The 55616-nt window shown below is 71.4% G+C and carries 54 protein-coding genes, 2 rRNA genes and 1 riboswitch (1 of these 57 running past the window's edge); of the genes, 22 read left to right on the top strand and 34 right to left on the bottom strand.

Annotated elements, in window-relative coordinates:
* The 4 genes from cobM to ACIBJC_RS09365 form a co-directional block, all read right to left on the bottom strand.
* Positions 1-653, bottom strand: partial view of a precorrin-4 C(11)-methyltransferase gene (gene cobM / locus ACIBJC_RS09380; protein ID WP_399289964.1) — the 5' portion only. It extends 127 nt beyond the left edge of the window; 653 of the gene's 780 nt are visible here — the first part of the coding sequence; the start codon lies at positions 651-653; its stop codon lies beyond the left edge, outside the window.
* Positions 650-1945 (bottom strand): precorrin-6y C5,15-methyltransferase (decarboxylating) subunit CbiE, encoded by a 1296-nt coding sequence (gene cbiE, locus ACIBJC_RS09375; RefSeq protein ID WP_399289962.1) that lies wholly within the window; start codon positions 1943-1945, stop codon positions 650-652. The genes cobM and cbiE overlap by 4 nt, the downstream gene beginning before the upstream one ends.
* A gap of 256 nt (positions 1946-2201) precedes the next feature.
* Entirely contained in the window at positions 2202-3050 is an 849-nt protein-coding gene (locus ACIBJC_RS09370; RefSeq protein ID WP_399289960.1) for a CbtA family protein, read from the bottom strand.
* A 45-nt stretch (positions 3051-3095) separates the two neighbouring features.
* Complete coding sequence (locus ACIBJC_RS09365) at positions 3096-3335, bottom strand: CbtB-domain containing protein (protein ID WP_329822474.1); 240 nt, start codon at positions 3333-3335, stop codon at positions 3096-3098.
* A 37-nt stretch (positions 3336-3372) separates the two neighbouring features.
* Positions 3373-3530: riboswitch (cobalamin riboswitch) on the bottom strand.
* A 21-nt stretch (positions 3531-3551) separates the two neighbouring features.
* On the opposite strand from ACIBJC_RS09365, the gene ACIBJC_RS09360 reads away from it, so the two are divergent.
* Positions 3552-4220: a histidine phosphatase family protein gene (locus ACIBJC_RS09360; protein WP_399289958.1), complete on the top strand. Its 669-nt coding sequence runs from the start codon at positions 3552-3554 to the stop codon at positions 4218-4220.
* A gap of 99 nt (positions 4221-4319) precedes the next feature.
* Here ACIBJC_RS09360 and ACIBJC_RS09355 read toward each other — a convergent pair whose 3' ends face one another.
* Entirely contained in the window at positions 4320-4583 is a 264-nt protein-coding gene (locus ACIBJC_RS09355) for a GlsB/YeaQ/YmgE family stress response membrane protein (RefSeq protein WP_399289956.1), read from the bottom strand.
* 83 nt (positions 4584-4666) lie between these two features.
* A complete protein-coding gene (locus ACIBJC_RS09350) occupies positions 4667-5281 on the bottom strand; it encodes a TIGR03086 family metal-binding protein (protein ID WP_399289954.1) in 615 nt (204 codons plus the stop codon).
* Between the two features lie 79 nt (positions 5282-5360).
* Here ACIBJC_RS09350 and ACIBJC_RS09345 point away from each other — a divergent pair, with 79 nt between their 5' ends.
* Positions 5361-6158 carry a DUF6597 domain-containing transcriptional factor gene (locus ACIBJC_RS09345; protein WP_399289952.1) on the top strand — a complete coding sequence of 266 codons (798 nt, stop codon included), beginning with the start codon at positions 5361-5363 and terminating at the stop codon, positions 6156-6158.
* A 124-nt stretch (positions 6159-6282) separates the two neighbouring features.
* On the top strand, positions 6283-7017 hold the full coding sequence (locus tag ACIBJC_RS09340) for a Mut7-C RNAse domain-containing protein (RefSeq protein ID WP_399289950.1): 735 nt from the start codon (positions 6283-6285) through the stop codon (positions 7015-7017).
* 141 nt (positions 7018-7158) lie between these two features.
* Here the strand turns inward: ACIBJC_RS09340 and ACIBJC_RS09335 are convergent, their stop codons facing one another.
* Positions 7159-7653, bottom strand: coding sequence for a hypothetical protein (locus ACIBJC_RS09335; protein WP_399289948.1), 495 nt, complete (start codon positions 7651-7653; stop codon positions 7159-7161).
* A gap of 86 nt (positions 7654-7739) precedes the next feature.
* Here ACIBJC_RS09335 and ACIBJC_RS09330 point away from each other — a divergent pair, with 86 nt between their 5' ends.
* The 3 genes from ACIBJC_RS09330 (at position 7740) to ACIBJC_RS09320 (ending at position 10001) form a co-directional block, all read left to right on the top strand.
* Positions 7740-8096, top strand: coding sequence for a YnfA family protein (locus tag ACIBJC_RS09330; RefSeq protein WP_329822467.1), 357 nt, complete (start codon positions 7740-7742; stop codon positions 8094-8096).
* Between the two features lie 70 nt (positions 8097-8166).
* Entirely contained in the window at positions 8167-8940 is a 774-nt protein-coding gene (locus tag ACIBJC_RS09325; RefSeq protein ID WP_399289946.1) for an SDR family NAD(P)-dependent oxidoreductase, read from the top strand.
* A 161-nt stretch (positions 8941-9101) separates the two neighbouring features.
* The gene (locus ACIBJC_RS09320; RefSeq protein WP_399289944.1) at positions 9102-10001 is read left to right on the top strand and encodes a hypothetical protein; all 900 of its coding nucleotides are present in this window, start codon (positions 9102-9104) and stop codon (positions 9999-10001) included.
* A 52-nt stretch (positions 10002-10053) separates the two neighbouring features.
* Here the strand turns inward: ACIBJC_RS09320 and ACIBJC_RS09315 are convergent, their stop codons facing one another.
* Positions 10054-11247 carry an RtcB family protein gene (locus ACIBJC_RS09315; RefSeq protein WP_399289942.1) on the bottom strand — a complete coding sequence of 398 codons (1194 nt, stop codon included), beginning with the start codon at positions 11245-11247 and terminating at the stop codon, positions 10054-10056.
* Between the two features lie 162 nt (positions 11248-11409).
* Here ACIBJC_RS09315 and ACIBJC_RS09310 point away from each other — a divergent pair, with 162 nt between their 5' ends.
* From ACIBJC_RS09310 to ACIBJC_RS09300, 3 genes are all read left to right on the top strand, one after another.
* Positions 11410-12285, top strand: a complete 876-nt coding sequence (locus tag ACIBJC_RS09310; RefSeq protein WP_399289940.1) for a DUF3558 domain-containing protein — start codon at positions 11410-11412, stop codon at positions 12283-12285.
* Between the two features lie 147 nt (positions 12286-12432).
* The gene (locus ACIBJC_RS09305; protein WP_399289937.1) at positions 12433-13251 is read left to right on the top strand and encodes a DUF3558 domain-containing protein; all 819 of its coding nucleotides are present in this window, start codon (positions 12433-12435) and stop codon (positions 13249-13251) included.
* 178 nt (positions 13252-13429) lie between these two features.
* Positions 13430-14944: a DUF2637 domain-containing protein gene (locus ACIBJC_RS09300; RefSeq protein WP_399289935.1), complete on the top strand. Its 1515-nt coding sequence runs from the start codon at positions 13430-13432 to the stop codon at positions 14942-14944.
* 90 nt (positions 14945-15034) lie between these two features.
* Here ACIBJC_RS09300 and lysS read toward each other — a convergent pair whose 3' ends face one another.
* Entirely contained in the window at positions 15035-16789 is a 1755-nt protein-coding gene (gene lysS / locus ACIBJC_RS09295; RefSeq protein ID WP_399289933.1) for a lysine--tRNA ligase, read from the bottom strand.
* A gap of 236 nt (positions 16790-17025) precedes the next feature.
* Between lysS and argS the strand changes: the two genes are divergently transcribed.
* Positions 17026-18792 (top strand): arginine--tRNA ligase, encoded by a 1767-nt coding sequence (argS, locus tag ACIBJC_RS09290; protein WP_399289931.1) that lies wholly within the window; start codon positions 17026-17028, stop codon positions 18790-18792.
* A 24-nt stretch (positions 18793-18816) separates the two neighbouring features.
* On the opposite strand, the gene ACIBJC_RS09285 is transcribed toward argS, so the two are convergent.
* Complete coding sequence (locus ACIBJC_RS09285; RefSeq protein WP_399289929.1) at positions 18817-19668, bottom strand: helix-turn-helix transcriptional regulator; 852 nt, start codon at positions 19666-19668, stop codon at positions 18817-18819.
* Positions 19669-19754: 86 nt separating this feature from the next.
* On the opposite strand from ACIBJC_RS09285, the gene ACIBJC_RS09280 reads away from it, so the two are divergent.
* Together ACIBJC_RS09280 and ACIBJC_RS09275 are read left to right on the top strand one after the other, a co-directional pair.
* Positions 19755-20591 (top strand): SDR family NAD(P)-dependent oxidoreductase, encoded by an 837-nt coding sequence (locus tag ACIBJC_RS09280; protein ID WP_399289927.1) that lies wholly within the window; start codon positions 19755-19757, stop codon positions 20589-20591.
* Between the two features lie 340 nt (positions 20592-20931).
* On the top strand, positions 20932-22092 hold the full coding sequence (locus ACIBJC_RS09275; RefSeq protein WP_399289925.1) for a methyltransferase domain-containing protein: 1161 nt from the start codon (positions 20932-20934) through the stop codon (positions 22090-22092).
* Here the strand turns inward: ACIBJC_RS09275 and ACIBJC_RS09270 are convergent.
* The 4 genes from ACIBJC_RS09270 to ACIBJC_RS09255 all read right to left on the bottom strand — a co-directional run bounded on the left by ACIBJC_RS09270 (position 21997) and on the right by ACIBJC_RS09255 (position 26312).
* The gene (locus ACIBJC_RS09270) at positions 21997-22878 is read right to left on the bottom strand and encodes an N-acetylmuramoyl-L-alanine amidase (RefSeq protein ID WP_399289923.1); all 882 of its coding nucleotides are present in this window, start codon (positions 22876-22878) and stop codon (positions 21997-21999) included. The two genes, ACIBJC_RS09275 and ACIBJC_RS09270, sit on opposite strands and share 96 nt — an antisense overlap.
* A gap of 66 nt (positions 22879-22944) precedes the next feature.
* Positions 22945-23433 carry a MarR family winged helix-turn-helix transcriptional regulator gene (locus tag ACIBJC_RS09265; RefSeq protein WP_399289921.1) on the bottom strand — a complete coding sequence of 163 codons (489 nt, stop codon included), beginning with the start codon at positions 23431-23433 and terminating at the stop codon, positions 22945-22947.
* A gap of 34 nt (positions 23434-23467) precedes the next feature.
* On the bottom strand, positions 23468-24382 hold the full coding sequence (locus ACIBJC_RS09260) for an NADP-dependent oxidoreductase (RefSeq protein ID WP_399289919.1): 915 nt from the start codon (positions 24380-24382) through the stop codon (positions 23468-23470).
* A gap of 1453 nt (positions 24383-25835) precedes the next feature.
* Positions 25836-26312 carry an ATP-binding protein gene (locus ACIBJC_RS09255; protein WP_399289917.1) on the bottom strand — a complete coding sequence of 159 codons (477 nt, stop codon included), beginning with the start codon at positions 26310-26312 and terminating at the stop codon, positions 25836-25838.
* 138 nt (positions 26313-26450) lie between these two features.
* Here ACIBJC_RS09255 and ACIBJC_RS09250 point away from each other — a divergent pair, with 138 nt between their 5' ends.
* Both ACIBJC_RS09250 and ACIBJC_RS09245 read left to right on the top strand, forming a co-directional pair.
* Complete coding sequence (locus ACIBJC_RS09250) at positions 26451-27275, top strand: Scr1 family TA system antitoxin-like transcriptional regulator (protein WP_399289915.1); 825 nt, start codon at positions 26451-26453, stop codon at positions 27273-27275.
* Positions 27272-27478 (top strand): DUF397 domain-containing protein, encoded by a 207-nt coding sequence (locus ACIBJC_RS09245; RefSeq protein WP_399289913.1) that lies wholly within the window; start codon positions 27272-27274, stop codon positions 27476-27478. Before ACIBJC_RS09250 ends, ACIBJC_RS09245 begins: the two co-directional genes overlap by 4 nt.
* 50 nt (positions 27479-27528) lie before the next feature.
* Here ACIBJC_RS09245 and ACIBJC_RS09240 read toward each other — a convergent pair whose 3' ends face one another.
* Positions 27529-28980: an alpha/beta hydrolase gene (locus tag ACIBJC_RS09240; RefSeq protein WP_399289911.1), complete on the bottom strand. Its 1452-nt coding sequence runs from the start codon at positions 28978-28980 to the stop codon at positions 27529-27531.
* Positions 28981-29524: 544 nt separating this feature from the next.
* Between ACIBJC_RS09240 and ACIBJC_RS09235 the strand changes: the two genes are divergently transcribed.
* The 5 genes from ACIBJC_RS09235 to ACIBJC_RS09215 all read left to right on the top strand — a co-directional run bounded on the left by ACIBJC_RS09235 (position 29525) and on the right by ACIBJC_RS09215 (position 34478).
* A complete protein-coding gene (locus tag ACIBJC_RS09235; RefSeq protein WP_399289909.1) occupies positions 29525-30724 on the top strand; it encodes a sensor histidine kinase in 1200 nt (399 codons plus the stop codon).
* Positions 30725-31402, top strand: coding sequence for a response regulator (locus tag ACIBJC_RS09230; RefSeq protein WP_399289907.1), 678 nt, complete (start codon positions 30725-30727; stop codon positions 31400-31402).
* A 195-nt stretch (positions 31403-31597) separates the two neighbouring features.
* Complete coding sequence (locus ACIBJC_RS09225; RefSeq protein WP_399289905.1) at positions 31598-32425, top strand: rhamnogalacturonan acetylesterase; 828 nt, start codon at positions 31598-31600, stop codon at positions 32423-32425.
* A gap of 19 nt (positions 32426-32444) precedes the next feature.
* Entirely contained in the window at positions 32445-33215 is a 771-nt protein-coding gene (locus ACIBJC_RS09220) for an alpha/beta fold hydrolase (protein WP_399289903.1), read from the top strand.
* Between the two features lie 81 nt (positions 33216-33296).
* Positions 33297-34478, top strand: coding sequence for a serine hydrolase domain-containing protein (locus ACIBJC_RS09215; protein ID WP_399289901.1), 1182 nt, complete (start codon positions 33297-33299; stop codon positions 34476-34478).
* A gap of 79 nt (positions 34479-34557) precedes the next feature.
* On the opposite strand, the gene ACIBJC_RS09210 is transcribed toward ACIBJC_RS09215, so the two are convergent.
* The 9 genes from ACIBJC_RS09210 to ACIBJC_RS09170 form a co-directional block, all read right to left on the bottom strand.
* Positions 34558-34851: an SCO4225 family membrane protein gene (locus ACIBJC_RS09210; protein WP_399289899.1), complete on the bottom strand. Its 294-nt coding sequence runs from the start codon at positions 34849-34851 to the stop codon at positions 34558-34560.
* A 162-nt stretch (positions 34852-35013) separates the two neighbouring features.
* Positions 35014-36183 carry a hypothetical protein gene (locus ACIBJC_RS09205; RefSeq protein WP_399289897.1) on the bottom strand — a complete coding sequence of 390 codons (1170 nt, stop codon included), beginning with the start codon at positions 36181-36183 and terminating at the stop codon, positions 35014-35016.
* Between the two features lie 52 nt (positions 36184-36235).
* Complete coding sequence (locus ACIBJC_RS09200) at positions 36236-37192, bottom strand: STM4015 family protein (RefSeq protein WP_399289895.1); 957 nt, start codon at positions 37190-37192, stop codon at positions 36236-36238.
* 94 nt (positions 37193-37286) lie between these two features.
* Positions 37287-38276 (bottom strand): porphobilinogen synthase, encoded by a 990-nt coding sequence (gene hemB / locus ACIBJC_RS09195; RefSeq protein ID WP_399289893.1) that lies wholly within the window; start codon positions 38274-38276, stop codon positions 37287-37289.
* Positions 38277-38515: 239 nt separating this feature from the next.
* A complete protein-coding gene (locus tag ACIBJC_RS09190; RefSeq protein WP_399289891.1) occupies positions 38516-40174 on the bottom strand; it encodes a uroporphyrinogen-III synthase in 1659 nt (552 codons plus the stop codon).
* A complete protein-coding gene (gene hemC / locus ACIBJC_RS09185) occupies positions 40171-41202 on the bottom strand; it encodes a hydroxymethylbilane synthase (RefSeq protein WP_399289889.1) in 1032 nt (343 codons plus the stop codon). The genes ACIBJC_RS09190 and hemC overlap by 4 nt, the downstream gene beginning before the upstream one ends.
* Positions 41199-42575 carry a glutamyl-tRNA reductase gene (locus ACIBJC_RS09180; protein ID WP_399289887.1) on the bottom strand — a complete coding sequence of 459 codons (1377 nt, stop codon included), beginning with the start codon at positions 42573-42575 and terminating at the stop codon, positions 41199-41201. Before ACIBJC_RS09180 ends, hemC begins: the two co-directional genes overlap by 4 nt.
* On the bottom strand, positions 42572-43390 hold the full coding sequence (locus ACIBJC_RS09175; RefSeq protein ID WP_399289885.1) for a redox-sensing transcriptional repressor Rex: 819 nt from the start codon (positions 43388-43390) through the stop codon (positions 42572-42574). The genes ACIBJC_RS09180 and ACIBJC_RS09175 overlap by 4 nt, the downstream gene beginning before the upstream one ends.
* Positions 43391-43756: 366 nt before the next feature.
* A complete protein-coding gene (locus tag ACIBJC_RS09170) occupies positions 43757-44035 on the bottom strand; it encodes a glutaredoxin family protein (protein ID WP_399289883.1) in 279 nt (92 codons plus the stop codon).
* 159 nt (positions 44036-44194) lie between these two features.
* Here ACIBJC_RS09170 and ACIBJC_RS09165 point away from each other — a divergent pair, with 159 nt between their 5' ends.
* From ACIBJC_RS09165 to ACIBJC_RS09155, 3 genes are all read left to right on the top strand, one after another.
* Positions 44195-45178 carry an HAD family hydrolase gene (locus ACIBJC_RS09165; RefSeq protein ID WP_399289881.1) on the top strand — a complete coding sequence of 328 codons (984 nt, stop codon included), beginning with the start codon at positions 44195-44197 and terminating at the stop codon, positions 45176-45178.
* Positions 45179-45640: 462 nt separating this feature from the next.
* Positions 45641-46435, top strand: coding sequence for an ECF subfamily RNA polymerase sigma factor, BldN family (locus ACIBJC_RS09160; RefSeq protein WP_399289879.1), 795 nt, complete (start codon positions 45641-45643; stop codon positions 46433-46435).
* A 308-nt stretch (positions 46436-46743) separates the two neighbouring features.
* Positions 46744-47979, top strand: coding sequence for a DUF5667 domain-containing protein (locus tag ACIBJC_RS09155; RefSeq protein ID WP_399289877.1), 1236 nt, complete (start codon positions 46744-46746; stop codon positions 47977-47979).
* 124 nt (positions 47980-48103) lie between these two features.
* Here the strand turns inward: ACIBJC_RS09155 and ACIBJC_RS09150 are convergent, their stop codons facing one another.
* The 10 genes from ACIBJC_RS09150 to ACIBJC_RS09105 all read right to left on the bottom strand — a co-directional run.
* Positions 48104-49201: a lysophospholipid acyltransferase family protein gene (locus ACIBJC_RS09150; RefSeq protein ID WP_399289875.1), complete on the bottom strand. Its 1098-nt coding sequence runs from the start codon at positions 49199-49201 to the stop codon at positions 48104-48106.
* Positions 49194-50240, bottom strand: coding sequence for an NAD-dependent epimerase/dehydratase family protein (locus tag ACIBJC_RS09145; RefSeq protein ID WP_399289873.1), 1047 nt, complete (start codon positions 50238-50240; stop codon positions 49194-49196). The genes ACIBJC_RS09150 and ACIBJC_RS09145 overlap by 8 nt, the downstream gene beginning before the upstream one ends.
* 185 nt (positions 50241-50425) lie before the next feature.
* On the bottom strand, positions 50426-50524 hold the full coding sequence (locus ACIBJC_RS09140) for a 30S ribosomal protein bS22 (protein ID WP_003948845.1): 99 nt from the start codon (positions 50522-50524) through the stop codon (positions 50426-50428).
* A 181-nt stretch (positions 50525-50705) separates the two neighbouring features.
* A complete protein-coding gene (locus ACIBJC_RS09135; RefSeq protein WP_158575903.1) occupies positions 50706-50915 on the bottom strand; it encodes a helix-turn-helix domain-containing protein in 210 nt (69 codons plus the stop codon).
* A 128-nt stretch (positions 50916-51043) separates the two neighbouring features.
* Complete coding sequence (locus ACIBJC_RS09130) at positions 51044-51859, bottom strand: phosphatase (RefSeq protein ID WP_399289870.1); 816 nt, start codon at positions 51857-51859, stop codon at positions 51044-51046.
* A gap of 165 nt (positions 51860-52024) precedes the next feature.
* Positions 52025-53197, bottom strand: coding sequence for an acetoin utilization protein AcuC (locus ACIBJC_RS09125; protein ID WP_399289868.1), 1173 nt, complete (start codon positions 53195-53197; stop codon positions 52025-52027).
* Positions 53166-54374: an MFS transporter gene (locus tag ACIBJC_RS09120; protein WP_399289866.1), complete on the bottom strand. Its 1209-nt coding sequence runs from the start codon at positions 54372-54374 to the stop codon at positions 53166-53168. The genes ACIBJC_RS09125 and ACIBJC_RS09120 overlap by 32 nt, the downstream gene beginning before the upstream one ends.
* A 66-nt stretch (positions 54375-54440) precedes the next feature.
* Positions 54441-55127 (bottom strand): HAD family hydrolase, encoded by a 687-nt coding sequence (locus ACIBJC_RS09115; RefSeq protein ID WP_399289864.1) that lies wholly within the window; start codon positions 55125-55127, stop codon positions 54441-54443.
* 93 nt (positions 55128-55220) lie between these two features.
* A 5S ribosomal RNA gene (gene rrf, locus ACIBJC_RS09110) occupies positions 55221-55337 on the bottom strand.
* 78 nt (positions 55338-55415) lie between these two features.
* Positions 55416-55616 (bottom strand): 23S ribosomal RNA (locus ACIBJC_RS09105); the annotation flags it as partial.

Genomic DNA, 55616 nt, shown 5'->3' with positions numbered 1-55616 from the left:
ACCACACCCGCCGCCTTCACCTGCGCGGCGATGGAGTCCAGCGTGCCCCGCAGCACCAGTTCGTCGGGGCGGCTGGCCATCGCCACCACCGCCGCCGGGCAGTCCGCGCCGTAGTGCGGCAGCAGTTCGTCCACCACCCGGTCCACGTACCGCGCCGCCAGGTGCAGCACCAGCAGCGCGCCGCTGCGCCCCAGCGTCGCCAGGTCCTCGCCCTCCGGCATCGGGGTGGCCCGCTGGGCGATCCGGGTCAGGATCACCGTCTGGCCGACCGTCGGTACGGTCAGCTCCCGCTTGAGCGCGGCTGCCGCCGCCGCGAACGCCGGTACGCCCGGCACCACTTCGTACGGCACGCCCGCCGCGTCCAGCCGCCGCATCTGCTCGGCGACGGCGCTGAAGACGGACGGGTCGCCGGAGTGCAGCCGCGCCACGTCATGGCCCTCGCCGTGCGCCCTGACCAGCTCGGCGGTGATGCCGTCGAGGTCCATCCTGGCGGTGTCGATCAGCCGCGCGTCCCGCGGGCAGTCGGCCAGCAGTTCGCGCGGGACGAGGCTGCCCGCGTACAGGCACACCCGGCACTCGGCCAGCCTGCGGGCGCCGCGCACCGTGATCAGGTCGGCGGCGCCGGGTCCGGCGCCGATGAAGTACACCGTCATCGTTCGTCTCCTGGTCCTGATCCTGGTCCTGGTCCTGGTCCCGCCCCTGACCCTGTTCCTCCGGCCGGGGCCACCGGTTCCTTCGATGTCTTCGTGACCGCCCACTGCGTGACCGGCATCGCCTGCCGCCACCCCGTGAAGCCGCCGACCGGCACCGCGTGCGCGACCGCCAGCCGTACCAACTCCCCGCCGAACCGCCGGTACCGGTCGGCCAGCAGCGCCTCGGACTCCAGCGTCACCGTGTTCGCGACCAGCCGGCCGCCCACGGGCAGCGCCTCCCAGCAGGCGTCGAGCAGCCCCGGTGCGGTCAGCCCGCCGCCGATGAACACCGCGTCGGGTACGGGCAGCCCGGCCAGCGCGGCGGGCGCCGCGCCGACGGCGACGCGCAGCCCGGGGACGCCGAGCGCCCGCGCGTTACGGCCGATGCGCTCGGCGCGCGCCGGATCGCGCTCCACCGACACCGCACGGCAGGACGGGTGCGTACGCATCCACTCGACCGCGATGGACCCGGACCCGCCGCCGATGTCCCACAGCAGCTCCCCGGGCTCGGGGGCCAGCGCGCCCAGCGTGGCGGCGCGCACATGGCGCTTGGTGAGCTGGCCGTCGTGCTCGTACGCCGTGTCCGGCAGCCCGGGTACGGCGCCCAGGCGCGGCGCCCCGGGCGCGCGGCGGCAGTCGACCGCCACGACGTTGAGCGGGTCACCGGCGGGCTCGTCCCACGCGTCGGCGGTGGCGGTGAGGTGCCGCTCCCGGTCCGACCCGAGCTGTTCGAGTACGTGCATCGGGCTCGGCCCGTAGCCGCGCGCCCGGAGCAGCTCCGCCACCTCGGCCGGCGTCGCGGCCCCCGCGCTGAGCACCAGCACCCGGCGGCCGTCGTGCAGCGCGGCGGTGAGCCGGTCGGCGGGACGGCCGACGAGCGTGACGACCTCCGTGTCCTCCACCGGCCAGCCGAGCCTGCCGCAGGCGTACGAGACGGACGACGGATGCGGCACCACCCGCAGCGCGGCGGCGCCGACGACCTCGCCGAGCGCCCGCCCGATCCCGTAGAACATCGGATCCCCGCTGGCCAGCACCGCGATACGGCGCCCGGCGTGCGCGGCGAGCAGGCCGGGCACGGCGGGGCGCAGCGGGGACGGCCACGCCACCCGCTCCCCCGCGCACTCGCTCTGCGGCAGCAGGCCGAGCTGCCGGCCGCCGCCGATCACCACGTCCGCGCCGCGCAGGGCGTCCCTGGCGTCGCCGGAGAGCCCGGCCCAGCCGTCAGCGCCGATCCCGACCACGGTCACCGGCATGCCGGGCGGGGACGGGGGCGATGGCGCATCAGGGGGCGGGACACTCACTGCCGTACACCTCTGAACTGGGAGAAGACCGACCTCGCACTCTACTGTCCGCCCACCCCTGGCCCCGCGACGGGCCCCGCGACAAGTGCTCCGGGACCCGGTGGCGCGATGCCCGCCAGCAGCGCCCGTACCGTCTCCCGCGCGGACGTCGCCCGCGCCATGCTGGACTTCATGGCGGCGCCGGAGACGGTCCGCCACGTGGTGGGCGTCAGCGACTGACCTCCCCCACGGCCCCCGCGCCGACCCCTTCGGAAGCCGAAGCGGAAGACGAAGCCGAAGCAGAAGCCGAAGCGGGATCCGTCCGCGGCCGGAGCGCCTTCTCGGCCAGCGCCCCGAAGATCAGCCCGAAGGCCGTCCACAGCAGCGCCTGCACACCGAGCGACGCGAGCCGGAACTCCCACAGCAGCGCGGCGGGGAAGGACGCGGGAACGGCGTCGGTGTTGGCGGGCAGCACCAGACACGCGAGGGCCACGGCGGCCACGTAACCGCCTCCCGCGACGAGCGACGCGTTCCAGTTGCCGAGCCGCGGCGCCAGCCGTCTGCCCGCGATGACGGCGGCGACCGCCAGCAACACGCTGAGCAGGATCATCAGGAAGAACAGCGTGGTGCGTTTCCCGATGGTGTCCGGGCTGCCGACGGCGGGCGGCGCCGCCGGATACTTCAGGAACGGCACCAGATAGACGGTGGTGAAGGCGGCCCCCGCGACCAGCGCGGCGGTCGCCCGCGGACCGAACCGGCCGATCCTGCCCAGGCTCACGGCGAAGACCAGCGAGGCGATACCGCCCAGGGCCACCCCGTACACCAGCACGCCGGTGGCGAGCCCGAACGTCGACTGGACCGGCCTGCTGACCAGTTCCTCCTCTTCCTCCTCGGCCGCGGCGGAGTCCCCCGCCGCGCCGTGCTGATGCGCCGGGGCGGACCGGGCCTCCTCCTGCGCGATGGAGTCCCGTACGGACGGCTCACCCGCGAAATAGGCCAGCGTGAAGGCGAGAAGCCCTGCCAGCACGCCCGCGACCATGCCGCGGACCAGGAGGTTTCTGACGGTGGAGGCATGCATGCGCGTATATCTCCGTTATCTCCGTGCTCCGTGGTCGCCGTCAGGTCAGTGGCAGGGGAAGCCGAGGAGATGACGGCCGTCGTGCACCCACTCGTGCACACCGGCACCGGAGATCACCGACGTCGCGCCCTGCTCGGCGCCGACGAAGTAGAGCAGCACCAGCATCAGGGTGCCGACGAAGACCGCCCACGGCAGAACGGCGCGCAGCGGAAGCGGAGCCGGAACGGCGGCGGTGGACGAGGTGGGCGAAACGGCCGTGGTCGTGGGCGCTATGGACTGAGCCATGGCACATCCTCCTTGGGGAACTCGCGTCCCGTTGCATGGAGCTCGAACGACGGCCTTCGGGTCTGACTCACCGGACCCCCGCCGCGTGGTGACGCGGCCGGCACCCGGCATACAGTGGCGCGACCGTGCCGGAATCTCACCGGACTTCCGTCTCGCCGTCGTGGATATCGACGTGAAGGTACCGCGAACCGGCAGACGGGCCAAGGGGGCCTTGTCATGACGATCCGCGTCCTGCTCATCTCACCCGCCATGGGACCGGCCCTGCGCGCGGCCCGCTTCGGCGAGGAACCCCAGGAACCCGAGCAACCGGAGGCGCCCGGCACCCCCGGGACCGGGCCGGGGAGCGCGGTGGACGCCGCCGGGGTGCGTCGGACCGAAGCCGTACGGGAGGACTTCCTCCGTACCGCCCGCCCGTCCGCCGTGTACGTCTCGCCCTCGCCCCGCTGCCGTACGACCGCCGGCCTGCTCGGCCTGGACGCCCGGCCGCTGACCGACCTCGCGCCGTGGGCGATGGGCCGCTGGCAGGGCAGGACCCTCGACGAGGTCGCCGCCGAGGAACCGCGGTCGGTGAGCACCTGGCTCACCGACCCGGCCGCCGCGCCGCACGGCGGGGAGTCCCTGCTCGCGCTGTACGCCCGCGTCGGCCGGTGGCTCGACGCGCTGGACCCCGGCACGCCCCGGGTGGTCGCCGTGACCGAACCGGACCTCGTCCGCGCCGCCGCCGTCCACGCCCTCGGCGCGCCCGCCGGGGCGTTCTGGCGGTTCGACGTACGGCCGCTGACCGTCACCGAACTCACCGGGCGGGACGGCCGCTGGAACCTGCTCGGCGGCCGTCCGCTCACCGGCGGCCCGCTCACCGGCGAGGAGTCCGGACAGGAGATCTGAGGGCCGGCGGACCTGAGGGCCGACCGATCCGAAGGTCAGCCGATCTGAGGCTCAGCGGATCCGGGGGTCAGCGGCTCCGGGGGGCAGCGGCTCCGGGGGTCAGCCGCGGCCCTTGGCGCGGTCCAGCGCGGCCACACCCACGGCCGCCAGGCCGACCTGGATGACCAGCTCGATCCAGTCGAAGCCCCTGGTGTCCGCGACGCCGAACGCCGCCGCGACGAACGTACCGACCAGCGCCGCGACGATACCCACGGCGATGGTCCACAGCATCCCGATGCGCTGGCGCCCGGGCACCACGAGCCGTCCGAGCACACCGATGACGATGCCGACGACGATGGCGACGAAAATGCCGGATATCTCCATGTCCCCTCCTCTTCGCCCATTACTGCCGAAAGTGCGAAAGTGGTACTCGTCGACCGTGTGCCCGCCTTACGGACGCCGAACCCTCAGCCTCGCGGCGACGTCCAGTAGGGGTCGCGTCCGGTCAGCGCCAGCAGTACGTCGAACGCGGCGGCGTCCTCCGCCACCGCCACCGGCTCCCCGAACACCCCCATCTTCCGGGCCGTCGGCGCCAGCGCCCCGAACTCCGCGACCAGCACCCCGACGAGCGACGCGTCCGGCTCGTACGGCTGCCCCGTCGCCCGCGCCAGATCCCACGCGTGCACCGTCAGGTCCCCGAGCACCATCGAGCCGACCGTCCTGGCCGGCAGCCCCATCGCCCCCGACGTGCCCTCCTCGGCGCCCGGCGCGTCCCAGGCGTCGACGAGCCGCACCGTCTCCGCGGCGAACCGCTCACGCCACTGCCCCGCGAGATGCTCGGGGGCGGCGCCGAAGTCGGCGTCCCGCTTCGCGGCGAGCGCCTGGAAGTTCACGACGACCTGGAAGAGATGGTCCGCGAGGGCGTGCACGTCGTATTCGGCGCACGGCGTCGGCGCGCCGAGCTGGTCGTCGCCGATGCCACGGACGACGGGGAGGGCACGGTCCGCGGCCACCCGCAACAGCGCGCTGATCTTGGTGTCCCTCTTGGTGTCGGTCTTGTCGATGCCGGTCTTGTCGCTCATGGCTCCGACCGTAGGGACGGCCGGACCGTGCGTCTTGAACAAACGCGACACGTGAACAAACGCGACATAGGATCCGGCCATGGCTGGTCCACGGCGTGACACCCGGGGCATCGTCGACGCCCCCGGACTCTTCGCGCGCGTACGGTTCCGCCGCCGCGAGCCCGCTCCGGCGCTGCGGCCGTATCTGGAGCACTACTGGCTGATCGACTGGGACCTGGAGCAGCCGTACGTCTCCCACGTGGTGCCGCACCCCTCGGTGAACGTGGTGTTCCAGCGCTCCGGCACCCTCGCCCCGCACGGGGAGGTCGCGGGCGTCGGCCTGGAGCTGTTCACGCAGAAGCTGGCGGGCCGCGGCCGGGTGTGCGGGGTCCAGTTCCGGCCGGGCGGCTTCCGGCCCTTCGCGCCGCACCGGCCCGTCGCGGAGTGGACGGGGCGCCGGGTCCCGGTCGCCGACGTCCTGCCCACGGCGGACGCGGACATCGCGGCGATCCTGGACCCGGACGACGAGGACGCGCGGGTGGCCGCGCTCGACACCCACCTGCTGGGCCTCGCACCGCGCCCCGACCCGCAGGCCCTGCACGCCATGGCCCTCGTCGACCGGATCAGGACGGACCGTACGATCCGGCGCGTCGCCCGCCTCACCGAGGAGGAGGGCGTCTCGGCGCGCTCGCTGCAACGCCTCTTCGCCGCGTACGTGGGCGTGGGCCCCAAGTGGGTCATCCTGCGCTACCGCATCCACGAGGCCCTGGAGCGCGCGGAGTCGGGCGCCGTCGACTGGCCCGCGCTCGCCGCCGACCTCGGCTACAGCGACCAGGCGCACCTCGTCCGGGACTTCACCGCGACGGTAGGGGTCCCGCCCACGGCGTACGCCCGCTGACGCGGCGGCTTCCGGCACCAGACCCGGGACGGGACGCGGGTGTACGAACAGGGGCTCCTCCTCTCTCCCCCGCACGGCCGGGAAATGCCTGGCCCGCCCGGTCGCGCGGTGGCATCCTGACGGCGTGAACGGACCGGAGATCCAGATCGCCATCGCCCCCGAACTGCGCCTCTTCGTCGCGGCCGAGCGCCGTGCGGGACGTACGGCCCTGCGCACCGACGGCTCGTCCACCCTCGGCCACGCCGTCGAATCCCTCGGCATCCCGCTCACCGAGGCGGGACCGCTGCTGGTCGACGGCCGCGAGGTGCCCTTCTCGCACATCCCGGCCGCGGGCGAGTCCGTGGACGTACGGTCCGTGCCCCGGCCGCAGACCGTGCCCGGCGCGCCCCTGCGCTTCCTCCTCGACGTCCACCTCGGCACCCTCGCGCGCCGGCTGCGGCTGCTGGGCGTCGACGCGGCGTACGAGAGCGAGGACCTGGGCGACCCGGCCCTGGCCACGCTCTCCGCCGCCGAAAGCCGGGTGATGCTCTCCCGCGACCGCGGACTGCTGCGCCGCCGCGAGATCTGGGCCGGCGCGTACATCTACAGCGACCGCCCGGACGACCAGCTCAGGGACGTGCTCCAGCGCTTCGCCCCCGTCCTCGCGCCCTGGACCCGCTGCACCGCCTGCAACGGCGAACTGGGCCCTGCGGACAAGGAGTCCGTCCAGGAACAGCTCCAGCACGGCACCCAGCGCGGCTACGACGTCTTCGCCCGCTGCGCGGCCTGCGGACGGGTCTACTGGCGCGGCGCCCACCACGCCCGCCTGGCGGCGATCGTCGACGACGCGGTACGCGAGTTCGGCGACGCGGCGGCGTGACGCGGGGCCGAGGGCCCGGGAACGAAGACCCGGGAACAAGGGCCTGGGAACAAGGGCCTGGGAACAAGGGCCTGGGAACAACGGTCCGGGACGAAGGCCCGGGAACGAGGACGCGGGAACGAGGACCCGGGGTCCGACGCGTCAGAAGGCGTACCGGTCCCCGGTGTCCGGCGCGAGGACCCGGTGCCGGTGGTTCTCCGGGTTGAGGTCGTCCGCGCCGCCGTTCCACGCGGTGTCGATCCGTACGACGATCTCGTCCGGCCCGCCGGTCGTCCGCAGGTCGAGCGTCAGCTCGCTGCTCCGCCCGATCGGCCGGAGCAGCCCCGTACGGCACAGGACCGTACGGTCGCCGCCCCACAGACAGGCGGACGGCAGCGCCTGGCCCGCGGCCACCGGGGCCGAGAAGTCGAGCCGTACGGTCGCGTCGGCCAGCCCGGACGGGCCGTGGTTCTCGGAGCCGAGGAGGACCGCGAGGTGCCCGCCCGACAGTGACACATGCCCGTGATGGGCGAGATCGGCCTCGACGGCGGCGGCGTTCTTCCCCGGCACGCCCGCTCCCGCGCCCGGGGCCGCGCCCATGACCACCGCCGAGGCGGCCGACACCAGTACCAGCACCACTTTCCGCATGACAGCCATGAGCGGAAGATAGTGATCATCACACTGTCATTCGGGCCACTCGCCCACCCGCACGCCCCACATCACCCGCATGGCAGGCTGTCCGCATGCTCGTGCTCCGCTCCGCCGCCCTCTTCCTCCTCGCCGCCGTCTTCGAGATCGGCGGCGCCTGGCTCGTCTGGCAAGGCGTACGCGGCGACGGCGCGATCGGCAGCGGCGGACGCGGCTGGGTCTGGATCGGCGCCGGAGTCATCGCCCTCGGCGCCTACGGCTTCGTCGCCACGCTCCAGCCCGACGGCGAGTTCGGCCGGATCCTCGCCGCGTACGGCGGGATCTTCGTCGCGGGCTCGATCGTCTGGGGCATGGTCGCCGACGGCTACCGCCCCGACCGCTGGGACGTCTCGGGCGCCCTGATCTGCCTGGCCGGCATGGCCGTGATCATGTACGCGCCCCGAGGCCACTGACCGTTTCCCGCCCCGCCGCGCGCCGCGCCTATCCTGGCCGGAGTCGATCACACGCGCGAGGAGTTACGTCATGAGCGCCACGGGGACCCCCATCGCCGTCATCACCGGAGCGAGCAGCGGCATCGGTGCCGCCACCGCGCGGCACCTCGCCGCCGCGGGCCACCACGTCGTCGTCACGGCACGCCGCAAGGACCGGATCGAGGCCCTCGCCGCGGAGATCAGCGCCGCGGGCCACCAGGCCACCGCGTACGCCCTCGACGTCACCGACCGCACGGCGGTCGACGCCTTCGCCGCCGAACTGGACCGCTTCGACTCCGTGAACGTCCTGGTCAACAACGCGGGCGGCGCACTCGGCGCCGACCCCGTCGCCACCGGCGACCCGGCCGACTGGCGGCAGATGTACGAGACGAACGTCCTCGGCACCCTCAACCTCACCCAGGCCCTGCTCCCCGCGCTCACCGCGAGCGGCGACGGCACGGTCGTCGTCCTCTCCTCCACGGCCGGCCACGGCACGTACGAGGGCGGCGCCGGCTACGTCGCCGCCAAGCACGGCGCCCACGTCCTCGCCGAGACCCTCCGCCTGGAGATCGTCGGCACCCCGGTCCGGGTGATCGAGATCGCCCCTGGCATGGTCAGGACCGAGGAGTTCGCCGCCACCCGCTTCCGCGGCGACCAGGAGAAGGCGGCCAAGGTCTACGCGGGCGTGGCGGACCCCCTGACCGCCGACGACGTCGCCGACACGATCACCTGGGCGATCACCCGCCCGAGCCACGTCAACGTCGACCTCCTGGTCCTCCGCCCGCGCGCCCAGGCCTCCAACACGAAGGTGCACCGCGAGCTGTGAGGTGGGGGGAAGCGCACTCGTTCGAGTGAACGAATCACGTTCGGCCACGCGGACGAGCGGTCAAGCCTACGGTCGGTCTCATCACAGCAAAGAGAATGGCTCTTGGCAGGGATTGCACTCCCCGCCAAGAGCCTGACCACCGAGGAAGCGAGACCTTCCCCATGGCTGAACGTGAGCCTAGCGCGCACCAATACACCCTGGATGACGCGCTGAGCACTCCCGATCCGCTCGACATCGGCACCTCAGGGTTCATGGACCTTGAGAACCCCCACTACGCCTATATGTTCGGCTTCTTACAGGCCGACGGGCACCTTGCTCAGGGGACCGGCCGAAAAGGCAGTCTCACGGTCGAGATCAACGCCCGCGACATCGAGATCCTGCGTGAATTCCAACGGCTGACTCCGCACCACAGCTCCATCAACGAACGCACCCGCTCGACGAACTTCGCGGAGAAGCACCACTCGGCGACATGGACCTTGTGCTCCCTGGAAGCCAGGACCGTCCTCCATCAACTCGGACTGCCCTACGGCCGCAAGTCCAGGACGGTCGCTCCGCCCCGCGTCCCGTTCGTCCGGCGCGACTACCTGCGAGGGGTCATCGACGCGGACGGTTCCGTCGGCTTCACGGGACAGGGCTATCCGTTCGTCTCCCTGACGACGGCGAGTACAGCAGTCGGCGCCTACCTCTGCCGCTACGTGCGGCAGCTCACCGGCGCGGAGCGCATCATCAAGCGCAATACCCGCGACGGGATCTACAACGTCGTCTACACAAAGGAAGCGGCCGTGCAACTGGCCGCCCACCTTTACTATCCGGGCTGTCTGGCCCTGGAACGAAAGCAAACCGCGGCCGACTCACTCGCCGTCTGGAAACGCCCGGCCGACATGAAGATCGCGCCTCCGCGCCGCCGATGGAAGGCCCAGGAGGACCGCGTTCTGCTCGAAGCCGGCAATCCGGAAGACGCCGCCCAGGCACTCGGCCGGACCGTGGCAAGCTGCGCCCTTCGCCTCTGGCGCCTACGAAGTGGCCAGGTCGCACCGCCCCCGCCGGAACCGCTCGCCTGACGTTCCGCCGGAAAACCGACGGGCCCCGGGTCGAATCCCGGGGCCCACCGCCTCACCCCTTGACGCACACGACCTGCTTCAGCTTCTCCACCACCTCGACCAGGTCCCGCTGCTGATCGATGACCTGCTCGATCGGCTTGTACGCCGCCGGGATCTCATCCACGACACCGGAGTCCTTCCGGCACTCCACGCCGCGCGTCTGCTCCTCCAGGTCCTGCGTCGAGAACCGCCGCTTCGCCGCGTTACGGCTCATCCGCCGGCCCGCGCCGTGCGAGGCCGAATTGAAGGCAGCCGTATTTCCGAGGCCCTTCACGATGTACGTGCCGGTGGCCATCGAGCCGGGGATGATCCCGTAGTCGCCGGATCCCGCGCGGATGGCGCCCTTGCGTGTCACCAGCAGGTCCATGCCGTCGTACCGCTCCTCGGCGACATAGTTGTGGTGGCAGGAGATCTCCTGCTCGAACGTGACCCGGGCCTTCTTGAACTCCTTCCGGATCACATCCTTGAGCAGGCCCATCATGATGGCGCGATTGTGCTTCGCGTACTCCTGCGCCCAGAAGAGATCGTTCCGGTATGCCGCCATCTGCGGGGTGTCCGAGACGAAGACGGCCAGGTCCCGGTCCACCAGCCCCTGGTTGTGGGACAGCCTCTGCGCCACACCGATGTGGTGTTCAGCGAGTTCCTTGCCGATGTTCCGGGAACCGGAGTGGAGCGTGAGCCACACGGCACCCTGGGAATCGACATTGACCTCGATGTGATGATTTCCCGATCCGAGCGTTCCCATCTGCTTCACCGCGCGGCCCTCACGGAACTTGACCGCGTCGGTGACTCCCCCGAACCGCTCCCAGAAGTCCCCCCATCCCGCCGTCGGGAATCCGTGCAGCCGCCCCGGGTCCACCGGGTCGTCGTGCATCCCCCGGCCCACCGGAATGGCCTGTTCGATCTTGGAGCGCAGCCGGGACAGGTCGCCCGGCAGGTCGTTCGCCGTCAGGGACGTCTTCACCGCCGACATTCCGCAGCCGATGTCCACGCCCACCGCCGCCGGGCAGACCGCGCCCTGCATCGCGATCACCGAGCCGACCGTGGCGCCCTTGCCGTAGTGCACGTCCGGCATCACGGCGAGGCCCTTGATCCACGGCAGGGTGGCGACATTGCGAAGCTGCTGCATCGCGCCGTCCTCGACCGTCGCCGGGTCGGCCCACATCCGGATGGGCACCTTCGCGCCCGGTACCTCTACGTATGACATTTTTCCTCAATTCCCCCGAAAGTCTGGATAACGCAAAAACCGGAGCCAAGGCAGCCATAGGGGACGGCCGACCAGCGTCGACGGCATCGCGTGCGATAGACATTGTGTCCATCGACCGTCATCCGGCGGCAAGCAGTTTTGGCGAGAAGGGAGCCCGGGACCGTGCGGTTCAAGGCGCGACGCGCGTACGTACCCGGCCTGGCGGCGCTCCTCGTGGCGGCCGTCGCCGGCTGTTCGGCCGGCAGCGGCGACGACGGCTCGGCCGGCGACGCCAAGCCCGGCGAGACCACCAGCGCGACCGCGGCCCAGCCCGGCAAGTACCGGACCCTGCGCGAGGCGTGCGGTTCGGTGCCGCGCTCCACGCTCAGGGACCTGCTGCCGGGCGCCGCCTCGCTCCCCGAGGACCAGCAGGAGAAGGCGTACCAGGGCACGGCCGCCGTCACGTACGACACCGACCGGCGCGTGGGCTGTAGCTGGAAGGCCGACTCGCCCGCCGCGTCGAACCAGCTCGTGATCGACGTCGAGCGCGTCGTGTCGTACGACCCCGCTGTGAGCGACGACACCCGCGCGCAGGAGGTCTACGCCAAGAAGGAGGCAGGCGCGAACATCGCCCCCGCCACCCCCTCCACCCCCTCCACCTCCTCCTCCGGTACGCCGGGCGCGTCCGGCGCCCCCGGTGCTTCGGACAGCCCCGCGGCCCCCGGGCCCCAGACGGTCGCCCCCTCCGCCACGCTCTCCGGAACGCCGTCCACGTCCGCATCGGGGGGCGCGACCGCGGAGGCGACCGCCACCGAAGGTCTCGAACCGCGCGTCCTCGACGACCTCGGCGACACCGCCTTCCTGGACGACGTCCTCGCACGCTCCGGTTCGGCTGCCCAGCACCGCACGGTGAGCGTGGTGTTCCGCACATCGAACGTGATCGTGACCGTCCGGTACACCGAGCAGCCGGCCCTCTCCACCGAGGTCCCCGACAGCAAAGAACTCCAGGACAAGGCGCGGGGACTGGCCCGTACGCTCGTCGACCAGCTCAACGAATAGGGACGGGCGGGGGCGGGTACGGCCCGCCCGCCGCCCCGCACCGGAGTCCGGCTCCGGGCCCCGCGGGACGGGCTCGGCAGTTACCGTGGCCGCACGCGACCGCACGAGAGACCGCACGCGACCGCCTCAAGGAACCCTGAAGGAACCATGCACCGATCAGCCTCGCGACTCACCCGCATACTCGCCTGCGCAGCCGTTCCGGTGATGCTCGCCGTCGCCGGCTGCTCGTCCGACTCCGGCGACAAGAGCGACGCGGACAACTCCACCACCCCCTCCCGCTCCCCGTCCCCCACCGTCTCGCCCGCGAAGTTCAGCGCGCTGCCCGACGCGTGCAAGACGTTCAGCGGCAAGACGGTCGAATCGATGGTCCCGAAGGCCAAGGTCAAGGGCGGTACGGAAGGCAAGTCCAGCGACATCGCCACGCGCGGGAGCTGCTCCTGGAACGGCCTGGACGACAAGGGGGTCAAGGGGTCCCAGTACCGGTGGCTCGACGTCTCCCTCATGCGGTACGACTCCGACACGACGCTCGGCAGCGGTGCCAAGCGGGCCGGTGAGTACTACACGAAGGAACTCGCGAGCGCCCAGGGCACCGAGACGGCCAAGGACGTCAAGACGGCTCCCGGGGCCGGCATCGGTAACGAGGCGAGCACAATCACGTACACGCTCAAGAAGAGCGGCGCGGACTTCTCGTACGCCACCGTCGTGGCCCGTACGGAGAACGTCGTCATCACCCTCACCTACAACGGCACGGGCTACGCGGGCGCCAAGGCCCCGAGCGTCGCCGATCTGTCGAAGGACGCGGTGAGCGCCGCGAAGGAGGCCGTGGCGGCGGTCTCCGGCGGTGCCGGCGGGGCGGACAGCTCCGGTGGCTCGGGCGGCTCCGACTCCTCGCCGAGCAAGTCGCCCGGCAAGCCGGAATCGTCCGGCGCGCCCGTGGACTCCGACGCCAAGGCAAAGTCCGAGTAAACACGATCACGGTCGCCGACCGCCCCTTTTCCTCCCCTTTTGCCGGGAACGCGGCCCTCTCCGGAGGGCCGCTCCCCGCTCCCCGCGCCACGTCATCCGCACACATGTGCCAGGCTGTGCCCGCCAGATGACGTCAGGACGTCATGTGCCTGATGCCGAAAACGGGAGGGGATCGCGGGTGGCCGCGATGGAGCTGACACGTACGCACCGGATACTCATCGGGGTCGTGGTCACCGGAGCGGTGATCATCGCCGCGATCGGTTTCGCGGGCTCCTACGCCGCCGTACGCGAACTCGCCGAGCTCAAGGGCTTCGGAAAATTCTCACTGGTCTTCCCGATCGGTATCGACGCGGGTATCTGTGTACTGCTCGCACTGGACCTGCTCCTGACCTGGATGCGGATCCCCTTCCCGCTGCTGCGCCAGTCGGCCTGGCTGCTGACGGCCGCCACCATCGCCTTCAACGGCGCGGCGGCCTGGCCGGACCCGCTCGGTGTCGGGATGCACGCGGTCATCCCGCTCCTGTTCATCGTGTCGGTCGAGGCGGCGCGCCACGCGGTCGGCCGGATCGCGGACATCACCGCCGACAAGCACATGGAGGGCGTACGGCTGACGCGCTGGCTGCTCTCGCCCGTCCCCACGTTCATGCTGTGGCGCCGGATGAAGCTGTGGGAGCTGCGCTCGTACGAGCAGGTCATCAAGCTCGAACAGGACCGGCTCATCTACCAGTCGCGCCTCCAGGCCCGGTTCGGCCGCAACTGGAAGCGCAAGGCGCCCATCGAGGCGCTGATGCCGCTGCGGCTCGCGAAGTACGGCGTTCCGCTCGCCGACACGGCCCCCTCGGGGCTGGCCGCGGCCGGGATCGAACCGGTGCTGCTGCCGCCCGCGCCCGCCCCTGAGCCCGCACCGGCCCTGGCCGAACTCCCGCAGGCCAAGGCCGAGATACCGGCGGGGCCGGCACCGGTACAGGAGCAGGGGCAGGGGCAGGAGCCGGTACAGGCGCAGGCGCAGGACCTGGAGCAGCCCCAGCAGCCCCAACTTCCCCAGCAGCAGCGGGAGATACCGGCCGCCGCGCCCGCGCTCCTCCAGAAGCAGCCTCAGCAGCAGTCCCAACAGCAGTCCCAGGCGCAGCAGCCGCCCCAGCAGCAGGGCCCCGGGCCCACGCAGGTGAGCCCCTGGTTCGCGGCGCCTCAGGTGCCCGAGGGCGCGTACGAGGGCGCGTACAACCCCACGTACGTCGAGGGTCTTGAGCCCACCCCGGTGATGGTTCCCTCCGGCCCGGAAGGCACCCCCGACGGCGGCCCCGCCCCCGCGCCGGGGCGCAACCGCCGTCCCCTGGGCGGCATTCCGGGCCAGGCGTCCCCGTCGCAGTACGCCGAGCCGCAGCCGCAGCCCCAGCCGCAGGACCGGGGCCAGGGTCAGACCCGGCCGGAGGAGGCGGTCGAGGACCAGCCCGTCTCCGGTTTGCCCGACGACATCACCCGTGAGGAGGCGTACTTCAGCGCCTTCCGCAAGTACGTCAACGAGTACGGCGGCTTCCCCAACGCCCGCCAGTTCGGCATCTACTTGATGGACCTGTACGGCATCACGGGGCGTGGCGGCAACCCGCTGAGCGAGAACTCGCTGAAGCCCTATCTCAAGGACTTCGGCTCCCGCTACCAGTCGGAGCTGGACAACAACGAGTACATCGCCTGATCCCTGATCCCTGATCACGTGTGAGGGGGCTGCCTGTCCGGTACAGGCAGCCCCCTCACACGTATCCGATCCGCTTCCCGCGCTCCTCGCTCAGGCGCCGAGCAGCTTCCTCACCCGGTCCGCGCCGACCGCCAGCAGCAGGGTGGGCAGCCGCGGCCCGGTCTCCCGGCTCACCAGCAGCCGGTACAGCAGCGCGAAGAACGACCGCTGCGCGATCTTCAGCTCGGGCGTGGGCTTGGCGTCCGGCTCCAGGCCCGCCATCACCTTGGGCACGCCGTAGACGAGCGTGGTCAGCCCGTCCAGCGACCAGTGGCTGTCCAGCGCTTCGAGCAGCCGCCGCAGCGACTCGCGCCCCTCGTCGTCCAGCGAGCCCAGCAGTTCCTCGTCGGGCTCGGCGCGCACGATCGTGCGTGCCTCGGCGGGCACCTGGCTCGTGATCCAGTTCTCCGCGCGGTCGAGCCGGGGGCGCGCCTCCTCCAGCGAGGACAGCGGGTGCTCGGGGTCCAGCTCGCTGAGGATCCGCAGGGTCTGCTCCTCGGCGCCGGCCGTGATGTCCACGACCGAGGCGAGGGTGCGGTACGGCAGCGGGCGCGGTGTGCGGGGCAGCTCTCCGGCGGCCGTGGTCGTCGCCCGCGTGTACGCGGCGGCGTCGGCCGGGAGGACGGAGCCGTCGGCGACCTTGCGCTCCAGCGCGTCCCACTCGTCGTACAGCCGCTGGATCTCCTGGTCGAAGGCGATCTTGAACGACTGGTTCGGCCGGCGGCGCGCGTACAGCCAGCGCAGCAGCGGCGCCTCCATGATCTTCAGCGCGTCGGCGGGAGTGGGTACGCCGCCCTTGCTGGACGACATCTTCGCCATCCCGGAGATGCCGACGAAGGCGTACATCGGGCCGATGGGCTGCACCCCGTCGAAGATCTCGCGCACGATCTGCCCGCCGACGACGAACGAGGACCCGGGCGAGGAGTGGTCCACGCCGGACGGCTCGAAGACCACGCCTTCGTACGCCCAGCGCATCGGCCAGTCGACCTTCCAGACCAGCTTGCCGCGGTTGAACTCGCTGAGCGCGACCGTCTCGGAGAAGCCGCACTCCGCGCAGGTGTACGTCAGCTCCGTCGTCGCGTCGTCGTACGCGGTGACGGTCGTCAGGTCCTTTCCGCAGCCGCCGCAGTACGGCTTGTAGGGGAAGTACCCGGCCGAGCCGCCGCTGCCGTCGTCCTCGGCGGCGGCGCCGGAGCCCTCGGCGGCCTCCAGCTCGGCCTCCTCGGCCTTCTTCTGCCCCTGCTTCTGGCCTCCGGCCGACGCCTTGCCCTTGTCCTTGGTCCGGTACCGGTCGAGGATCGCGTCGATGTCCGCGCGGTGCCTCATCGCGTGCAGGATCTGCTCGCGGTACACCCCGGCGGTGTACTGCTCGGTCTGGCTGATCCCGTCGTACGTGACGCCCAGCTCGGCCAGCGCCTCGGTCATCGCGGCCTTGAAGTGCTCGGCCCAGTTCGGGTACGCGGACCCGGCCGGGGCGGGCACCGAGGTCAGGGGCTTGCCGATGTGCTCGGCCCAGGACGGGTCCGTACCGGGAACGCCCGCCGGGACCTTGCGGTAGCGGTCGTAGTCGTCCCAGGAGATCAGGTGCCTGACCTCGTACCCGCGCCGGCGGATCTCGTCGGCGACGAGGTGCGGGGTCATGACCTCGCGGAGGTTCCCCAGGTGGATCGGGCCCGAGGGGGAGAGACCGGACGCGACGACGACGACCGGTTTCGTGCCAGGCGCACGTCGCTCCGCCTCGGCGATGACATCATCCGCGAAACGGGAGACCCAGTCGGTCTCGGTGCTCTGAGCCACGATCGGCACGTCCTTCTTCTTTCCTCGTACGCTCAAACGATCTCGTACGCCCAACAAACCTGGCGTCCGCCATTGTCCCAGGTACCACCGACAGAGCGAAAATGGCTTTGTTCCCCATGGGATACTGGGAGGAACTTTCTCGCGGAACGTGCGGACTCGCGGGCCCTCGGATTCTCGGACCCTCGGACTCGCGGACTCGTACCCTCCGCGGCACACCCTCCCCCGACAGGAACGGCATCCAGCCCATGGCCCCGGTCACTTCCCTCGCCTCGACCGTCGATCAGCGCATCGCGGACGCTCTCTCGGCTGCCCTGCCGGAGGCCGGTTCCGCCGATCCGTTGCTGCGACGCAGCGACCGGGCCGACTACCAGGCCAACGGCATCCTGGCGCTGGCGAAGAAGCTCAAGGGCAACCCCCGGGAGCTGGCGGCGCAGGTCGTCTCGGCGCTGACGGCGCCCGGCCTGATCGAGGAGATCGAGGTCTCGGGCCCCGGCTTCCTCAACATCACGGTCGCGGACCGGGCGATCATCGAGACCCTGGCGGCCCGCGCGGCGGACGAGCGGCTCGGCGTCCCGTACGCGGAGAAGTCCGGCACGACGGTGGTCGACTACGCGCAGCCGAACGTGGCGAAGGAGATGCACGTCGGGCATCTGCGGTCGGCGGTGATCGGCGCGGCGATGGTCGAGATCCTGGAGTTCACGGGCGAGCGGGTGGTCCGGCGTCACCACATCGGCGACTGGGGCACCCAGTTCGGCATGCTCATCCAGTACCTGATCGAGCACCCGCACGAGCTGGACCACGACGCCACCGCCGCCGGGGTGGACGGCGAGACGGCGATGTCCAACCTGAACCGCCTCTACAAGGCGTCGCGGGCGCTCTTCGACTCCGACGAGGAGTTCAAGGCGCGCTCCCGGGACCGGGTGGTGGACCTCCAGGCCGGGGACAAGGAGACGCTGGCCCTCTGGCAGCGCTTCGTGGACGAGTCGAAGATCTACTTCTTCTCGGTCTTCGACCAGCTCGACATGGAGATCCGGGACCGCGACATCGTCGGCGAGTCCGGCTACAACGCCATGCTGGAGGAGACCTGCCGGATCCTTGAGGAGTCCGGCGTCGCGGTCCGCTCCGAGGGCGCGCTGTGCGTCTTCTTCGACGACGTGAAGGGCCCGGACGGCAACCAGGTCCCCCTGATCGTCAAGAAGACCAACGGCGGCTACGGCTACGCGGCCACCGACCTCTCCGCGATCCGCGACCGGGTGGGCAACCTGGACGCGTCGACCCTGCTGTACGTGGTGGACGCGCGCCAGTCGCTGCACTTCAAGATGGTCTTCGAGACGGCCCGCCGGGCCGGCTGGCTGAACGACGAGGTCAAGGCGGTCCAGCTCGCCTTCGGTACGGTCCTGGGCAAGGACGGCAAGCCGTTCAAGACCCGTGAGGGCGAGACGGTACGGCTGGTGGACCTGCTGGACGAGGCGGTCGAGCGGGCGACGGCGGTCGTCCGGGAGAAGGCCCGCGACCTGAGCGAGGACGAGATCGCCGAGCGCGGCAAGCAGGTCGGGATCGGCGCGGTGAAGTACGCCGACCTGTCGACGTCGGCGGCCCGTGACTACAAGTTCGACCTGGACCAGATGGTCTCGCTGAACGGCGACACGTCCGTCTACATCCAGTACGCGCACGCCCGTATCCGCTCCATCCTCCGCAAGGCGGGCGACACGGCCCCCCTGGCCCACCCGGAGCTGTCCCTGGCCCCGGCGGAGCGGGCGCTCGGGCTGCATGTGGACCAGTTCGGCGAGGTCCTGGCGGAGGTGGCGTCGTCGTACGAGCCGCACAAGCTGGCCGCGTACCTGTACCAGCTCTCGTCGCTGTTCACGACGTTCTACGACCAGTGCCACGTCCTGAGCGACGACAACCCGCGCGAGCTGGTGGAGAACCGCCTCTTCCTCTGCGCGGTCACCGCCCGCACGCTGAAGCGGGGCCTGGCCCTGCTGGGCATCCAGGCGCCCGAGCGCCTCTGAGGGATCGCGCTCGGCTTTCCCCGGTCAGCCCGGCACGTCCATGCGCTGTGTGCCGATCACCGACAGGAGCCGTAGCTGCTCCTGCGCCGGGGTGCCGGGTTCGGCCGTGTAGATCACGACCTGCTGGTCCCGGTCGGCGATGTCGAGGACGTCGCAGTTGACGGTGATGGGGCCGATCAGCGGGTGGGTGATGGTCTTGGTCAGGGCGGGCTCGGTACGTACCTCGTGGGCGTTCCACAGCCGGGCGAACTCCGCACTGCCGGAGAGCAGGTCGCCCACCAGCGCGGCCACCTCGGGGTCGTCGGGATAGCGCGCGGCCACGGCACGCAGGTGCCGGGCGGCGGAGTGGGCGAACGTCTCCGCGTCCGCCGGGACCTGGAGCAGCCGCTGCCCCCTGTGCGGTTCCAGGAAGGCCCAGCGCAGGAGGTTGCGCTCCGGCCGGGACAGCGCGGAGAAGTCCGCGACGAGCGCGGCGGCCAGGTCGTTCCAGGCGAGCACTTCCTGCGTCGCGGACAGGACCATCCCGGCGGCCTGCGGCAACCGCTGCAAGAGGTCGAGGATGCTCTGCCGCACCTCGCGCGAGGGCCCGGACGGCGGGGCGGGCGGGGCGCCGGCGAGGTGGTGGAGGTGGTCGCGCTCGGCGTCCGTCAGGCGCAGGGCCCGGGCCACCCCGGCGAGCACCTCGCCCGACGGGCGCGGGGCCCTGGCCTGCTCCAGGCGCGTGTAGTACTCGGTCGAGATGTACGCGAGCTGGGCCACCTCCTCCCGGCGCAGCCCCGGGGTACGGCGGCGCGGACCGGCGGGCAGCCCCACGTCACCAGGGGCGATCCGCTCGCGCCTGCTGCGGAGAAATCCGGCCAGTTCGTGTCGGTCCATACCTCCAGTGTGCGCGGCGCCGGGGGCCCCATCCAGGTACCGCCGATGCCTGGATACGCCCCGCCCGCGGTCGCAGGCTTGCCGACATGGACCACAACACACAGCCCCCCACCCCCACCCCCACTCCCACCCCCGCATCCGCTTCCCCCGGCTCCACCGCGCAGGGCCTGCTGGCCGGCAAGGTCGCCTTCCTCACCGGCGCCGGCCGCGGCATCGGCGCCGCCGCGGCCCGCCTGTTCGCCCGGGAGGGCGCCCGGGTGCTCCTCGCCGCCCGTACGGAGGCACAGCTCAAGGCGGTGACCGAGGAGGTCCGGGCATCGGGCGGCACCGCCGACTACGTGGTGTGCGACCTGGCCGACGCGGCGAGCGTACGGGCCGCCGTCGACCGCACCGTGGACCTGTACGGCCGCCTCGACGTCGCGTTCAACAACGGGGCGATCGGCCAGCACCCCGGCCCGATGGACCTGACCGAGGAGGCGGAGTTCGACGCCCTTTACGGCGTGAACCTCAAGGGCGTCTGGCAGGCTCTGGTCGCCGAGGTGTCCGCGATCCGGGCCACGGCCGGCACGGGCGCCATCGTCAACGTCTCGTCCGTCGGCAGTTGGAGGGGCAACCCCGTGCTGCCCGCCTACGGCGCGATGAAGCGAGCGGTGAACAGCCTCACCGAGTCGGCCGCCGTGACGTACGGCCCGGAAGGCATCCGCGTCAACGCCGTCGCCCCCGGCGGCACGCTCACCGACATGCTCCACGCCTGGGACGCGGAGACGCCGGGCGTCATCGACCAGGTGAGCGCGCACACCCCGCTGCGCCGCGCGGCCGACCCCGCCGAGATCGCCGAGGCAGCCGCCTGGCTCCTCAGCGACCGCGCCTCCTACGTCACCGGGGAGGTCCTGGCGGTCGACGGCGGCCTGCGGGCGGCCTGACGGCCCGCGGGCGGCCCGACCCGAGGGGGCCGCGCGTCCCGCCGTGGGCGACGAAGCAGATCGGGCCGGTGCGGCACCGCGACGCTCAACGTCGGCGTGGCCGCAGAGCCGCTCGCGCGCCCCCTCTTCGCCACCGTACGCAACCACCGACCGGCAACGGCCCCTTTTCCGCACCGGCACTCTCCGATACGCTCAGTCACTCATAGTGATCAGATGTGTGAAGGAGGCCCCGGATGGCCGGTAATCACGGCGGCAAACCTGACACGGCGGAGAGCGACGGCCACAAGCCCGACAGGCCCATCCCTCCGCCCGACCCGAAGCGTCCGGAGACACCGAAGCGGTGAGCGGAGAAGACTCTGCGGCGCCCCTCGCCGACCAGTTGACCCGAGCGGGGCACCTCACGCCCGCGTGGCGTGACGCCTTCGCCCGGGTCGACCGGGCACGGTTCCTCCCCGACCGCGTCTGGATCCGCGGCGACGACGGCTACCACCCGGTCGACCGCACCGCCGAGCCCGCCCGGTGGGGCGCCCTCGCCTACGACGACCAGGCTCTCGTCACCCACGTCGAGGACGTCCACGCCGCAGCGGACGGCGGCGAGACGGCGCGCGTCCCGTGCAGTTCCGCGAGCATGCCGCGGGTCGTCGCGCTCATGCTCGACACCCTCGACGTCGCCGACGGCATGAGCGTGCTGGAGATCGGCACGGGCACCGGCTACAACGCCGCGCTCCTCTCCGAGCGGCTCGGCGACCGCCACGTGGTCTCCGTGGAGGTGGATCCCCGTATCGCCGACGCGGCGCGGGCGAACCTGAAGAGCACCGGATACGCGCCCACCGTCGTCACCGGCGACGGCACCCTGGGCAGCCCCGCGCACGCGCCGTACGACCGTACGATCGTCACCTGCGCCCTTCATACGGTGCCGTACGCCCTGGTCGAGCAGACCGTCCCCGGCGGGGTCATCGTGCTGCCGTGGGGAACGGGCCTCTACAACGGCGTGCTCCTGCGTCTCACCCGGGCCGGGGACGGCACCGCGAGCGGCCCGGTCGTCGGTGACTCCGCGTTCATGTGGAACCGGGGCGAGACGCCCCACCGCGACGTGATGGCCACCGTACGGACACGGCCCCCCGCGACCACGCCGAAGCGCGCGACCACCGGCCTCGACCCCCGCTCCGTCTTCGGCGACGAGGACGCCGCCTTCACCGCCGGTCTCCTCGTCCCCGACTGCCGCTACAGCGTCGGCCACGGCCCCGGCGGCGAGTTCACCCTCTGGCTGGCCGACCACTCCACCGGCTCCTGGGCGAGCGTCGACCACACCCCGGGCGCGGACACCCATCCCCTCCACCAGCACGGCCCCCGCGCACTCTGGAGCGAGGTGGAGGCCGCGTACGCCTGGTGGCAGCGGGCCGGCTCACCGGTCCGTACGCGGTACGGGCTCACCGTCACCCCCGCCGGACAGCACCTCTGGCTCGACGCCCCCGAGCACACCCTGCCCCCGCACCCCTGACCCGACCGGACCGCCGCCCACCGGACCGCCGACCGCGGGACCGGGCCCGTGCCGCAGGCGGGCCGTCTCCTCGCGCAGGCGGGGCAGCGCGTCGTACAGCGCGTCGCCGGGGCAGGTGGTGTCGTACTCGTCGCGGTGGCCCGAGATCACGCTCAGCTCCACCGGCGTGCCCTCCGGATACCGGCTGCCGTCGCTGCTGGAGACCAGCCGTGTCCGCCCCTTCGGGTCGGCCCCGGGCCCCAGTTTCCAGGCCGCCACCGCCGCCATGGCCCGGAGCATGCGCGCCGGGACCCGCTCGCCCTTCTCGAAGTGGCCGAGGGCGGCGATACCGACGCTGCGCTCGTTGAAGCCCTTCGTGTGTGCCCCCTTGACCGCCCGGTCGACGCCGCCCGCGCGCCCCTCGTAGATCGTTCCGCAACGGTCCACGACGAAGTTGTAGCCGAGGTCGTCCCACCCCATGCCGTTGATGTGGTGCCGCTCCATCGACAGCAGCATGGCGGGCACGTCGGTCGCGCAGTCGTAGTTGTTGGAGTGCAGCGTGTGGTGCACGAACACAGCCTGTACGGGCCCGGTGTACAGCGGCTCCTCCCGTACGGCCCCCTCGTCCGCCCGCCACGCCCGCCGCTCCACCACGGGCGGCCTCGGCGCCCCCTCCGGACGGGCGCGCGCTTCACGACGGGCCGGGGCCGACCGATCGCGGTCGGGGGCGTCGCACGTCACGAGGAGGAGCCCCGGCAGACAGAGCGCTGCCGCCACCCTGACCCGGTCCACCCTGCGTCGCCCCATGGCCCCACATTGCGCCCGCCCCCGTCGCACCGGGCTGCTGTGTACGCCGGCCGGGTGAACGAACCCCTACCCGGCAGGTGCCTGCCGACCGTGGTCCCTGACCGACTTCTCGATGGTGTGCGCACACGTGGTGAACATCTCGACCTGGTCAAGGGTCAGATCGCGTACGGAAATCCGCTCCAGGGCGCGCCACATGTCGGCGATGGGCTCCTCCAGGGCGCGGCCCGCATCGGTGAGGCTGACCACCATGACCCGCCGGTCGTGGGCAGCGGGCTCCCGGGTGAGCAGTCCGGCCTCCTGCATGCGGCGCAGCGACTTGGAGACGGTGGAGTGGTCGAGGCCGGCACGCTCCAGAAGTTCCGCCTGTGTCCGGCCGTCGCGGTCGAAGAGCTGCATCAGCAGCAGTTCCTGTCCCGGGTGCAGGTTCAGGGCGCGCAGCATGGCGGCGGCGTGGCCGCGGTGGGCGCGGGCGAGCTGGAAGATGGCGTAGCTCAGTCGCCCGTCGCGCGCCGCGTTCGGCACCTCAGGCAGCTCCGATGAGGTGGTGTCGGGCATTGCTGCTCCCTGGTCACAAGAGTGGGGTGATCGGTCAGTTGACGGTGAGGACGATTTTGCCTCGGTTGTGGCCGCCGTCGCTGGCCTGCTGCGCCTTCGCGGCTTCCGCGAGCGGGTAGGTGGCGCTGATCGTGGTCACCAGGGTGCCGTCGGCGGCCTGCTGGGCCAGTTCGGCCAGCCGCGCGGCGGAGCGGCGCTGCGGGCCCTCGGCGAAGACGACGCCGAGTTCGCGGGCGCGGAAGTCGGCGGTGGTGACGATCCGGTCGGTGCCGCCGCGCAGGGTGATGGAGTCCTCCAGCGCGCCCTTGCCCGCGGCGTCGAAGACGGCGTCCACCCCGCCGGGGGCGAGCTCGCGGACCCGCTGGACCAGGTTGTCCCCGTAGACCAGCGCGGTCGCGCCGAGCGAGGTGACGTACTCCTGGTTGGCCGGTCCGGCAGTGCCGATGACGCGGGCGCCGCGGGCGACGGCGAGCTGGACGGCGATGGTGCCGAGCGCGCCGGACGCCCCGTGGATCAGCAGCGTCTCGCCCGAGGTGACGTCGAGCAGGTCCAGCACGCGTTCGGCACCGTCAGTCGCCACGGGCAGGGCGGCGGCGTGCGTCCACGTCAGGCCGGCCGGCTTGGGCGCGAGGACGGCCGCGGGTGCCAGGGCGTACTGGGCGTAGGAGCCGGTGTCGGACCAGCCCAGGACCTCGTCCCCAACCTTCAGGTGGTCGACGTCCTCGCCGACGGCGTCGACCACACCGGCGATCTCCCCACCGGGCACGGCGGGCAGCGTGGTGGGGAAGATGGCCTCCATGCCGCCGGAGCGGATCTTGCCGTCCACCGGGTTGACGCCGACCGCCTGGATCCGCACACGGACCTGGCCGGGGCCGGGCTGGGGGACGTCGATCTCGGCCTCGTGCAGGACCTCGGTGCCGCCGAACGCGTCGAAAACAATGGCCTTCATGACGTGGTCTCCTCAAGTGTCCTCAAGCGGGATGCCGCGCCGACCAATTTCCGTGGCCAGCCACATAAAAGTAACACCGATTATGTGGCTAGCCAAGTAATTGCTTCGAGGAGGCCCCGGGCACCCTCAACCGCCCCCACCCCGACGCACGACGGACCGCGTCCCGCCGGGATCCCCGGGAAACATCGACACCCGGGGCCCGCGCCACACCTGGCCTGACGAGCCGGACGGCACACAGCCGAGGAGCGTCCGCCCCGTCAGGCCGCTCCGGCTCGACCTCCGCAACGACCCACCCGGCACGATGGCCACGGGACGACCGTGAGCCCGAACCCCGACCCGAGGGCGGCGGCGCGGGAAGAGCAGCGCGGGTGGGGGTGCGGGTGCGGGTTCGGGCCGGCCTGTCGGGGTGGGCCGGTGGTGCGTGGTGGCGGGCGGTCCGCCCCCTCCCTGGTCCGATGATCGCGGCTCCGGGGTGCGCGTCAAGGGCGCTCCTACGTCGCGTCGGCTTCGCCGATGTCGCTGCGCTCCACCCTTGACCCACACCCCTCCACCGCTGGAAAAGGCGTGGGGAGGGGGCGGGGGGGGAGGGGTCCCCTGGGGAGCATTGCTTGTCGCTGGGGTCGGTCCCAGGCTTGCGGGCCGGCTCGCCCTGCGGGGCGCGCAGTCGTGGAGTGGGGCGGTGACGCGTTTCGTCAAGCGTCCGCCGACCGGTCGTGCGCTGGGCTTCATGCCCCGCCGGTCACTCGCCGTGGGTGGGGGCGGTGGTGAATGGGGCGTGGAGTGGGGCGACTTGACGCAGCCGGGTGCCTTGATGGAGTCGGGGTGGTGGGGGGCCGGGGCAGGATGCGGTGCCGGGGCAGGGTGCGGTGCTGGGAGGCCGATAGGGCGCTTCCCCACCCAAAAAGCATGCGCTATGCCCCAGTTTGCCCCGGCTGATTGAGGGGTTGGCTCCATCGTTCCGTGACTGCGCGCAGCCAGCGCACCTATGCGGGACTCCCGGCACACAGATCCCTGTTGCGCACCACTCCCGCCCCGCACGTCACATGGGCCCCGACTCCACCCGACCCCTCCCACCCACGGCGAGTGACCAGCGGGGCATGAAGCCCAGCACACGACCGGTCGACGGACGCTTGACGAAACGCGCCACCGCCCCACTCCACTACCGCGCGCCCCGCAGGGCGAACCCACCCGCAAGCCTGGAACGGACCCCAGGGACATCGGTGTTTCCCAGGGGACCCCTCCCCCCCGCCCCCTCCCCACGCCTTTTCCAGCGGCGCAGGGGTGTGGGTCAAGGGTGGAGCGCAGCGACATCGGCGAAGCCGACGCGACAAAGGAGCGCCCTTGACGCACACCCCTGCGCCGCGATCATCGAACCAGGGAGGGGGCGGGCTACGGCGCCCAACTCACCACTGGACAGCACACCCGGCGTGACGGTCACGGGGTCACCGCGCGCTCAGTCCGAGGGCAGCAGCTCACCCCAGCCCTCGGCCCGCTTGCGGAGCGCGGGGGGCATCGCGCCATCCGCCGCTTCGCGAACGGCCTCCCGTCGTACGGCGAACTCGCACCACACGACCTTCCCGGGCCGCCGATCACTCACCCCCCACCGATCCGCGACCGCCGCCACGAGCAGCAGCCCGCGCCCACCCTCCCCGTCCTCGACATCCTCCGCATCCGCGATCTCCGGCGCTCCGGGCCCGCTGTCGTGCACCTCGACACGGAGTACGTCGCCGTCGTACCGCAGGAAGAGCCGGAACCCCCGGCCGGGCGGAACGCCGTGCAGCAGGGCGTTGGTTGAAAGTTCGCTCACGCAGAGCAATACGTCCTCGAACGGGAATCCCTCGGTCAGGGCCCAATCCGTCAGGGCCCAGCGGGTGAACCCCCTGGCGGCGGGGATGGACCGTCGGTCACGGCGGAAGAACCGCTCTCTCATCACGCAATGGCGAGTTGTTTCATTCACGAACCGACCGTCGCAGAGTGTGACTACGCTGGAACAGTGCGTGGCCCGGTACCAATTGCGCGTACCGGTCGCCGAGGATCAAGTACCGGTCTTAGTGGAGAGCTGAATGACATGAATCCCAGGAGCCGCTCGAAGAAGAACGCGTCCGCGATGAAGATGCTCGGCGCCCAGTTGGCGGTGTTCCGCAAGGCTGCGGGATACACGCAGAGGGCACTCGCCGCACTCGCCAACCTCGATGAGGAGACCATTCGTTCGATCGAGGCCGGGAGGCGAGCGCTCAAGCCGGACATCGCAGAGAAACTTGATGAACTACTCGACACCAAAGGTGCGTTGTCGGCCGGGCTTGCCAACTTGCCGGAGAACGATCAGTTCCCCCTGTGGGCCGAGCAGTACGTGGACCATGAGCAAGAGGCGATCGCCATCTCGTCGTACGAGAACCAGGTGGTGCCCGGCCTGCTCCAGACCAGGACCTGCGCACAGGCGGTCTTCCGTAGCCGCGTACCCGCGTTCGGCGAGGAGGAGATCGCAACCAAGACCAAAGCCCGCATGGAGCGCCAGGATGTCCTGCATTGCAAGGACGGGCCCACGGTCAGCTTCGTCATCTGGGAGCCGGTTCTCTCCTTTCCCCTCGGAGGCCCAGAGGTCCACCGCGCCCAATTGGAACACCTGCGCGCTTGCGCCGAACTGCCTGAAGTGTCCATCCAGATCCTTCCGCTGAACCGGAGCGGACACGCTGGAATCAGTGGCCCGTTCTTCGTGCTGGAAACCCCCGATCACCACCAGCTCGCCTACGCTGAATCCCACCGTGGAAGTCACTGGGTCGCCGACCCCGACGAGGTGTCGGTCATGGCTCGCAAATATGCGATGCTGCGATCACAGGCCCTTACCCCCGAGGAGTCCAAGGGCCTGTTGGACCGTCTCCTGGGAGAGCAATGAACACCACACTTGAGTGGTTCAAGTCGAGCTACAGCACCGACGAAGGCGGCGCCTGCCTCGAAGTCGCCTACCAACGGCCCAAGCACTCCCCCCGTGGAGAAGAGTCCGCCGTCCACATCCGCGACTCCAAGAACCCCACCGGCCCGATCCTCACCCTCGCCCCCGCCGCCTGGGCCGCCTTCACCCCGTACGCGGCCGACTGACCGCACCGACGCCGCCGCCACTCCGTGAACACGGATCCGCTCCCCTCCCGCTACTCGCTCGGCTCCGCCGCGCAGGCGAGGTCCTTCGACGGGCGCTGCCCGGCGGTCAGGAACGCCGTCGCCGCGTCGTTCGCGCACGTGTTGGCGCCGAACGGATAGACCCCGTGTCCTCCTTGGTCGGCCGTCACCATCGTGGCCCGCTTGCCGAACGCCCGCCGCAGCTCCAGGGCTCCGGCCAGCGGCGTCCCCGGGTCGCGTTCGTTCTGCACCATGAGCACGTTCGACGGGCCCCGGTCACCGATGCGTACGGGCGCCTCGACCCGCTCGGTCGGCCAGAACGCGCACGGATTCACGCTGGCCGTGGACCCGCCCAGCATGGGGTAGCGCACCCGGTCGATCGCGACGTTCTTCCGATACTCCCGGACCGTCCCCGGCCAACGGGAATCACCGCAGACCACGTAGTGGCGGGAGGCCAGGCTGTTCTCCAGGTTCTCCGGCAACGGCAGTGGGGGCGGCAGCGGCCGGTCGTTGTCGAGCGCCTGCCAGGTGGCGGCCAGCAGGGGCATGGTCGCGTCGCTGTAGAGGAACTGGAACGCGGTCCAACGGAACGCCGTTCCGTCGGTGCCCTGGACCGGCCTCTCGTCCAACCGCTCCACGAGATCGAAGAACTCCGTGGTCACCTGCTCCGGTGTGGTGCCCAGACCGTACTCGGGACGGGCGGCCGCGAACGCCGCGAAGTCCGGGAACCGGTCCTCCAGCCCACGGGCGAACATCCGCATGGCCGTGACGTCGTAACCGCCGGGACCCAGGTTGCTGTCGAGCACGATCCGGTCGCCGCGCCCGGGGAACATCGTCGTGTACACCGCGCCGAGGTAGGTGCCGTAGGAGTGACCGAGGTACGAGAGCTTCGGCTCGCCCAGTGCCGCCCGGATCCGGTCCATGTCGCGCGCGGTGTTCGGGGTGGTGGTGTACGGCAGCATCCCCGCCGTCCGCGACGTGGAGCACTGTTCGGCGACGGTCCGGGCGGGCCCCACCTCCCGTGCCACATCGGCTTCGGTGTGCGCGTACCGGGCGTAGCCCCGTGCCTGCTGCTCCGGCGTCATATCGCAGGTCACCGGCGCGCTGCGGCCGACGCCACGCGGGTCGAAGCCGATCACGTCGTAGGCGTCCAGCACCTCCTGCGGCAGCCCCGAGCCGGCGAGAATGGCCGGGTAGTCGAGCCCCGCGCCGCCGGGGCCGCCGGGATTGGTCAGCAGTACGCCTCGGCGCTGGGCCGGTTTCTCGCTCGCCAGCCGGGAGATCGCGATCTCTATCCGCCGGCCATCGGGAACCCGGTAGTCCAGCGGGACTTCGAGCGTCGAGCACTCAAGGCGGGGCGCGGCGACACCCTCCGGGCACGGGCCCCACCGTACGGTGTCCGGCGTCGCCGCCACGGACACTCCCGGGATCGCGGTCGCCGCCACCGTGAGGGCGGCGAGGGCGAGGGACAGGGTTCTGTTCATCTGGTCTCCTCCTGAAGGGCGCACGGGGGCGCCGGTACGGGCGGGCGCGGGACGGCCCGGTGACCGGCCGTTCCTGCGGGCCGGTGCATCGGTCCGGGCGGAGTTACGGAGGCCGAGGGCGGGGCGGACCGAGCGCGTGCGCGGCGAAGTCCTCCCCGCGCGGCGCGCCGACGCACCTGCAGTGGACGCGGGCCCGTAGTCCGGGATGCCGTCAGGCGGTTTCCCGGCCGTGGCTTCCCCCGGGGTCACCGGCCCTGGGCACCCGCCGGGCCCGCCCGGGACCGGACCGCCCGGGACCCGTTTCCCGGCGGGTGCGTGCCCCGAGCCGGCCACCGGACGCCATGACGACGAACGCGACGGCTCTTCGTCTTGTGTTCGGTTGCCTCGGCACGTGAACGAGTCTGTCCGCGCGGCGCGGCCGGCACATCAGCCCAGCGGCTCGGACCGGCATCGACCACGGTCGAGGCGATGACGCGACTTTGGTCAGGGCACCACAGCCCTTGGTCCGGCGCACCGGCCACCCCCGTTTCGCGATACTGGCCCCGTGAACAGGGACGGTGCGCCACGGCTCGGGTGGTGGGAGCAGGGCTGGCGGCTGGCGGCGGCCACGGCGGTGGGCGTGGCCGTCTGGCTCCCCACCGGTGTGCTGCTGTACCGGCAGACGGGCGAGTCGAACTCCTGGCTCCTCACCGGTGATCCGCTGGTGGCGCTCGGCTGCCTGACGGCGCTTCTGTGGAGGCGGCGGTTCCCGCTCGCCGTCGCCATGACGGTCGCGGTCGCCTCGTCCATGTCGGCACTGGCCACCGGCGCCCTGCTCGTGGCGCTGTGCTCGCTCTCCACCCGTCGCCGCCCGTTGGAGATCGGCGTCGTCGGACTGGCCTACGTGACCGCGCCGCAGTTCGCCGCCGCGCTCTACCCGGTCGAGACCCCGCCCGGCTCGTGGTGGGCCCTGCTCATGTTCTCGGCGCTGACCGCGGGCATCGCAGCGGCCGTGGGCATGGCCGTCGGCGCGCGCCGGGCCGAAGTGCGGTCGCTGCGGGACCGGGCGGAGAGCGCGGAACGGGAACAGACGGCACGCGCGGCGCAGGCGCGGGCCCGGGAACGGAACCGGATCGCCCGCGAGATGCACGACGTGCTCGCGCACCGGATCTCTCTGGTCGCCATGCAGGCCGGAGTGCTGGACCACCGCGGCGACGACCTCACGGCCGAGGAGAACCGCGTGCTGGTCCGCGGTATCGCCGACGGTTCCCAGCACGCCCTGGAAGAGCTGCGGGACGTTCTCGGTGTGCTCCGGGCCGCCCCGGACCGCCCGGAACCACCGCAGCCCTCCCTCGACCGGATCCCCGAACTCGCGGCCGAGGCCCGCGCGTCCGGCCTGGACGTCACGCTCACCACCGTCGTACCGGGAGAGCCGTCCGACGTCGTGGGACGGACCTGCTACCGGATCGTCCAGGAAGGGCTGACCAACGCCGCCAAACACGCCCCGGGCGCCCCCGTGCACATCACTGTCGAAGGAACGGCGGGCGACAGGGTGGAGGTCCGTGTCCGCAATTCCCCGGCCACCACGGCCTCGGCCACCGCGGGGCACGCGCGGCCGCCGACGTCGGGATTCGGCCTGCTCGGTCTCGCCGAACGGGTCGGCCTCGCGGGCGGGCAGCTCGCCCATCACCCCACGTCCGACCACGGATACGTGCTCAGCGCACAACTGCCCTGGCCGGGCCCCACCCACGAGAGGGGAGCCTGAGTGGACGGCGAGCGGAAACCGGTGCGGGTCGTCATCGCCGACGACGACCAACTCGTCCGCCTGGCGCTGCGGCTCATCGTCGACGGCGAACCGGACCTGACCGTCGTCGCGGAGGCGGCGGACGGGGACGCCGCGATCGCCGTGGCGGACGAACAGCGGCCGGACGTCGTGCTGATGGACGTACGGATGCCCGGCCGTGACGGTCTCAGCGCGACCCGGGAGATCCTCACCCGGCCGGCACCGCCCCGGGTGCTCATGCTGACCACCTTCGACTCCGACGATCTGGTGCTCGGCGCGCTGGAGGCCGGCGCCCTCGGGTTCGTCCTCAAGGACACCCCGCCGCGGCGGATCCTCGACGCGGTGCGAAGCGTCGCGGACGGCAACCCCGTGCTGTCCCCGACGGCCACGGCCCGGGTGATCGCCGCGGCCACCGGTCCGCGGTCGCCCCACGCCCGCGGCTCGTCCCGCGAGGCCGCCCGGAAGAAGCTGTCCGAACTGACCGAACGGGAGTACGAAACCGCGCGGTCCATCGCGGACGGACTGGGCAACCCCGAGATCGCCCGGAAGCTGCGGATCAGCGTCGCCACCGTCAAGTCGCACACCGGCAACCTGTTCACCAAGCTGGCCGTCGAGAACCGGGTGCAGATCGCACTCCTGGTCCGCGACGCGGAGGAATGACCCCGCGCCCCTTCACGGCCTGCCGCCCCTTCACCACCCGCCGACCTTTCCCCGGACGCCGGCCTTGCACGGCCCGCCGACCTTTCCGCGGACGCCAACTCCTCACCGCCCGCCAACCTTTCCGCGCCCGGCGGCGACATCCGACTGACGACGGCACCACCCCAGGCAGCACCCCCACCCCGTCAGGAGTCCCGGATGTCCCCCACCACGCCCCGCTCCCACCCCTTTGTCACCGACCGCAGGCGCTTTCTCCTCGGTACCACCGCCGCGCTCGGGGCCGGAGCCGCCACCGCGCTCGGGCTGCCCGGCACCGCGTCGGCGAGAAGTGCGGCCACCGGCACGCTCTACATCGCCAGTGACTCCACCGCGCAGACGTACAACTCCGGCTACTACCCGCAGGCCGGCTGGGGGCAGACGCTGCCCGCGTTCTTCTCGTCCAACATCACTGTCGCCAACCGGGCCATCGGCGGGCGGAGTTCGCGGTCGTTCATCGAGCAGGGGCGGCTCGCCGCGATCCATCAGGTGATCAAGGCGGGCGACTACCTCTTCGTACAGTTCGGCCACAACGACGCGACCGTCGGCAACGCCGAGCGCTACACGTCGCCCGCCGACTACAAGGAATATCTGCGCAACGACTACATCCGGGCCACCCGTGCCCGAGGGGCGACCCCGGTCGTGGTGACTCCGGTGTCGCGGCGCTCGTACAACGCGTCCACCGGGCAGTTCAACGTGTCGTTCCCCCAGTACGTGAACGCCGCCAAGGCCGTGGCCGCCGAGGAGGGGGCGCCGCTGGTCGATCTGTCGGAGCTGAGCCGTGTCCACCTGAACGGCGTCGGCATCGAGGCGTCCAAGAAGGTCTTCCTGTGGCTCAGCCCGGGGCAGTACCCGAACTTCCCGAACGGCGTCTCCGACGACACCCACTTCCAGCAGAACGGCGCCACCCAGATGTCCCGCCTCGTCGCCCAGGCCGTGGCGCGGCTCGGGCTGCCGATCTCCGGGGAAGTGAAGCCCTCCGCGCTCTGAACCGTGCTTCGATGGCGCGATGGATCACACACCTGTTCAATTGCCCGTCCTGCACTGGGGTCGGCAGGACGCGCCCCGGCGCGCCCTGTTGCTCCACGGTCTGACGTCGGCGGCAGCCTGCTGGTGGTACGTGGCGGACGAGCTGGCCCGTGCGGGCTGGTCGGTCACCGCCCCTGACCTCCGGGGGCATGGGCTCGCGCCACGGACCCGGCGCTACGACATCGGCGGGTTCGTGGCCGACGTACTGTCGCTCCGGCCGCCCGCCGGCCCGGCGGGACCCGCCGCGTGGGATCTCGTCATCGGGCACTCGCTGGGCGGAATGGTCGCCACCGCCACCGTGAGCGCCGCGCCCGACTGGGCGGACCGGCTGCTGCTGCTCGACCCCGTGATCGCCGTACCCGAGGAGGCGGTCGAGGGCTTTGTCGGGGCGCTCTCCGAGGAGGTGCGGAACACCGACCCTGAGGCGATGCTCAGGGAGAACCCGGACTGGCACCCCGAGGACGCGTTCCTGAAGGCGCAGGCCGCGCGCCGGACGTCGACGTACGTGGTCGAGTCGGTGCTGCGGGGCAACGCTCCCTGGTCGTACGAGCAGGCGCTGGCCGAGTATCCGCACCCTGTCACCGTGCTCGCCGCCGATCCGGACCGGGGGGCGGTCTTCAGCGCCGGGCAGGGGCGCCGTATCGAGGAAGCAGGCACCGGTTTCCGCTGGTCGGTGGTGAAGGGGGCGGGGCACGCCGTGTACCGGGACAACCCGGACGCGGTGATCGCGGCGGCCCTGGAATCCCCCTGATCTCCCGTTCGCGCCGGATCCGATGATTTCGGGCCGTGTCGGAGGTCTGCCTTCCCACCACACCCTGGAGAAGGTGGACGCATGAACGACACGAGTAAGAGTCTGAGCGATGTCCTGGACGCCCATGTCAACAGCGGATCCGTCCCCGGGGTCGTGGGCCTCGTGGCGCACGGTGACGGGCGGGAGCCGGAGGTGGCGGCGGTCGGTTCCGTCGATACGGCCGGGGGCGCCCCGATGGCCCGCGACTCGATCTTCCGTATCGCCTCGGTCACCAAGCCCATCACCGCCGCCGCGCTCCTGATGCTGATCGAGGACGGGCTGATCGGGCTGCACGACCCGGTCGCGGCGTGGCTGCCGGAGCTGGCCGCGCCGCGTGTCGTCCGTACGCCCGGGAGTCCGGTGGACGACGTGGTTCCGGCCACGGCGCCGATCACCGTCTTCGACCTGCTCACCTTCCGCGCCGGGTGGGGCTTCCCCTCCGACTTCTCGCTCCCCGCGGTCAAGCTGCTCTTCGAGGAGCTGACCCAGGGGACGCCGGAGCCGCTGCACACGATGGCGCCCGACACATGGATGGAGCGGCTGTCCCGGATCCCGCTGCTGCACCAGCCGGGCCAGGTGTGGCTCTACAACACCTGCTCCGATATCCAGGGGGTGCTGATCGCCCGGGTCGCGGGCCGTCCGCTGCCGGAGTTCCTGGCGGAGCGGGTGTTCGAACCGCTCGCCATGAAGGACACCGGTTTCGCCGTGCCGGCCGCGAAACTCGACCGCTTCACCAGCTACTACAAGCGGGACGGGGACAGCGGCCCCGGCAGGGGCCTCGACCTGGTCGACGCCCCGGACGGGCAGTGGAGCCGTCCGCCGCAGTTCCCGTCCGGCGCGGGCGGGCTGGTGTCGACCGCCGACGACCTGCACGCCTTCGCGCGGATGCTGCTCGCCGAGGGCCGCGCGGGCGACCGTACGCTGCTGACACCCGCGTCGGTCGCGCAGATGACCACCGACCACCTCACCCCGGCGCAGCGCGAGGCGAGCGGGCTGTTCACGGAGGGGCAGGGGTGGGGTTTCGGCGGCTCGGTGGACGTCGTGGAGTCCTCGCCCTGGAACGTACGGGGCCGCTACGGCTGGGTCGGCGGCACGGGAACGGCCACCCACCTCACCCCGTCCACCGGCGCGGTGACGATCCTGCTCAGCCAGGTGGCCATGACCGGCCCGACCCCGCCCGACCTGATGCGGGACTTCTGGCGGTACGGGGCGGGCGCGGCCTGAGGGCCCACCGCCCCCGGCCCGTCAATCCTCACGGAGCCCCGGAGCCCCGGAACCCGGCGGTGGTGCTGCCTCCCCGGTCTCAGCCCACCCGCTTCCCCCGCAGCACCCGCCACAGCGCCCACGCCTGGGCGAGGCCCCCCACCGTCAGGAGCGGGAGGTGGACCGCGTCCGGGAGCGGCACCACGGACAACGGGACGGAGATGGGCAGCGTCGCCCCGATGAGCCAGACACCCGCGAACCCGGGGTCGTCGAACAGGACGAGCGCCCCGATCCAGAGGGCGAGCCCCACGACGATCGCGGCGTAGCCGCCGCCGATCCACCGGGCGATGCGTCCGCGCTCGTAGTGGGCCGGTCCCTGGAATGCCATGGTCATGGCGCCTCTCCTCATCTCGGCGGAGATCGCTCCGGATCTCCCGTATCCCAAGGATCACGCCGCCGGGGGCGGCCCGGCATCGGTACGCCTACTCAGTTCGTCCTGGGCACGGACTGCCGAAGGCCCGCCGAAGGCCACCGCCGCCCCGGCCCCGGAGCCCCGTCAGGCCGCGGCCGAGCCCCGTATCTCCGGGTACTCCACCTCGTCGGGCAGCCGGTAGCCGAACTCCTTCAGCCGCGCCGCGACGTCCGCCGGGGTACGGCCCGTCAGGCTCGCGCAGCGCAGGACGTTTTCGAGGAGGACGTCGTCCAGGAGCGAGCGGTCCGGGTCGAGCGTCGCCAGCAGTCTGACGTCCGCCTCGTCCGCGATCTCCGGCAGCCTCACGTGTTCGGGCATCCAGTGGCCCATCCCGGCCAGCCGTGCGGCGATGTCCGCGGGGCTCCGCCCGGTGGCCAGGGCCGCGCGCAGGACGTGCCGGGGCTGTACCCCGACCGTGTAGTTCGTGGCCAGCCAGGGGCTCATGCCGTCGAGTCGTTCGCTGAGGATGACCCAGTCGTCCCCCTTCGGGGTGTCCGGTACGCCGCTCGGGACGCGGTGTCCCAGCTCCGCCAGGCGGGCGACGATGTCCGACGGTGTGCGGTCCAGCTCCTTGCCGACGTCGAGGATGTGCCCGACGGCCGCGCGCCCGTCCCCGATGATCCGCTCGTCCTCCGGATCCGGGGTGTACGGCAGCCGGAAGCCCAGCTCGACCAGGCGCTTGGCGGCGGTGTGCGGGCTGCACCTCAGTTCGCGGGCGGCGGCGATCACATGCCCGGGCGGCACCTCGTCGCCCCGCTCCAGCCATTCCCCCTCGCCGCCGGAGCCCCGGCGGATCAGCAGGATGTCCCGGGGGTCGGGGGTCTCGGGCAGCGGGCGCCGGCCGGTGCCCGCGACCTGGTAGCCGAAGGAGACCAGCGTGCGCTCCACATCGGCGGGGCTACGGCCCACCCGCCCTGCCGCGTCGACGATGTGCCGCAGCGTCACGGGCGTGCCGAAGCGGATCCAGACGAGATGATGGTCGGTCTTGCCGCCCGCGTTGGCCAGCAGGGCGTCGTCGCGGCCGACCGTCCGGGGCAGCGGCCCCTCGGGGCGCTCGATGTCGGTGAAGCCCAGCGCGGTCAACCGCTCCACCACGGCGTCCGCGCTCCACCCCACCCCGGCCGCCGCGTACAGGACGTGTGCGTACGGCACCTTGCTGTCGACTGTCAGCCAGGGGGACGCGCCGACCCCGCGGAGACTGGTGATCCGGTTGTCGTCCGGATCCTCGAACTCGGGCTCATACCTGTACCTCATCGTGACGCCTTTCGAAGGGGGTTGGGGGCGGGAACGGTGGCGCGTGCGGTGCTCATTCGGCCACCGCGATGTAGCGACCGGTCTCTTCCCCGAACTCGCGAAGGCCGTCGTCCTCGTCCTGCCGCCCGCGAAGGTGCACCCGGACCCCCGCCGGCTCCAGCGTCGTCCAGAGCCGCAGCATCATGTCCCGGCTGAGGAAGTGGTGCGAGAGATCGAGCAGTTCGAGGTGGGTCAGCGGCTGTCCGTGCAGCAGCGCCTCCGCGCCCTCGTCGGAGAGCATGCCCATCGACAGACTCAGCGAGGCCAACTGCTCCACGACGGGCGCCGAGGCGAACGCGGCGGCGATCTCGTCCTGGAGGGGGCTGTTCTGCACGCCCAGGTGGCGCAGCTTCGGCTTGCCCACCCCCGCGAACAGCGGGGCCAGGTCCTCGACGACCGTGCCGCCTCCGTACCATTCGTCGCCGAGCCACAGCTCCAGGCGCTCCAGCTCGGGCAGTTCGGCGGCGGCGATGTGCGCCGCCGCCTGCCGGGGCAGACCGCCCGACTCGACGCGCAGCACACGCAGCCCCGGGTGGCCCGACTCGGGGAATTCCAGGCCCTCCCCGCCGCGTATCGCCAGCTCCCGCAGCCCGGGGAACGCCTCCAGGAAGGGCGTGAGGTCGCTCTGGCCTATGGAGGAGATCATCGCCTCGCCGTCCTCCACGTCACCGAGGAAGACCGCCTCCAGCGAGGTGAACCGGGAGCTCAGCTCGGTCAGGTGGTGCTCCGCTCCGCCCCCCTCGGAGTCGTACCACGGGAAGCCGAAGATGATCGCCCGCACCTTCTCCAGCTCGACATTCCCGACGAAGCGCTCCCAGCAGACGTCGTAGTCCTCGTCGGTCACGTAGGGCCCGCACTGGAAGCGCCAGGCGACGCCGGCCGGGTCCGGCAGCTCCGCCGGATGGGCGAAGGGGGGAACGGTGAACGCGGGTAGTCCGTGGAATTCCCGGACGTGCTGGACGTGCGACAAGGCGAGGCTCCCGGAGCTCAGTTCGGCAACTCGGATGCCTGACGTTCTATCAGCAGCCACCGACAACCGGCCCCGCCCCGGCGGAACATGCAGCTCAGAGCCTGTGCGCGGCCTCCGTCGCCCAGTACGTGAGGATCATGGAGGCGCCCGCGCGCTTGATCCCCGTCAGGGTCTCCAGGATCGCCGCGTCCCGGTCGATCCAGCCCTTCTCCGCCGCCGCCTCGACCATCGCGTACTCGCCGGAGATCTGGTACGCGGCGACCGGCACGCTCGCCTCGTCCGCGATCCGCGCCAGGATGTCCAGGTACGGGAGGGCCGGCTTGACCATCACCATGTCGGCGCCCTCCGCCAGGTCGAGCGCCAGCTCGCGCAGGGACTCGCGGGCGTTGGCCGGGTCCTGCTGGTACGTCTTGCGGTCGCCCTTCAGGGACGAGCCGACGGCCTCGCGGAACGGGCCGTAGAACGCCGACGAGTACTTCGCCGTGTACGCGAGGACCGCCACGTCCTCCTTGCCGATCGTGTCGAGCGCATCACGGATCACGCCGATCTGGCCGTCCATCATGCCGCTGGGGCCCACCACATGGACGCCCGCGTCGGCCTGGACCTGGGCCATCTCCGCGTACCGCTCCAGGGTCGCGTCGTTGTCGACCCGGCCCTCGTCGTCCAGCACCCCGCAGTGGCCGTGGTCCGTGAACTCGTCCAGGCACAGGTCGGACATGACGAGCAGGTCGTCGCCCACCTCGGCCTTCACGGCGCGGATCCCGGCCTGGAGGATCCCGTCGGGGTCCGTGCCCGCCGACCCCGTCGCGTCCTTCTTGGCCTCCTCCGGGACGCCGAAGAGCATGATGCCGGAGACCCCGGCCGAGACCGCGTCCACCGCCGCCTTCCGCAGGGTGTCCAGGGTGTGCTGGACCACGCCGGGCATCGAGGCGATCGGCACGGGCTCGCTGATCCCCTCGCGTACGAACGCGGGGAGGATCAGGTCCGCCGGGTGGACCCGGGTCTCCGCGACCATCCGGCGCATCACCGGGTTGACGCGCAGGCGCCGGGGGCGCGAACCGGGGAAGGATCCGTACACAGTCATCGTCAGTCGCCTCTCGCCCCTCTTGGATGTCTTACGGGCGCGTCCTGCGCTTGCGGGGCCTCCTTCGACGATAGCCCCGGGCGTCCCGTGCCCTTACCGACACCGGGACCGGGAAACTCCCCTACCGGAAGCCCGCACGTACCGGAAACTCCCCTACCGGAAACGCAAGGGGCGCGGCCCGGCCGCCTCAGCGACCGGGCCGCGCCCCTTGCGAAACGTGCACACCTCAGGCTGTCGCCTCAGGTCGTCGTACGCCGTCTCCTGCTGCCAGGACGGCGCTCGCTCGGCCGGGTGACCGTTTCGCCCGCCTCCTTGGCCGCCTCCCGGCGCTGCGTGCCGAACGCGGCCAGCGCCTCCGCCAGCTTGTGCACCGACGGCTCCGGCGCCAGGACGTCGACGCGCAGCCCGTGCTCCTCGGCGGTCTTCGCCGTCGCGGGGCCGATGCACGCGATCACCGTCACGTTGTGCGGCTTGCCCGCGATACCGACCAGGTTCCGGACGGTCGAGGACGAGGTGAACAGCACGGCGTCGAACCCGCCGCCCTTGATCGCCTCACGGGTCTCGGCCGGCGGCGGCGAGGCGCGCACGGTGCGGTACGCCGTGACGTCGTCGACCTCCCAGCCCAGCTCGATCAACCCCGCCACCAGCGTCTCCGTGGCGATGTCGGCGCGCGGCAGGAACACCCGGTCGATCGGGTCGAAGACCGGGTCGTACGGCGGCCAGTCCTCCAGCAGCCCGGCGGCGGACTGCTCACCGGACGGTACGAGGTCGGGCTTCACGCCGAAGTCGACGAGCGACGCGGCGGTCTGCTCGCCCACCGCGGCGACCTTGATCCCGGCGAAGGCGCGGGCGTCGAGCCCGTACTCCTCGAACTTCTCCCGTACGGCCTTGACCGCGTTGACCGAGGTGAACGCGATCCACTCGTAGCGCCCCGTGACCAGGCCCTTGACCGCGCGCTCCATCTGCTGGGGCGTACGCGGCGGCTCGACCGCGATGGTCGGGACCTCGTGCGGCACCGCGCCGTACGACCTGAGCTGGTCGGAGAGCGAGGCGGCCTGCTCCTTCGTGCGCGGGACGAGCACCTTCCAGCCGAACAGCGGCTTGGACTCGAACCACGCGAGCTGGTCGCGCTGCGCCGCGGCGCTGCGCTCACCGACCACGGCTATGACCGGCCGGTGTCCCTCCGGGGAGGGCAGCACCTTCGCCTGCTTCAGGATCTGCGCGATCGTCCCGAGCGTCGCGTTCCACGTCCGCTGGCGCGTGGTGGTACCGGCGACGGTGACGGTCAGCGGGGTGTCCGGCTTACGGCCGGCCGCGACCAGCTCACCGGCGGCGGCGGCCACCGACTCCAGGGTGGTGGAGATGACGACCGTGCCGTCGCTGGCGCCGACCTCGCTCCAGCAGCGCTCGCTGGCGGTCCTCGCGTCCACCATGCGTACATCGGTGCCCTGGGCGTCGCGCAGCGGTACCCCGGCGTACGCCGGCACACCGACCGCGGCGGCGACGCCGGGGACGACCTCGAAGGGGATGCCCGCGGTGGCGCAGGCGAGCATCTCCGTGCCCGCGTCGCCGTCGAGCCCGGGATCGCCCGCGATCGCACGGACCACCCGCTTGCCGCCCCGCGCGGCCTCCATGACAATATTGGCCGCATCCCGGATCGCGGGGATCCCGGCGGCTGCTGACGCATCGTCGACAACCGTCAGCGCGGGGGTGCTCACGCCCGCCCTCGCATGGCTCCGTACGACGTCGAGCACATCAGGCTCGGCGATCAGTACGTCCGCCCCCGCGAGCGCCTCGACGGCGCGGAGTGTCAGCAGACCCGGATCTCCGGGTCCGGCACCTAGGAAGGTGACGTGCCCCGATGCGGAGCAGGCCGGAAGGTCGGTGGTGGGGCTCAATGTGCTCGCTCCCCCATAAGACCGGCCGCACCCTTGGCGAGCATCCCGGACGCGAGTTCGCGCCCGAGCGCGAGCGCGTCGTCGAGCGACGTGGGTACGGGACCGGTGATGGACTGCTGCACCAGCGTCGAGCCGTCGGTCGTGCCGACGACGCCGCGCAGGCGCATTTCGTTGACAACCTGTCCGTCGGCCAGCAGGTCGGCCAGCGCACCCACAGGTGCGCTGCAGCCGGCCTCCAGGGCGGCGAGCAGGGAACGCTCGGCGGTCACGGCGACCCGGGTGTACGGGTCGTCGAGCTCGGCGAGCACAGCGGCGAGGTCCACGTTGACCGCGGCGCACTCCACTGCGAGGGCCCCCTGGCCGGGGGCCGGCAAAACGGTGTCGACCGGCAGGAGGTCGGTCACTTCGTCCGACCTGCCGATGCGATGGAGTCCGGCGGCGGCGAGCACGACGGCGTCGAGCTCCCCGCTGCGGACGAAGCCGATCCGGGTGTCTATGTTCCCGCGGATCGGCACGGTCTCTATGGTCAGCCCGTGACTGCGCGCGTACGCGTTGAGCTGCGCCGCGCGGCGCGGCGACCCCGTACCGACGCGCGCGCCGTCGGGCAGCCCCTTGAAGAGCAGCCCGTCCCGGGCGATCAGCGCGTCCCTGGGGTCCTCGCGGCGCGGCACGGCCGCGAGCGTCAGCTCGTCGGGCTGCGCCGTCGGGAGGTCCTTGAGCGAGTGCACGGCGAAGTCGACCTCGCCGCGCAGCAGCGCGTCACGCAGCGCGGTGACGAAGACGCCCGTCCCGCCGATCTGCGCCAGGTGCTCGCGCGAGGTGTCACCGTACGTGGTGATCTCGACCAGCTCGACGGGGCGCCCGGTGAGCCGGCGCACCGCCTCCGCCACCTGGCCGGACTGCGCCATGGCGAGCTTGCTGCGCCTCGTACCCAGCCGCAGGGCCTTGTCCGGTCTCAGGGCCTTGTCGGGCCTCAACGGCTCCTCGGGCTGTGAGGCCGTCTCGGGCCTCGGTGCCTTCTCGGTCATACTCGCCCTCTGCCTACACCGTCGGTGTCATTCAGGTCGGCCCGGCTGACGGCGGCGACCGTCTGCGGGTCGAGGTCGAAGAGTTCGCGCAGCGCGTCCGCGTACCCGGCGCCGCCGGGCTCGCTGGCGAGCTGCTTGACCCGCACGGTGGGCGCGTGCAGGAGTTTGTCGACAACGCGGCGCACGGTCCTGGTGACCTCGGCGCGCTGTTTCTCGTCGAGGCCGGGGAGCCTGCTTTCGAGGCGGGCGACCTCGCTGTTCACCACGTCGGCGGCCATGGCGCGCAGCGCGACCACGGTCGGGGTGATGTGGGCTGCGCGCTGGGCGGCGCCGAAGGCGGCCACCTCGTCGGAGACGATGGTGCGGACCTGGTCGACGTCGGCGGCCATGGGCGCGTCGGCGGACGCCTCGGCCAGCGTCTCGATGTCCACCAGCCGTACCCCGTCGAGGCGGTGCGCCCCGGCGTCGATGTCGCGGGGCATGGCGAGGTCGAGAAGGGCGAGCGGCGCCGGGCAGCCACGGGTCCGCAGCGCGTCCTCGACGGCGTCGGCCGTCAGGACGAGGCCGGTGGCGCCCGTACAGGAGACGACGACATCGGCGTGGGCCAGCTCGCCGGGGACGGCGCCCATGCCCACGGCGCGGGCGGCGAAGGCCCGCCCGCCGGGCGCGGTCAGGCTGTACTGGTCGAGGATCTGTACGAGCCGCTCGGCCCGGGCGGCCGTGCGGTTGGCGACGACGATCTCGGCGACACCGGCGCGGGCGAGGGTCGCGGCGGCCAGCGAGGACATGGAGCCCGCGCCGATCACCAGCGCGCGCTTGCCCCTGGCCCACGCGTCCACGTCGGCGCCGGTGGCGAGCTGTTCGAGGCCGAAGGTGACGAGCGACTGCCCGGCCCGGTCGATCCCGGTCTCGCTGTGGGCCCGCTTGCCGACCCGCAGGGCCTGCTGGAACAGGTCGTTGAGGAGACGGCCCGCGGTGTGCAGCTCCTGGCCGAGCGCCAGCGTGTCCTTGATCTGGCCGAGGATCTGGCCCTCGCCGACGACCATCGAGTCCAGGCCGCAGGCCACCGAGAAGAGGTGGTGGACGGCGCGGTCCTCGTAGTGCACGTAGAGATAGGGGGTCAGCTCGTCCAGCCCGACGCCGCTGTGCTGGGCGAGGAGGGTGGACAGCTCGGCGACCCCGGCGTGGAACTTGTCGACGTCGGCGTACAGCTCGATGCGGTTGCAGGTGGCGAGGACGGTGGCCTCGGTCGCCGGCTCCGCGGCGAGCGTGTCCTGCAACAGCTTGACCTGCGCGTCCGCGGAGAGCGACGCGTGTTCGAGGACGCTCACCGGCGCGCTGCGGTGACTCAGTCCGACGACCAGAAGGCTCATGCCGGCATCACCGCGGGAACGTCCCCGTCGGGTCCCTTCCGGCCGGAGGGGGTGGTGTCGGCCGGAGGCGCCGATGTCGTCTCGGCCACGCCAGCGGTGGACTCGCGCTCGGCGGGCGTCATCGCCGCGAGGGCGGCCTCGGCGGCGGCGCCCTCACCGGCCTTGCGCTGCTCGTGGAAGGCGAGGATCTGGAGTTCGATGGAGAGGTCGACCTTGCGGACGTCCACGCCTTCGGGCACGGACAGCACGGTCGGCGCGAAGTTCAGGATCGAGGTGACACCGGCGGCGACCAGCCGCTCACAGACCTGCTGGGCGGCGCCCGCGGGGGTCGCGATGACCCCGATCGAGACGCCGTTGTCGCTGATGATCGTCTCCAGCTCGTCCGTGTGCTGGACGGGGATCCCGGCGACGGGCCGCCCGGCCATGGCGGGGTCCGCGTCGATCAGCGCGGCGACCCGGAAGCCACGGGAGGCGAACCCTCCGTAGTTGGCGAGCGCGGCGCCGAGGTTACCGATACCGACGATCACGACCGGCCAGTCCTGGGTCAGCCCCAGCTCGCGCGAGATCTGGTAGACGAGGTACTCGACGTCGTAGCCCACACCGCGGGTCCCGTAGGAGCCGAGGTACGAGAAGTCCTTGCGCAGCTTCGCGGAGTTGACCCCGGCGGCGGTGGCGAGCTCTTCGGAGGAGACCGTGGGTACGGAACGCTCGGAGAGAGCGGTCAGCGCCCGCAGATACAGCGGAAGCCTGGCGACGGTGGCCTCGGGGATTCCTCGGCTACGGGTCGCCGGTCGGTGAGTTCGGCCAGTTGCCACGGTGCTCCAACGGGATGAGCTGGGCTGCAGGCGGCCGTATGTCCCAGGACCGCCCCGTCGAATGCAGGCTATGTCTTTGTGAACGCGTGCACAAAGATTGTGTCCGCTTTGTCCGAGCAAAGTGACCGGGGTCACGCGTCCCGATCCGGCCATCCCGGAACCGGGGACCGCTTCAGCCCGTTGCACACACGAAGGGGGCAAAACCGCACACACTCCTCACGAATACGCCCCCGCGACCGCTCCCCACACACTCCCGGTACCCACCCCGGCACCGGCGGCGAGCCACCCCGCGCCCGGATGGCGCGCGGCGAAATGATCACCGAAGAGAAGCCTGCAAAGCGCCCACGATGGTAACCGTCTTTCGCGTCACGCCCCCAGTTCGCGCCGGAGCCGCTCCGCGTCCACGCGCCAGAACGTGTGCTGCTCGCCGTCGACCAGAACCACCGGGATCTGCTCCCAGTACGTACGGTGCAGCGCCTCGTCCCGCGTGATGTCTTTCTCCTCCCAGAAAGCACCGGTCTCGGCACAGACCGCCTCGACGACCGCGCGGGCGTCGTCACAGAGATGACACCCCGGCTTCGAGACAAGCGTCACCATCCGCTCGCCGGCCTTCTTCTTCGTCGTACGCCGCAACAAAGGACTCATGCCCCCCATTGTCCGCCCGCCGGGCGCCGGGACCCGCCGGTTGTCCACAGCCGGGCCCCATTGGCATGATCACCGCATTAACGCACCGGTCGCGGAGAGTTCACCCCCCGTCGTCCCCGCCCGTCCGGAACCACCGAACAGAATGGCTATGCTCACGCTATGGCCGCACTGGGATGGCTCACCCCCCGTAAGCGCTCCGCCACCGCGAGGAGCGTGCTCGCAGGCGAGGCCGCAGCCGAGGCAGGACTCAAGTCCACGCAGGAAGCGCGCGAGGCGCAGGAAGCGCGCGAGGCGCAGGAAGCGCGCGAGGCGCAGGGCGAGGAATCCGCCACCGGCACGGCCGACGAGGCGCCGGACTTCCCCGTCGCCGGGGACGACCGCGCCGCCGCCTTCTTCGACCTCGACAACACCGTGATGCAGGGCGCCGCGATCTACCACCTCGGCCGCGGCCTGTACAAACGGAAGTTCTTCCAGCGCCGCGAGCTGGCCCGCTTCGCCTGGCAGCAGACCTGGTTCCGGCTCGCCGGCGTCGAGGACCCGGCCCATATGCAGGACGCCCGCGAGAGCGCCCTGTCCATCGTCAAGGGCCACCGGGTCTCCGAGCTGATGTCCATCGGCGAGGAGGTCTACGACGAGTACATGGCCGACCGCATCTGGCCCGGCACCCGCGCCCTCGCCCAGGCCCACCTGGACGCCGGCCAGCAGGTGTGGCTGGTGACCGCCGCGCCCGTCGAGACCGCCACGATCATCGCCCGCCGCCTCGGCCTGACCGGCGCCCTCGGCACCGTCGCCGAGTCGGTCGACGGCGTCTACACCGGCCGGCTCGTCGGCGAACCGCTGCACGGCCCCGCCAAGGCCGAGGCCGTCCGCGCGCTCGCCGCCGCCGAGAACTTCGACCTGGAGCGCTGCGCCGCGTACAGCGACTCCCACAACGACATCCCGATGCTCTCCCTGGTCGGACACCCGTACGCGATCAATCCGGACGCCAAACTCCGCAAGCACGCGCGGAAACTGGACTGGCGGCTGCGTGACTACCGCACCGGCCGCAAGGCGGCCAAGGTCGGCATCCCCGCCGCGGCCGGGGTCGGCGCCCTCGCCGGCGGCACGGCCGCCGCGGTCGCCCTGCACCGCCGCCGGCGCTGACACCCCGGCCTCCCGGCCCGGCCCCAGCCTCCCGACTACTGGCCCCGGCCTCCGGCCCCGGTAGTCGACACGTCGACACCCGGCAGTCTCCGGCTCGCGTCAACCCGGCCTCGACACCCCGTCAACAGAACGACACGCTCGTCGGCACATTCGCCACAACGGACGGCCCCGTGGGAACACCCGCGGGGCCGTCCGCACATCTGCACGCCGTCACTCAGGCACAACCCATCACGAGAGCAAGCAGATCTTGACGCAATCCGATCAATAAATGGTCACGATGTGCTACTAAATCCGCCTCCTAGGCGGCACGGAAGCGACGTAATCGATGATTTGAGCAACTGGGTGTAGCGCTGCCTGTACGAAGCGTTATTCTCCTCAGACGCATACCGGACCCCACGCGTCGCTACGACGGGTGAACGGTCCCGCACTGCACGTGATGGAAGCTCTGCCTCTGGGAGTCCCGTGTACCCACACGTCGGGGTTGACGCCTCGGGCCTGGCTACGCTGCGCGCAACGGTCCTCGACCACTTGCGCGGCTTCGTCCCCACCGCGTACGCCGTCCCCGCCTTCGCCGCACCGGCCCCTGCCGTGAGCGGCCCTATCGGACCTTGTTACGCCCTGGCGAGTGGTGGTGCGGCCGTCAGCAGACGGGGCGGCCGCAGCAGCTCCGCCGCCTCGACCACCGCCCGCCGGCCCAGCGCCGACAGCGACAGCGCCCGCATGATGGAGTTAGTCGAGCGCGCCCAGGCCGGTGAGGCCGAAGCCTTCGGCCGGCTGTACGACCAGTACAGCGACACCGTCTACCGCTACATCTACTACCGCGTGGGCGGAAAGGCGACCGCCGAAGATCTCACCAGCGAGACGTTTCTGCGCGCCCTGCGCCGCATCTCCACCTTCACCTGGCAGGGCCGTGACTTCGGCGCCTGGCTGGTCACGATCGCCAGGAACCTGGTCGCCGACCACTTCAAGTCGAGCCGCTTCCGGCTGGAAGTGACCACCGGCGAGATGCTCGACGCCAACGAGGTCGAGCGCAGCCCCGAGGACTCCGTCCTGGAGTCCCTCTCGAACGCGGCGCTCCTCGAAGCCGTACGGAAGCTCAACCCCCAGCAGCAGGAGTGCGTCACGCTGCGCTTCCTCCAGGGCCTCTCGGTCGCCGAGACCGCCCGGGTCATGGGCAAGAACGAAGGAGCGATCAAAACCTTGCAGTACCGGGCCGTCCGTACCCTCGCCCGTCTGCTCCCCGAAGACGCCCGCTGACCCACCCCGCGCCCGGCACCGCCCGTACTCCCACATCCACGCCCACATCCACGCACACCCCCACGTCCACCCCCACTCCCACCGCCGCCACGGACCCAACTCACAGTCGGTGACGCCTCGATGACGCACTGGTCCGATCATCCTCCGTCCGTAACCCAAGTGCCGCGCCGCTCGTTGTGCGGGATGCAGGCTCCCTGCGGTCACGCCATGCCCGCAGCCACTCACTCTTTCGTGTGGATGCGCTCAAGGCGTGCAACCTTCCGGACCCCCAGGGGAGTCGATCGTCATGACGAGAGGAGGTGCCGCCAGTGATCGCGAACGTTTCGGCACACCGGCGGGCGAACGCCTTCGCCCAGGCCCTGGACGACCAGACGCTCCAGGGCGCGGCGGCCGAACAGTCCGCCGATTCGGCCGAACCGGCCGGACAGGGGCGGCTGTTGGCCCTGGCGAGTGGTCTCGGTGAACTGCCGAAACCCACGCTGGACCCCGAGGTCAAAGTGGTGCAGCGGGCTCAGCTCGTGGCCGCCATGGAGGCCATGCTGCTGGAGGGCGCGGCCGCGGGGGAGGTGAGGCCGAGCCCTACGGTGCCCGAGCAGCGGAGGTCGGGCCGCGGCGCCCACCGCGCGTCCCCGCTGCGCAAACTGCGGCCGAGATCCCGCTGGACCAAGGGGCTCGCGGCCGGCGGGCTCACGGTCGGGGTGGCCGCCGGCGCCTTCGGCGGGGTGGCCGCCGCCAGCTCCGACGCCCTGCCCGGTGACTCGCTGTACGGGCTGAAGCGCGGCATGGAGGACTTCAAGCTCAACCTGGCGGGCGACGAGTCCGACCGAGGTGAGCTCTACCTCGACCATGCCTCGACCCGCCTCAGCGAAGCACGCCGGCTGATGGAGCGAGGCCGCTCCGGCCAGTTGGACCACGAATCCCTGGGCGAGATCCGCCGCACCCTGGGCGGAATGAAACACGATGTCACCGAGGGCCACCGGCTGCTCCACGAGGCCTACGAACGGGACGGCTCGCTCGGCCCGATCGCCGCTCTCTCCTCGTTCTCCGCCTCGCACCGCCAGACCTGGAACGGGCTGCGCGACCGGCTCCCCCTCCAGCTCACGGACGTCGGCAACGAAGTGAGTTCGGTGTTCGACGCCATAGACCAAGAGGTCGCCCCGCTCCAGTCCCTCCTGCCCCAGGCACCGGCGAAACACCGGAACACCACCCGCCCCGGCTCCACCGAGGACTCCACGGGCGGCGGCCACCCGCAGAAGGACCACCCCGCACCCGCCACCCCGAGCACGAGCGGCGGTACGGACAGCGGCTCCGCACACACCGAGGAGCGGCCGGACCCGTCGAGCCCCGACTCGTCCACCTCGTCCGACGAGGGCCTGCTCGGCGGCGGTACGGGCGGCCTGCTCGACCCGCCGCAGAACAGCGTCACCCCCTCGCCGTCCGCGAACGACAACAGCACGGACCGCCCCGGCCCCGACATCACGATCCCGCCCCTGCTGCCCGACCTGCTCCCAGGGCTCGGCATCAAGGCGGAGGACGCCGACTAGGGCTTCGTCCCGGCGTGCCGGACGGGCGGCCACAACAGGCCCGTCCGGCACGCCGGAACAGCGAGAAGACAGTCAAGAAGAAGACAGTCAAGAAGAAGACGGTCCGTACAGAAACGGCTCGGAATCAGAAGAAGACGGACCGCCGCTGCACCAGCAGCTTGTAGAGCGTGTGCTGGATCTGCTCGCGGACCTGATCCGTCAGGTTGAACATCAGCATCGGATCCTCCGCCGCCTCCGGCGGATAGCCGTCCGTCGGGATCGGCTCACCGAACTGGATCGTCCACTTCGTCGGCAGCGGCAGCGCGCCCAGCGGTCCCAGCCACGGGAAGGTCGGCGTGACCGGGAAGTACGGGAGACCCAGCAGCCGCGCCACAGTTCGCGCGTTGCCGATCATCGGATAGATCTCCTCGGCGCCCACGATCGAGCACGGCACGATCGGCACCCCCGCCCGCAGCGCCGTCGAGACGAACCCGCCCCGGCCGAAGCGCTGCAGCTTGTACCGGTCGCCGAACGGCTTCCCGAGGCCCTTGAACCCCTCCGGCATCACCCCGACGACCTCACCGGCCAGCAGCAGCCGCTCCGCGTCCTCCGCGCAGGCCAGCGTGTGCCCGGCCTTCCGGGCCAGCTCGTTGACGACCGGCATCATGAAGACCAGGTCCGCCGCGAGCAGCCGCAGATGCCGGTCCGCCGGATGGTTGTCATGGACGGCGACCTGCATCATCAGCCCGTCCAGCGGCAGCGTGCCCGAGTGGTTGGCCACCACGAGCGCCCCGCCGTCCGACGGGATGTTCTCGATGCCCTTCACCTCGACACGGAAGTACTTTTCGTACAGCGGCCGGATCAGCGACATCAGGACCTGGTCGGTCAGTTCCTTGTCGTAGCCGAACTCGTCGACCTCGTACTCGCCGGTGACCCGGCGGCGCAGAAACGCCAGCCCGCCCGCGAGCCGCCGCTCCCAGCCCCCCGCGCCGTCCTCCGTGGGCGCCACCGGTGCCTCGGAGTCCTGTGTCCCGGCCCGCTCGCCGTCCTCGGGCTCGTCGCCCGCCCGTGGCTCCGGTACGGGCGTCAGCGGCCCCTGAGCGCGCCGCGACGCACCGTCCTTGCCGGAGTGCTGCCGCCGGCCGCCACCGCCCCCGGAGCCCGGGCCGGCCCCGCCCCCCGAACCGCCGCCGCGCCGCGACCTCGGCTCCTCTCCGAAGGGGATGACCTTGGCATCAGCCATGTCCGGGGCGCTCCTTGCTCACGAGGGTGGAGAGACGGTCGACGGTACGGCCCACCGCCTCCGGCGGCAGCAGCCCGGCATCCCGGCCGCGCGCGAAGTCCGCGAAGGCCTCCGCGGTCGTATACGACGGTACGAAGCCCAGTGTCTCGCGCATCTGGACCGTACTGACGACCCGGCCGTGCGTGAGCAGCCGGATCTGCTCCGGCGAGAAGTCCGTCACCCCCACCGCACGCAGTGCCGTACCGACCCAGGTCACCGCCGGCAGCGGCACGGGCACGGTGGGCCGCCCCAGGCGCCGCGAACACTGCGAGAGGGTCAGCACGCCGTCCCCGGCCACGTTGAACGTGCCGCTGTTGAGCGTCCCGCGCCGCGGCGCCTCCGACGCGATCAGCAGGACGTCGAGCGCGTCGTCCTCGTGCGCGAACTGGAGCCGCGGGTCGTAGCCGAAGACCGTCGGCAGGACGGGCAGCGAGAGGTACTCGGCGAGCGGGGAGTCCGCGGAGGGACCCAGGATGTTCGCGAAGCGCAGCACGCAGACCGCCACGTCGGGCCTGCGGCGCGCGAAGCCGCGTACGTACCCCTCGACCTCCACCGCGTCCTTGGCGAAGCCGCCGCTCGGCAGCGACTTCGGTGGTGTGGTCTCCAGGAAGACCGCCGGGTCCCGGGGCGCCGAGCCGTAGACGCTCGTACTGGACTTCACCACCAGCCGCTGTACGGACGGCGACTTCTGACAAGCGCCGAGGAGCTGCATCGTGCCGATGACATTGGTCTCCTTGACCGTGGCCCGGCCGCCCGCGCCCAGCGGAGTCCCCGTCACATCGAGATGGACGACGGTGTCGACCGCGTGCTCGGCCAGGACCCGCGCGATGGCGGGCCGGCGGATGTCCGCCCGAACGAATTCCGCGTCGCCCAGTGCGTGCCCGGGGGTCTCCGCGTCCACGGCGATCACCCGGTCCACCCCGGACTCCCGCTGCACGCGCCGTACGAAACGGCCGCCGAGCTGCCGGGCCGCTCCGGTCACGAGCACGACCTTGCCCAAGATCAGCGCCTTCCCCTAGATCTCCGGATCCGCCAGACCTCAGGATCCGCCACGTCACCGTAGCGGGTGGCCGTCACGATATGACGACCGCCGGACCTTCCACGCCGCACTTGTGACCGACAAACAACCGTGGCCCTCCCACCATGTCGGTGAAAGGGCCACGAATGCGCGTACAGCTATCGCACTTACTTCTTGTTGCGACGCTGAACGCGGGTGCGCTTGAGCAGCTTGCGGTGCTTCTTCTTGGCCATCCGCTTACGCCGCTTCTTGATAACAGAGCCCACGACTACCCTCGCTCACTTCTCTTCACTCGGTGCGGGGCGTCTGGGCCCACACGACCTACGTCGGCCTAGCCTACCCGCCGCCGAGTGAGGGACGTAATCCGAGGGAAACCCCGGTCCCCCCTCCCGGCGACATTCGCCCTCCGACAAGCCCTGGAGGACCGAACGCCGCCGGTCACGGGCACTACGCGGACTCGACCCCCACAAAGGACTCGCGGAGGTACTCGTGAACCGCTTGCTCCGGAACCCGGAAGGACCTGCCCACCCGGATCGCCGGCAGATGACCGCTGTGCACCAAGCGGTACACGGTCATCTTCGACACTCGCATCACCGAGGCGACCTCCGCCACGGTAAGGAACTTGACCTCATTGAGAGGCCTCTCGCCAGCAACCATGATCCACCTGTACCTTCCGCACCCGACGGCCACCGGCTTCCCCTCCGGTAACTCTTCGTCGCTGTGCGCTCACATCCCAGACTAGGGGCGGGTGATGCGAGTGGGGAAGAGGAGCAGCCTTCGGCCGCCTACTGTGACAGACACGCCCGATTGAGTACATAGCGAGTAAGCGGCAGGTAGTAATCGGACCGCACGCCGTCATCAACCGGAACGGCCACCGACACCCGCCCCTCCGCCTCCCCGACGAAGAGCGCGGGATCGTTCGTGTCGGCCAGGCCGATGGCCTCGATACCGAGCTGACCTGCCCCGCAGACCCACCCGTGGTCCCCGACGACAAGCCCGGGAAGCGGCCCTCCGGCCTCCGCCAGAGCCTCCAGCACGGCCCGAACCGGCAGCGGCGAGTGGGTATGTGCGCCGGTCTCACGCCCTGCGCACCGCACGCCGGGTTCCCGCACCAGAGCGACTCCCCGTACGTAGTCGAGGTTGTACGTGCGTACCCCGAACCGGGTCGTTATGTCGACACATCTCCCCTGCGCCGGGGTGAGGACGAGACATCCCGCCGCCGACAAAGCGTCTGCCAATCCCGCGTAGAAGCCGAGCAGCCGGTGCGGATGCCCCGTACCCAGCAGCACCGGAATCCGCCGCGCCGCCGCCTCGCGCAAGCGCTCCGCGAACGCGGCCAGCGCCCTCAGCGTCAGCTCCGGATCAATCACATCAGGCCCCGACACATGATCGGAATCGCTCGACACCCCGCACTTCTCGGCCATCAGACGGAGCAAGTCCCGTTCGTCCCATGCCCATTCGGGATCGATTCCGATCATCACCCGCGGGTCCCGCGCGGCGAAGAGACGGTAACTGCGCAGGCTCTCCTCCCGCGACGTCGCCACAGGACCGGCCAGCCTGGCCGCCAGAAGATGCGCCCGCAGGGCACCGGTGCTCAACACCCCACCGATGCTGCCGCCTTGACCCCGGCGCGGGGCCGGAACCCCGGACAGACCGCACGGTTGGCGTAACGACCACTACGAACGGCACTACGAACGGTGCTACGAAACCGGGCTACGAAGCTACGGGTTACGGAGCTAGGGGGTTACGGAGCTACGGGACGACCGTTACGCCAGCAGCCCCCGCAGCGGGAACGCCGCCCTGCGCGTCGCCAGCACCGCCTGGTCCAGCCGGTCCGCCGGGTCGTACCCCGACTCCCACGACCGCCAGGCCGGCGTCCGCCCGTCCGTCATCCGGCCGGGCCCCCGCTGCCGCGTCCGCGCGTACACCTCGTGCCGCCAGGACTCCGGCAGCTCCGACAGCGGATCGACCGGCGCGTGCGCCGCGATCCCCACCAGATGGGTCCAGGACCGCGGCACCACATCCACCACCGCGTACCCGCCCCCGCCGAGCGCCAGCCACCGCCCGCCGTCCACGTACTCGTGCGCCAGATCGTGACAGGACGCCTGCACCGCCCGCTGCGCGTCCAGCGACACGGCGAGATGCGCGAGCGGATCCTCGAAGTGCGTGTCCGCGCCGTGCTGCGTCACCAGCACCTGGGGCCTGAAGTCCGCCAGCAGCTCCGGCACCACCGCGTGGAACGCCCGCAGCCACCCCTCGTCCCCCGTGCCCGCCGGCAGCGCCACATTGACCGCACCGCCCTCTCCCGCACCGGCGCCGGTCTCCTCCGGCCAGCCGGTCGCCGGGAAGAGCGTCCGGGGATGCTCGTGCAGCGACACCGTCAGCACCCGCGGGTCCTCCCAGAACGCCGCCTGCACACCGTCCCCGTGGTGCACGTCCACATCGACGTACGCGACCCGCTCCGCGCCCAGCTCCAGCAGGCGCGCGATCGCGAGGGACGCGTCGTTGTAGACGCAGAACCCGGACGCCGCCGCCGGCATCGCGTGGTGCAGCCCGCCCGCGAAGTTCACCGCGTGCGCGCACTCCCCGCGCCACAGCGCCTCCGCCGCGCCCACCGATTGCCCGGCGATCAGCGCCGAGGCCTCGTGCATCCCCGCGAACGCCGGATCGTCCACCGTCCCGAGCCCGTACGACGCCTCGGCGGCCCGCGGGTCGAGCGAGGCACGCCGTACCGCGTCCACGTACTCCTGGCGGTGTACGAGCCGCAGCGTCGAGTCCCCGGCGGGCGGCGCCGCGACGACGTCGACCGCTCTGTCCAGCCCGTACGCCCGCACCAACCCCATGGTCAGCGCCAGCCGTACCGGATCCATCGGGTGGCTGGGCCCGAAGTCGTACGCCGTGACTGCGTCATCCCACATCAACCGTGCGCGGCCGCTCATGCCCGCCACCGTATCGGTCCTCCTCCGCCGCGAACGAGCGGGCGTACACCAGTGTCACGAGGACCATCACCATCGGGACCAGCATCGCCCCGCGGTAGCTCCACGCGTCGCCCAACGCCCCCACCAGCGGCGACCCGATCAGAAACCCCACGTAGTTGAAGACATTGAGCCGGGCCACGGCCGCGTCGCTCGCCCCCGGGAACAACCGCCCGGCCGCCGCGAACGTCTGCGGCACGAGCACACACAGCCCGAGCCCCAGCAGCGTGAACCCGAGGATCCCCGTCCACGCCCCTGGAGCCAGCGCCACCACGGCGAACCCGCCCCCCGCCAGCACGGACCCGCACCGCACGACGGCCACCGACCCGAACCGCCGCACCCCGAGATCCCCGGCCGCGCGCCCCAGCAACGTGGTGACCATGTAGGCGTTGTACGGAACGGTCGCCAGCTCCTCCGAACTGCCCAGCACGTCCTGGAGGTACTTGGCGCTCCAGTTCGAGACGGTGGAGTCGCCGATGTACGCGAAGCACATGACCAGGCAGAGCGGCAGCAGCACCCGGAAAGCCACCGGTGTACGGCTCTCCACCTCCCCCGCGCCGGCCGCCGCCTTCCTCTCATCGACCGCGTCGACATACCAGCGGGACCCGACGAGCGCGGCCGGCAACAGCACCACCACCACGGGCAGATACGACACGAGCAGCGGCAGATGCCAGTGCGCCCCCGCCCAGGCCAGCGAGGCCCCGGCGATCCCGCCGAGGCTGAACGCGGCGTGGAAACCGAGCATGATGCTGCGCCCGTACGCCCGCTGAAGGCTGACGCCGAGCATGTTCATCGACGCGTCCAGCGCCCCGACGGCGAGCCCGAACGCCCCCAGCGCGAACGCGAGCTGCCACACGGCGTCCCCGGCCCCGACGCCGAGCAGGGCCAGCAGGACGACGGGCTGGGAACACCGCAGCACAAGCCCCGGCCGTACCCGTGCGACCACCTTCTCGGTGGCGACACTGCCGACACCGGCGAGCACGGGCACGGCGGCGAGGAAGAGGGGAAGAAGACCGTCGGATATCCCGTACCGGTCCTGGATGGCCGGGATACGTGTGACCAGAAGGGCAAAACTCACCCCCTGGACGAAGAAGCTGAGCGCCAGGGAGAACCGACCGTGCCGCAAACGCACATCTGTCATGGCCGGACAGCGTAGGACGCCCGTCTACCCATGGGTAGGTGGATCAGGCAACGGATCGGACAACGGTCAGGCAAGCAACCCCGGCAGCTCGGCCATCCTCGCGAAGTACCCGGTGGCACCGGGCAGTTTCCCGGCGGGCGTCATCGCCGTGAACGCGAAGACGTCCATGCCCGCGGCCTGGGCGGCCCGGACCCCGAGGGGGCTGTCCTCGACCACGGCACACCGCTCGGGGGCGACGCCCATCCGCGCGGCGGCGTGCAGGAAGAGATCGGGCGCCGGCTTCCCGCGCCCGACGTCCTGAGCACTGAAGACGACGTTGTCGGCACTGTTCTCCCCGCCGTTCCCGCCACCGTTCTCCTGGTGCGGGAACAGCCGGTCGAGGCCGGTCTTCCGGTGCCCGACGCGGATCCGCTCATGGCTGCCGGACGAGGCGAGGCAGTACGCCACACCATCGGCGGCCAGCTTCTCGATCACCTCGACGGCGCCGTCGACCGGCGTCAGCTCCCGCTCGAAGGCTGCGAAGACCCGGGCGTGCAGCACCTCGTCGAAGTCCGCGGGCAGCCGCTGCCCGGTCCGTTCCTGTACGAGATCGTGGACGCGGTGCACGGCGGCCCCCATGAAGTCCTTCAGGGAGTCCTCGTAGGAGGTGGGATGGCCCAACTCGGTGAGATAGCCGGCCAGGATGGTGTTGGAGAGCCGCTCGCTGTCGACGAGGACGCCGTCGTTGTCGAAGATGACGAGTTCGTAGCGCATGCCACCGAGCCTAAACGGCCCCGGGAGTCGGAAATTGGCCTGGAACGCAGAAATGCCCCGCACCAGAGGTGCGGGGCATTCCCGTCAATAATTGTTCGGCGGCGTCCTACTCTCCCACAGGGTCCCCCCTGCAGTACCATCGGCGCTGTGAGGCTTAGCTTCCGGGTTCGGAATGTAACCGGGCGTTTCCCTCACGCAATGACCACCGAAACACTATGAAACTTTGAACACCGGATGAAAACACGGCCGTTCGTTATTTCAGAACCAACACAGTGGACGCGAGCAACTGAGGACAAGCCCTCGGCCTATTAGTACCAGTCAGCTCCAACCGTTACCGGTCTTCCACATCTGGCCTATCAACCCAGTAGTCTCCTGGGAGCCTTAACCCCTCATAGGGGGTGGGAGTCCTCATCTCGAAGCAGGCTTCCCGCTTAGATGCTTTCAGCGGTTATCCTTTCCGAACGTAGCCAACCAGCCATGCCCTTGGCA

Origin of the sequence: Streptomyces sp. NPDC050509 (assembly GCF_044457965.1) — a bacterium.
Lineage (GTDB): Bacteria > Actinomycetota > Actinomycetes > Streptomycetales > Streptomycetaceae > Streptomyces.
The sequence above is the reverse complement of the archived record's forward strand: the minus strand, read 5'-3'. Positions and strand labels throughout refer to the sequence as shown.

Coding starts and splice junctions, on each gene's coding strand:
- cbiE (WP_399289962.1), bottom strand. CDS start 1,945: ATGCCGGTGACCGTGGTCGGGATCGGCGCTGACGGCTGGGCCGGGCTC.
- ACIBJC_RS09370 (WP_399289960.1), bottom strand. CDS start 3,050: ATGCATGCCTCCACCGTCAGAAACCTCCTGGTCCGCGGCATGGTCGCG.
- ACIBJC_RS09365 (WP_329822474.1), bottom strand. CDS start 3,335: ATGGCTCAGTCCATAGCGCCCACGACCACGGCCGTTTCGCCCACCTCG.
- ACIBJC_RS09360 (WP_399289958.1), top strand. CDS start 3,552: ATGACGATCCGCGTCCTGCTCATCTCACCCGCCATGGGACCGGCCCTG.
- ACIBJC_RS09355 (WP_399289956.1), bottom strand. CDS start 4,583: ATGGAGATATCCGGCATTTTCGTCGCCATCGTCGTCGGCATCGTCATC.
- ACIBJC_RS09350 (WP_399289954.1), bottom strand. CDS start 5,281: ATGAGCGACAAGACCGGCATCGACAAGACCGACACCAAGAGGGACACC.
- ACIBJC_RS09345 (WP_399289952.1), top strand. CDS start 5,361: ATGGCTGGTCCACGGCGTGACACCCGGGGCATCGTCGACGCCCCCGGA.
- ACIBJC_RS09335 (WP_399289948.1), bottom strand. CDS start 7,653: ATGGCTGTCATGCGGAAAGTGGTGCTGGTACTGGTGTCGGCCGCCTCG.
- ACIBJC_RS09330 (WP_329822467.1), top strand. CDS start 7,740: ATGCTCGTGCTCCGCTCCGCCGCCCTCTTCCTCCTCGCCGCCGTCTTC.
- ACIBJC_RS09325 (WP_399289946.1), top strand. CDS start 8,167: ATGAGCGCCACGGGGACCCCCATCGCCGTCATCACCGGAGCGAGCAGC.
- ACIBJC_RS09320 (WP_399289944.1), top strand. CDS start 9,102: ATGGCTGAACGTGAGCCTAGCGCGCACCAATACACCCTGGATGACGCG.
- ACIBJC_RS09315 (WP_399289942.1), bottom strand. CDS start 11,247: ATGTCATACGTAGAGGTACCGGGCGCGAAGGTGCCCATCCGGATGTGG.
- ACIBJC_RS09305 (WP_399289937.1), top strand. CDS start 12,433: ATGCACCGATCAGCCTCGCGACTCACCCGCATACTCGCCTGCGCAGCC.
- argS (WP_399289931.1), top strand. CDS start 17,026: ATGGCCCCGGTCACTTCCCTCGCCTCGACCGTCGATCAGCGCATCGCG.
- ACIBJC_RS09285 (WP_399289929.1), bottom strand. CDS start 19,668: ATGGACCGACACGAACTGGCCGGATTTCTCCGCAGCAGGCGCGAGCGG.
- ACIBJC_RS09280 (WP_399289927.1), top strand. CDS start 19,755: ATGGACCACAACACACAGCCCCCCACCCCCACCCCCACTCCCACCCCC.
- ACIBJC_RS09270 (WP_399289923.1), bottom strand. CDS start 22,878: ATGGGGCGACGCAGGGTGGACCGGGTCAGGGTGGCGGCAGCGCTCTGT.
- ACIBJC_RS09265 (WP_399289921.1), bottom strand. CDS start 23,433: ATGCCCGACACCACCTCATCGGAGCTGCCTGAGGTGCCGAACGCGGCG.
- ACIBJC_RS09260 (WP_399289919.1), bottom strand. CDS start 24,382: ATGAAGGCCATTGTTTTCGACGCGTTCGGCGGCACCGAGGTCCTGCAC.
- ACIBJC_RS09255 (WP_399289917.1), bottom strand. CDS start 26,312: ATGAGAGAGCGGTTCTTCCGCCGTGACCGACGGTCCATCCCCGCCGCC.
- ACIBJC_RS09250 (WP_399289915.1), top strand. CDS start 26,451: ATGAATCCCAGGAGCCGCTCGAAGAAGAACGCGTCCGCGATGAAGATG.
- ACIBJC_RS09245 (WP_399289913.1), top strand. CDS start 27,272: ATGAACACCACACTTGAGTGGTTCAAGTCGAGCTACAGCACCGACGAA.
- ACIBJC_RS09240 (WP_399289911.1), bottom strand. CDS start 28,980: ATGAACAGAACCCTGTCCCTCGCCCTCGCCGCCCTCACGGTGGCGGCG.
- ACIBJC_RS09225 (WP_399289905.1), top strand. CDS start 31,598: ATGTCCCCCACCACGCCCCGCTCCCACCCCTTTGTCACCGACCGCAGG.
- ACIBJC_RS09220 (WP_399289903.1), top strand. CDS start 32,445: ATGGATCACACACCTGTTCAATTGCCCGTCCTGCACTGGGGTCGGCAG.
- ACIBJC_RS09215 (WP_399289901.1), top strand. CDS start 33,297: ATGAACGACACGAGTAAGAGTCTGAGCGATGTCCTGGACGCCCATGTC.
- ACIBJC_RS09210 (WP_399289899.1), bottom strand. CDS start 34,851: ATGACCATGGCATTCCAGGGACCGGCCCACTACGAGCGCGGACGCATC.
- ACIBJC_RS09205 (WP_399289897.1), bottom strand. CDS start 36,183: ATGAGGTACAGGTATGAGCCCGAGTTCGAGGATCCGGACGACAACCGG.
- hemB (WP_399289893.1), bottom strand. CDS start 38,276: ATGACTGTGTACGGATCCTTCCCCGGTTCGCGCCCCCGGCGCCTGCGC.
- hemC (WP_399289889.1), bottom strand. CDS start 41,202: ATGACCGAGAAGGCACCGAGGCCCGAGACGGCCTCACAGCCCGAGGAG.
- ACIBJC_RS09180 (WP_399289887.1), bottom strand. CDS start 42,575: ATGAGCCTTCTGGTCGTCGGACTGAGTCACCGCAGCGCGCCGGTGAGC.
- ACIBJC_RS09170 (WP_399289883.1), bottom strand. CDS start 44,035: ATGAGTCCTTTGTTGCGGCGTACGACGAAGAAGAAGGCCGGCGAGCGG.
- ACIBJC_RS09165 (WP_399289881.1), top strand. CDS start 44,195: ATGGCCGCACTGGGATGGCTCACCCCCCGTAAGCGCTCCGCCACCGCG.
- ACIBJC_RS09150 (WP_399289875.1), bottom strand. CDS start 49,201: ATGGCTGATGCCAAGGTCATCCCCTTCGGAGAGGAGCCGAGGTCGCGG.
- ACIBJC_RS09135 (WP_158575903.1), bottom strand. CDS start 50,915: ATGGTTGCTGGCGAGAGGCCTCTCAATGAGGTCAAGTTCCTTACCGTG.
- ACIBJC_RS09125 (WP_399289868.1), bottom strand. CDS start 53,197: ATGAGCGGCCGCGCACGGTTGATGTGGGATGACGCAGTCACGGCGTAC.
- ACIBJC_RS09120 (WP_399289866.1), bottom strand. CDS start 54,374: ATGACAGATGTGCGTTTGCGGCACGGTCGGTTCTCCCTGGCGCTCAGC.
- ACIBJC_RS09115 (WP_399289864.1), bottom strand. CDS start 55,127: ATGCGCTACGAACTCGTCATCTTCGACAACGACGGCGTCCTCGTCGAC.